This is a genomic window from Streptomyces sp. NPDC096012, from assembly GCF_040426375.1.
GTDB lineage: Bacteria > Actinomycetota > Actinomycetes > Streptomycetales > Streptomycetaceae > Streptomyces.
The window spans coordinates 3,182-59,288 of sequence record NZ_JBEOTD010000012.1 but is presented as its reverse complement, the minus strand read 5'-3'; the positions used below and the strand labels follow the sequence as shown (position 1 = coordinate 59,288).

Below are 56,107 nucleotides of genomic sequence, written 5' to 3'. Positions count from 1 at the left end.
GCCGGCGTAGGCGACGATGTCGACGTCCAGGGTGCGCGGGCCCCAGCGCTCGTCGCGGACGCGGTGGAAGGCCTCCTCGACGGCGTGCGCCCGCTCCAGCAGGGAGGACGGGGGCAGGGTGGTCTTCAGGAGCACGACCGCGTTGAAGTACGAGGGCTGGCTGCCGGGCTCGACGCCCCACGGCTCGGTCTCGTACACCGGTGACACGGCCTTGATCCGCACGCCCGGCGTGTCCTCCAGGGCGTCGACGGCTCCCTGGAGGGTCTCCAGGCGGTTGCCGAGATTGGCGCCCATGGAGATCACGGCCCATTTGGGGTTGCTCAGTGTCGTGTCGGCGGCGTCCACCCTCTCGACGACCGAGGCGGGCACCGGCTGGACGGTCGGGTCGCTGTGACCCTGGGCGAAAGGTCGGGTCATACTCGGCTCCGGGTGATGGTGACGGTCACGTCGTCGAAGGGCACGGTGATCGGCGCGTCCGGCTTGTGGACGCAGACCTCCACCTCGTGGACCCCTTCGTGCTTCAGGCAGGTCCGGGCGATCCGCTCGGCGAGTGTCTCGATGAGGTTCACCGGCTCGCCCTCGACGACGGCCACGACCTCCTCGGCCACGATGCCGTAGTGCACGGTCTTCGCCAGGTCGTCGTCCGCCGCGGCCGGCCGGGTGTCCAGGCCGAGCACGAGGTCGACGATGAAGGTCTGGCCCTCCTCGCGCTCCTTGGGGAACACGCCGTGGTGCCCGCGGGCCTTGAGGCCGCGCAGCGCGACACGATCCACGCGAATCACTCCTGCAATCGTCGGGAACGACCGGTCCGTACCGCGTGCGGGCGGTACACCGGCCTCAGACGAATCTACCTGCGGGCACCGGCGAAGCCGGGCCGCGGGGGCGGAGGGTCCGACCGGGACCTGGAGGTTCACTCCGTGTTTCCCCGGGGGAACCCGGGGGCTTCATGGGGTGGTAGCCGCTCATACCCGGGGGTAGGTGATTCCAACCACTTCTGTGCCGCACGATCCTTTCCCGGGCGGCCGCCGGGGCGTGCGCCCGCTCAGGCGAGGGGGCCGTCGCCCGGGTCCACGCCGTTCACGGCGTCCCCCTCGTCACCGTCCTCGTCCTCGTCGCTCTCGGTCAGGACGGGTGAGGCGTGGTGCGACCAGAGCTTCCAGCCGGAGGGGGTGCGCCGGAACACGTTCGTGGCGACCACGAGCTGGCCGACCAGGGGACCCAGCTCCGCGCCTTCCTCCGGGGCCGGGCCGCCGCTGAGGATGTTCTCCGTGCACGACACGAGCGCGGTGTCGCCGGTCACGGAGACGTGGACGTCGGTAAGGAAGAACTGGATGTAGTCGGTGTTCGCCATGATCAGGGCGTACGACCTGAGGACCTCGCCGCGGCCGGTGAGGACCGGCCAGCCGGGGTGCACGCACGAGACCACGCCGGTGTCCGCGGGATCGTGGTACTCCTCGTCGACGCCCAGGTCGGAGGGGGTCAGCCAGAGCGAGGAGACCTCGTCGAAGTCGCCGCGCTCGAGTGCCTCGTAGAAGGCGGTGTTGGCGCCCTCCACCTGCTCCACGTCGGTATGGGGGGCGCTCACCGCCGGCCCTCCGCCCCGCGCTCGCCGGTGGCGCCGGGCGCGTGATCGGTGCCGTGCGCCCCGTGTCCGGGTTTCCCGCCGGGTTCCGGTGCGTCCGCGCGGGCGCCCTCGACGGCGCGTGCGACCCGTACCGCGTCCGCGGTGGCGCGCACCTCGTGCACCCGCACCGCCCATGCGCCGGCGTGCGCGGCGAGCGCCGAGACGGCGGCGGTGGCGGCGTCGCGCTCCCGGGCGGGCGGGGGCGCCCCCTCGGGGCCGGCGAGGACCCGGCCGAGGAACCGCTTGCGGGAGGCCGCGACCAGCAGAGGGTGGCCGAGGACGCGCAGGCGGTCCAGGTGGGCGAGGAGGGCGAGGTCGTGCCCCGCCTCCTTCGAGAAGCCGAGGCCCGGGTCGAGGACGATGCGGTCGGCGGCGACGCCGCCCGCCAGAACGGCCTCCACGCGCGCGTGCAGTTCGTCCACGACTTCGGCCACGACGTCGTCGTAGGCGCCCCTGACGTTGCCGCCCTGGAGGAAGCCGCGCCAGTGCATGACGACGAACGGGGCTCCCGCGTCGGCGACCGCCGGGATCATCGCGGGGTCGGCGAGACCGCCGCTGACGTCGTTGACGAGGGCGGCGCCGGCCGCCAGGGACCGTTCCGCGACCGAGGCGCGCATGGTGTCGACGGAGACGACGACCCCCTCGGAGGCGAGGCCGCGCACGACGGGGACGACCCGCCGGAGTTCCTCGTCCTCGTCCACGCGGGTGGCGCCGGGCCGGGTGGACTCGCCGCCGACGTCGACCAGGTCCGCGCCCTGGGCGACCAGTTCCAGACCGTGTTTGACGGCGGCCGTCGTGTCGAACCAGCGGCCGCCGTCGGAGAACGAGTCCGGGGTCACGTTGACCACACCCATGACCGCGCAGCGGTCCCATGGGGGAAGTCCTGTGACGTGGCCCCGCCCGTACAAGCTAGTCATGCCTCCAGCCTAGGCTCCGCCGGACCGCGGCCGACGCGCGCCGGGTCCTGGGCCGGGTCGGGGCGGGTCGGTGGCGCGGTGACCGCGGGGGTGGCCCGGGCGGAAGTCCCTGTGCTGGAGGGGGTGGAACGTCCGCCCGGGCCCGCTGGGGGCGCCGTACCCGTCCAGGGGGCTCAGGCCGCTCTGACGTCCCGCTCGGCCATGGCGTGCGCGCACGGGCGCCCGGTGGCGGCCCGGTGCCGGCGCAGGAAACGCGGCAGCGGCAGGGCGAGCGTGACGAAGCCCTCCGCCTGCATGGCGGCGAAGCCGATGCGGGGCAGGTCGGCGGAGGCCCGGTAGACCACGAAGCGGGGCTCCCAGCGCGGCTGGAACTTGGCGTTGAACTTGTAGAGCGACTCGATCTGGAACCAGCGCGAGAGGAACACCAGCAGCCCGCGCCAGGCGCGCAGCACCGGACCGGCGCCGATCTTCTCCCCGCGCGCGAGGGCGGCGCGGAACATGGCGAAGTTCAGCGAGATCCGCGTGATGCCGAACTTGGGAGCGGCCTGCAGGGCGGCGACGATCAGCAGCTCGTTCATGCCGGGGTCGGCACTGCGGTCACGGCGCATGAGGTCCAGCGAGACCCCGTCCTCGCCCCACGGCACGAAGTGCAGGATCGCCTTCAGGTCGCCGTACTCCCCGCGGTCGTCGTCGGCCTTGTGGGCGGTGGCGATCAGGCAGTCGGAGTCGGCGAGGTCGCCGATCCGGCCGAGCGCCATGGAGAAGCCGCGCTCGGTGTCGGTGCCGCGCCAGTCCTCCGCCGCCCGGCGGATGCGCTCCAGCTCGGCCTCTCCGAGGTCACGGACACGCCGTACCCGGGTTTCGTAGCCGGCCCGCTCGATGCGCTTGACCATCTGGCGCACGTTGCGCATCGCGCGTCCGGCGAGCGAGAAATCCGCGACGTCGACCACCGCCTCGTCGCCCAGCTCCAGGGCGTCGAGGCCGGTCTCACGGGTCCACACCTCGCCGCCCGTCTCCGAGCAGCCCATGACGGCGGGCGTCCAGGAGTGGGCCTTGGCCTCGTCCATGAAGCGTTCGATGGCGCCGGGCCAGGCCTCGACGTCGCCGATGGGGTCGCCGCTGGCGAGCATCACGCCGGAGACGACGCGGTAGGTGACCGCGGCCTTGCCGCTGGGGGAGAAGACGACGGCCTTGTCGCGGCGCAGCGCGAAGTGGCCGAGGGAGTCGCGGCGGCCGTGCTTGGCCAGCAGGGCGCGCAGTTTCTCCTCGTCGTCCTCGGTCAGGCGGGCGGCCGGGTGCTCGGGGCGGAAGGCCAGGTAGGCGGTGGTGGCCGCGGTGATCCAGCCGAGCGCGCCGAGGGAGAAGGCGACGGTCCAGGAGGTGTTGCCCTGGTAGTCGACCGGGCCCTCGAAGCCGAAGAGGCCGTAGACGACGTGCGTGAGCCGGTCGGCCAGGCTCGGGTCGCCGATCGTGCGGTCCGGGTGGACGTTGACGATGACGAGGCCGAGGGCGAGGGAACCGGCGCTCATCAGGACGAAGTTGGCCAGTGCCCGCCAGCGGCTGCGCGGGTCGGGCAGGGCCGCGAACTCGTCCCGGTGACGCAGCAGCGGTACCAGCAGCACGACGGCGATGAGCACGCCGATGATCGAGTGCCGGTAGGCGAACTGCGCCACCGCGCCCGCCGGCAGCAGGGCGACCGCGGCCCGCCAGGCCCGGCGCTTGCGCCGTTTGAGCCCGTGCGCCAGCAGCAGCAACAGCACGCCCACGCTGAGTGAGAGCGCCGCCGCGAAGGGCCCGAAGGAACCCGGCAGCACCTCGGCTATGGCATGCATACGGCTGTGCCGGAAGCGCGGGAACACCCCCGCGGCGATGTCGAGGACGCCCACGAGCGCGGCCGCCCTGGCGACCAGGACGGGCGCCGCCTCCGCACGAGGGCCACGCAGTATGCGCCGCGCCCGGCTTGATCCCCCCGGAACCTCGCCCGACATTTCCCCATCTATCCTGACAGACATCGCATCCCGTAGTTCTGCGAGAGACCTTGAACCCGGGCCCGATCGGGCATCCGGCGACATTGCGCCCTCTAGGACGGTGTCTTGGGGACAGAGGTTCACTCCCCATTGGAAAGTCGGGTCAAAGGTCAAGGAAAGCCCCGGGCAAGTCCGCACGACGAAGTGTGGTCCGGCACGGGCCGAAAAAGCGCAGGCAGGAAACGGACCATGGGTCTCACGAGCAACAAAGTGCTGATGCTGGCGGCGGTGTGCGCCATCGTCCTGTTCGTCGGCACGGTGTGGCTGTGGCCGCGGCTGGCCCGGCAGGACTGGCGGATCGTCAGCGGCCGGGTCGGTCTGCTCCTGGCCACCCAGCTCGCGCTCTTCGCGTCCGTCGGGCTCGCCGCCAACCAGGCCTTCGGCTTCTACGCCAGCTGGGCGGACCTGTTCGGCAAGGAGACCGATCAGGGGATCGTCGTCGACCACTCGGCCGACGGCTCCGGCGGTCCCCTGCAGGTGATCTCCTCGTCCGCGGTGACGGGGGTGCGCAGCTCGCGGCCGGAGATCGGGGGACAGATCCAGAAGGTCGACATCGTCGGCCGCAAGACCCACATCGCCACCCCGGCGTACGTGTACCTGCCGCCGGAGTACTTCCAGCCGCAGTACCGCACGCGTACGTTCCCCGCGGCCGTCGTGCTGACCGGCTACCCGGGCACGGCCGAGTCGCTGGTGAAGAAGCTGAAGTACCCGAACACCGCGCAGCAGCTCGCCGGCGACGGGCGCATGCAGCCGATGATCATGGTGATGATGCGGCCGACCGTCGCGCCGCCGCGGGACACCGAGTGCGTGGACATCCCGGGCGGCCCGCAGACGGAGACGTTCTTCGCGAAGGATCTGCCCGAGGCCCTCCTCGCGCACTACCGGGTCGGCAAGCGGCCGGGCAGCTGGGGCATCATCGGCGACTCCACGGGCGGCTACTGCGCGCTGAAGCTCGCCATGAACCACCCGGGCGCGTACGCGGCCGCCGCGGGCCTGTCGCCGTACTACAGGGCGCCGATCGACCCCACGACCGGTGACCTCTTCCGCGGTGACAAGAACCTGCGGAACCGGGCCGACCTGTGGTGGCTGCTCAAGCACCGGCCGGCGCCCGACACCTCCCTGCTCGTCACCAGCAGCAGGACGGGCGAGCACAACTACAAGGACACGCTCGAGTTCATCGACCGCGTGAAGGCCACGAACCGGACCCGGATCTCCTCGATCATCCTCGGCAGCGGCGGTCACAACTTCAACACCTGGCGGCGCGAGATCCCGGCGACGCTGCAGTGGATGAGCGGGCGGCTCACCGACCACTGAGCCCGCGCGCCCCTGACGCCCCGTGACGCCCATGAAGTGGCCGTGTTTTTGCGAGGCGGGGGCCCATGATTCGCCTACGCGCGGTAAGTTTCTGGCCATGCCACGTGGACGCCACCGCCATTCCCCGCCTCTGCACCGGCTGTTGCCTCCCTCGGCGATCGCCGGTGTCTCCGTCGTCTGCGCGCTGGGGCCCTGGGCGTTTTCCGAGGCCATGGTGCTGCGCGCGCTGGCCGCCGCGGCCGCGGTGACCGCGGTCACCGGCGCCGTCGTGATGCGCCGCTGGGACACGCACGCCGGCAAGCAGGTCGCCGACCTCGTCCGCGCGCGTGCGAGCGACGAGTGGCGGTACGAGGAACGGGTCGCCGAGCTCGAGACCGATCTGGAGGAGTCCCGCGAGCTGCGCGCCAAGCTGGAGCAGCGGCTGCGCGCCAGGCGGGCCGAACTGGCGGGCCTGCGCAACGAGCACGCGGCCCTGCTGCGCCGGTACGCCACGGCGGAGACCGAGCGCGCGAGTGCCCTGGAGGGACGCCGGCTGCTGGAGATCGAGGCGGCCGTGCCCTCGCCTTCGTCCTCGCCCGCCCTGCCGCCCGCGCGGAGCGCCGAGCGCGACGCGGTCGGGGGGACCGGCGAGGAGACCGGGACGCCTGAGGGTGCCGAGAACTCCGAGGGCGCTCAGGGCTCCGACGACGCCGACGACTTCGAGGACGGCGACGGCTCCGAGGTGTCGGGTATGTCCTGGACATCTCGGATGAACGGTGATGAGGGGAAGCCGTACGCGGTGTTCTCGCCCGAGGGCGCTCGGCTGTACCAGCGGGCGCTGACGGCCCTGGTCCGGTTCGACGGGGACGCTCCGGCCGCGAGCGCCGTCGGGGACGTTCCGGCCGCGCGCGGGTCCTCCGAAACGCGGGCTGCGGGGCAAGGGGGCGCCGGTTCGGAGGCACCTGGGCCGGAGGCGGCGGAGGCATCCGGTCCGGAGGCTGCCGAGCCGGACGCGTCCGAGTCGGACGGTGCCGTGCCGGACGCGCCCGGGGCGGTCGCTCCCGCGGCCGAGGCCTCGCACGGCGAGGTGGCCGGGGCGGAGCCCGTCGCCAAAGGAGAACGCGCCGCGGAGGCCGTGAAGGGCGGCTCCGGTGCTTCCCCGAGCGAGCCGGCCTCGAAGTCGTCCGCCGAAAAGGGCGAAGAGGCCGAAGGTCCCGAAGGGGTCGAGCGTCTCCCCAGGGCTGAGGAGGCCGGGGAACGCGAGTCGGGCGAGGAGCGGGAGCGCCCCGAGGCGTCCGGCGTCCACGCGCGCGCGGGCGCCGGCCCGACCGCACCGGCCGAGCCCGCGCATCCGGCGGGGCGGCGGCCCGCCGGGCACTTCACGGTGCCGACCGCGGTGGCCGTCGTGCCGGCCGCGCCCGTGCGGCGTCCGGTGGTCGAGGGCGGCTTCGACTTCTTCGGCACCCAGAAGGGCGCCCCGAAGGCCGCGCTGGACGCCGTGCAGAACGAGGACCTCGCCGATGTCGTCGGCCAGGAGGCCCTCGCCGTGCACAAGGCCGAGGCGGAGGGCGAGTTCAAGCCCGCCGACGCGCGGTCGCGCGGCGTCGGCCAGGTCATCGACCTGACCGCCCACGACGAGACCCAGCACATCGACATCCAGGGCCTGCGCAGCGCGGCTTCCTGAACCTCCGCGGGGCGCGGCACACGCGGGGCCCGGCACATGCGGGGCCCCGCACACGCGGGGCGCAGCACTCGCGAGGCCCGGCACATGCGGGGCCCGGCACGTGCGGGGCCAGTACACGCGGGGCCCGGCACACGCAGGGCCCGGCACACGCAGGCCAGTACATGCGCGGCCAGTACATCCGGGGCCGGTACACGTAGGGCCCAGTGCACGCAGGCCCAGCACTCGCGGGGCCAGTACACGCGGGCCCAGCACTCGCGGGCCCAGTACACGCGGGTCCGGCACGAGGGGCGCCGGAGTCGGCTCTCCCGGGCCCGGCGGCCGGTCCCGCCGGGCCCCGCACACGAGACGTCGGGCGCACCGCGGCGCACCGGGCCCGGCTCACCCGCGAGGGGTGGCCGGGTCCCCGTGTTCAGCCGGTCATCCAGCGGTCCGGGTGGGCGTCCCGGCGGCCGGTGCGGGATCGGTCCGCCTGTTCGTCCAGCAGTCGTGCCGCCTCCCCGGCGTCACGCAGCCGGGCCGTCACGGTCTTGCCCGCCCCCGTGTCCACGTGGACGTCGGCGAGCCGCCAGAGGCGCTTCCAGGGGCCCTGGGTGAGCCGTACGCTCTGCACCTTGGCGTGCGGGACCAGTGAGAGCCGGCGGCGCAGCAGGCCGTCACGGGTGGCGAACACCGTGCCGGTGACGGCGACGCGGTGCCCGCGCCACCACACCGGCAGGCACCACCGGGCCCGCCGCGGGGAGCACGCCGGTTCCCGGGGAACCTCCACGCCGGGCAGCACGCGCGCGATGACCGACTCGGCGAGCGGGCGCGGGGCGACCGGGATGAGCACCGAGTTCGCGGACCCGGCCACGTCGAGTTCCACCCGGACCCAGCCGAGCCGCCGCCACAGCAGCGGTTCCACGATCCGTACGGTCTGCACCCGGCCGGGCGGCACCGTCTCGTGCGCGCGGTCGAGCAGCCCGCGGTCGATGCGCAGACCGTCCGGGGACTCGCCGACCGTCCAGTCGAACTCGGAGACGAACCGTCCCGCGCTGCTCGCGCCGGCCGCGCCGAGCAGCGGAACGGCGCTGACCAGCACCGTCCACAGGTTGTGCGTGACGGCCCACAGCACGGTGGGTACGACGAGGGCGGCGCACAGCGAGCCCCAGGTGGCGCCCGTCAGCAGCAGGGCGCGCACCAGCTCGCGCGGGGGCACGTGCAGCAACTGGTGCGCCGGTGCTTCGCCGACTTCCCGTGCCGTCTCGGGCGTGAACCCGGCCGCGCGCGCCAGCAGTTCCGCGCGCAGGGCGCGCGCCTCCTCCTCGCCGAGGAAGGCCAGTTCGTCCTTGGAGTCGGTGCCGACGACGTCGATCCGCAGCTTCGCGACGCCCGCCACGCGCGCGAGGAGCGGACGGGAGACGTCCACGGCCTGGATGCGCTCCAGCCGGATGTGCGCGGTGCGCCGGAACAGCAGGCCGGTGCGGATGCGCAGTTCGGCGTCGGTGACCGCGAAGTGCGTGAACCACCAGGACAGGAAGCCGTAGAGGCCGGCCACCGGTATCAGGACGGCCAGGCCCAGCAGGAGCATGGTGGTGGTCAGCCGGGCCAGCTGCTCCTGGGTGCCGTTCGGGTCGTGCACCGCCCAGCCGGCCAGGACGGCGACCGGCGCCCACGCCCGCCGGAAGGGGGTGACCGGGTGCAGTCGGCGTTCGGTGACGGGCGGGTGCCCCGGTATGCCGTCGGGGTCCGGGGAGGTCACAGGCCCGCCGATCGGGCCTCGCCCAGCTCGGTGAGCCGGTCGCGCAGCCGCTCCGCCTCGGCCGGGTCCAGGCCGGGGATGGTCGCGTCGGTCGCGGCGGCCGCCGTGTGCAGTTGGACGGTGGCCAGTCCGAAGCGCCGCTCCAGGGGCCCGGAGGTCACCTCCACCAGCTGCATCCGCCCGTACGGCACCACCGTCTCCTCCCGCCACAGGACACCGCGGCTGATCAGCAGGTCGTCGGCGCGCTCGGTGTACCGCCAGGAGCGCCAGTTGCGCCCCAGCAGCCGCCACGCCCACGCGGCGAGGGCGGGCGGCAGCAGCGTGAAGGCCGCCCACCCGGGGCCCGCCAGCAACCCCGGCAGCAGGCCCGCGGCGACCGCGAGCACGGCCGTCCACACGACCACCAGCAGCCGGCGCACGCGCAGCAGCCCCGGTTCCAGCCCCCGCCACACCGGCTCGTTCCCCGGTCTCGCGGTCTCTTCACGGCTCCCCGTTTCCATGGGGCCAGCGTACGTAGGGGAAACTGGGGTCATGACTCCTACGACGGAGACCACGGTCGGTGTCGGCGGTGCGGCCGAGAGCACCGACATGGTGCTCAACATCGGTCCCCAGCATCCGTCCACGCACGGCGTGCTGCGGCTGAAGCTGGTGCTGGACGGGGAGCGCATCGTGCGCGCGGAGCCGGTGATCGGCTACATGCACCGCGGCGCCGAGAAACTCTTCGAGGCGCGGGACTACCGGCAGATCATCATGCTCGCCAACCGCCACGACTGGCTGTCGGCGTTCTCGAACGAGCTGGGCGTGGTCCTCGCCGTGGAGCGGATGCTCGGCATGGAGGTCCCGCAGCGGGCGGTGTGGACGCGCACGCTGCTCGCCGAGCTGAACCGGGTGCTGAACCACCTGATGTTCCTCGGCTCCTATCCGCTGGAGCTGGGCGGAATCACCCCGGTGTTCTACGCGTTCCGCGAGCGCGAGGTGCTCCAGAACGTCATGGAGGAGGTCTCCGGCGGACGCATGCACTACATGTTCAACCGCGTCGGCGGCCTGAAGGAGGACCTGCCGGCCGGGTGGACCGCACGCGCGCGTGCCGCCGTCGCGGCCGTGCGCTCGCGCATGGACGTCTACGACGACCTGGTGCTGGGCAACGAGATCTTCCGGGGACGCACGCGCGCGGTGGGCTCGCTCGCCCCGGAGACCGTGCACGCGTACGGCGTGAGCGGTCCCATCGCGCGCGGGTCGGGCGTCGACTTCGACCTGCGCCGCGACGAGCCGTACCTGGCCTACGGCGAGCTCCAGGACACCCTGGAGGTCGTCACCCGCTCCGAGGGCGACTGCCTCGCGCGCTTCGAGGTCCTGCTGGCGCAGACCCACAACGCGCTGGACCTCGCCGACGCCTGCCTCGACCGGCTCGCGGAGCTGGCGCCGGGGCCGATCAACCAGCGGCTGCCGAAGGTGCTGAAGGCGCCCGAGGGCCACACGTACGCGTGGACCGAGAACCCGCTCGGCATCAACGGCTACTACCTGGTCAGCAAGGGCGAGAAGACCCCGTACCGGCTGAAGCTGCGCTCGGCGTCCTACAACAACATCCAGGTCCTGACCGAGCTGCTGCCCGGCACGCTGGTGGCGGACATGGTGGCGATCCTGGGGTCGATGTTCTTCGTGGTCGGGGACATCGACAAGTAGGCGCCAAGTAGGCGCCGCTCAGCCGAGCGGGTCGGCGACACCGACGGGCTGGAGCAGCCAGCCGAAGTCGCCGAGGCCGGCGGGCGCGGTGAGTTCGGCGGCCTCACCGGCGCTCGCGAGGGCGCGCACATACGCGGTGGGATCCGTGGAGGCGAGCGCGAGCGGGGGGCGTGCGCCGGTGATCCCCAGGGCCCGTAGGGCGGCGCGCTGAGTGAGCAGGCGCGCGGCGGGGAGCGCCCGCGCCCCTTCAGCGAGGCCCTGAGGCGCGTTCGGGTGCTCACTCGGGGGCGCGCTGGAGGAGGTGCGCGCCGCCGCGCAGGACGTGCGCGCCGCGTCCGTGCCCGGCGCGTCGACGGACCGGTGCGCCGGGCCGGTGGAGGCGCCCGGCACGGTCTGCGGCGCGCGGGAGGACGTGCCCGCCGGGTCAGGGGGCGCGTGGCCCGTGCGCGCGGCGGCGCAGGCGTCCAGTGCCACATGTGCCGTGATGTCGCACGAGCCGTCCGGCACCGGTGCCGTCTCGCGCCCCGCCCGGAAACCGGTGAGCGTGCCGAACGCGGGGCGCGTGGCCGCGGTGTGCGCGTAGTCCACGGCCACCGCGAGCCCGCGCACCACCCGGTCCACGGCGGCCGCCCAGGCCAGGTCCCGGGGCCGCCCGATCTCCGCCCGCAGCCCCTCCTCGGCCGGCAGCGGCCACCAGCGCGCCAGCCAGTCCGCGTCCGGACCGGTCACCCGGTCCCCGAGCCGCTCGGAGCCGTCCGCCGCGACGAGCACCAGCCGGGGCACGCCCGCCGGGTCCACCTCGGCGACGTCCACGGGCACGTTGTCCAGCCACTCGTTGGCGAACAGCAGTCCGGTGACCGCCTCCGGGGGCTCGTTCCGCCAGGTGATCCGGGCGTCCAGGCCGGCCGGACGGTCGGCGATCTCCACGGCGTACACCCGCGCGCGGGCGGCCACGTCGGCGGGCAGGGCGCCGAGCACGCCCGTGACCAGCTCGCCCCGCCCGGCGCCCATGTCGACGAAGTCCAGCACCGCGGGCCGCCCCAGCGCCTCGTCGACCCGGCACAGCAGCCGGGCCACGGCCCGCGCGAACAGCGGGGACGCGTGCACGGACGTACGGAAGTGACCGGCCGGGCCCTCCGGGCGACGGTAGAAGCCGCCGGGCCCGTACAGCGCCGCCTCGGTCGCCGCGCGCCACCCGCGCGGCCCGGGCTCCTCGCGGAGCGTTCCCTCCGTCGTCTCATCCGTCACCGGACCAGACTAGGCACACAGGTGATCACCGCCTCCACCTTGCGGAGTACGTGCGCCGGGCGCGGATCGGCCCTCCGGTTGACCCCTGCACGTGTCCGGTTTCCCTACGCTGGGTTACGTGCCGCGCTTCTATGACCTCCTCCGCCGCCACCCGACCTGGGTCGACACCTTCTGGGCCGTCGTCCTGTTCGGGCTGTCCGGCCTGAGCGTGGTCAATCTCGACGGGGCGCCCGGCCACCACGGGACACTCGCCGGTGGCATGGCCGTGTCCGCCGTCCTGTGCGTCGTCGTCGCGCTGCGCCGCCGGTTCCCGGAACCGCTGCTGCTGATCGCCTTCGCCACCGGACTGGCCCAGCTGCTCCTGGACATCGAGACGAACGTCGCCGACTTCGCGCTGCTGGTGATCACCTACACGGTCGCGGCGGTCGGCGCGCGCTGGGCCTCCCGGCTCGCCCTCGCCGTGAGCCTCGGCGCGGCGACGCTCGCGCAGATCCGCTGGCCGGCCGAGCACAGCAGCTTCCTCGGGCAGAGCGCGATAGCGGTGTTCCAGACGGTCCCCTTCGCCCTCGCCTGGGTGCTCGGAGACTCCATGCGCACCCGGCGTGCCTACTTCGCCCAGCTCGAGGAGCGCGCCGCCCGCCTGGAGAAGGAGCGCGAGGCGCAGTCGAAGGTCGCGGTGGCCGCCGAGCGGGCCCGCATCGCGCGCGAGCTGCACGACGTCGTCGCGCACAACGTGTCCGTGATGGTCGTGCAGGCCGACGGCGCCGCCTACGTCCTGGACGCCGCACCCGACCAGGCCAAGAAGGCGCTGGAGACGATCTCCTCCACCGGCCGCCAGGCCCTCGCCGAGATGCGCCGCCTGCTGGGCGTGCTGCGCACCGGCGAGCCCCAGGAGGGCGGGGAGTACGTCCCGCAGCCCGACGTCGAGCAGATCGACGACCTCGTCGAGAAGTGCCGCAGCTCCGGTCTGCCCGTCGACTTCAAGGTCGAGGGCACCCCGCGCCCGCTGCCCAGCGGCGTGGAGCTGACCGCGTACCGGATCGTGCAGGAGGCGCTCACCAACACCCGCAAGCACGGCGGGCCCAACACGGGCGCCAGCGTACGGCTGGTCTACTTCGACGACGGGCTCGGTCTGCTCGTCGAGGACGACGGCAAGGGCGCCCCGCACGAGCTGTACGAGGAGGGCGGCGCCGACGGCCAGGGGCACGGCCTGATCGGCATGCGCGAGCGGGTCGGCATGGTCGGCGGCACGCTGGACGCCGGTCCGCGTCCGGGCGGAGGATTCCGTATCAGCGCCCTGCTGCCGCTCAAACCGGCGCACTGACGACCGCACGCGCCCCGGCCGTCACCTGGCAGGTCCCCTGGCGTGCCCGGCACCGCCCGGGCGCCCCGCGCTGAACGAATCCGACCGACCCGAACCGAACATGACCGAACCCGGATGAACCGAATGAAAGAGACCCGATGGCGATCCGCGTGATGCTCGTCGACGACCAGATGCTGCTGCGCACCGGGTTCCGGATGGTGCTCGACGCCCAGCCGGACATGGAGGTCGTCGCGGAGGCGGGCGACGGTGTCGAGGCCCTGCAGGCGCTGCGGTCCACCGCCGTCGACGTCATCCTGATGGACGTCCGGATGCCCAAGCTGGACGGCGTGGAGGCCACCCGGCGGATCTGCTCCGAGCCCGACCCGCCGAAGGTGCTCATCCTGACCACCTTCGATCTCGACGAGTACGCCTTCTCGGGGCTCAAGGCGGGCGCGTCCGGATTCATGCTCAAGGACGTGCCGCCGGGCGAACTGCTGACCGCCATCCGTGCCGTGCACAGCGGTGACGCGGTGGTGGCGCCGTCCACCACCCGGCGCCTGCTGGACCGTTTCGCGCCGATGCTGCCCTCCGCCGGCAAGGAGTCCCAGCACAAGGAGCTGGACCGGCTCACCGACCGGGAGCGCGAGGTGATGGTGCTGGTCGCGCAGGGTCTGTCCAACGGCGAGATCGCGGCCCGGCTGGTGCTGAGCGAGGCCACCGTGAAGACCCACGTCGGCCGCATCCTGACCAAGCTCTCGCTGCGCGACCGGGTCCAGGTGGTGGTGCTGGCGTACGAGACCGGCCTGGTGCGCGCGGGCGGCCTCGGCTGAGGCGGTGGGACGTGCCGAGGCGCGCGCCTCGGCACACCACGTGTCGGGCGGCGAACGGTCCAGGCAGGACACGCTGGGGGCAGGACGGTCAGGCGCGGGGCGCGGGGCGCGGGGCGCGGGGCGCGTGGAGCCGGCGCGGGCCCGGCGCAGGGCTAGCCGAGACTGCGGGCGGTTCCGGCACGGGGCGCGTGGCGGACCATCAGGTGGGGCGGCCGAGGCCGCTCGGTACGAGGACCGGGCCGCCCTCGCCGGGGGCGGTGCGGCCCACGAGGAGCTTGTCGAGCCGGAACCGCCCGCGCCGGGCCGCCACGACGTCGAGACGATGCGTGGGCCGCACCGCCACCGGCGCTGCGCGCGGTCCTCGCCGAGCGGCCGGCGCGGGACGGCTGCGGCACCTGCCGGCGCGCCGGCTGCGCTCCCGCGCGCTCGGCTAGGGCCTGTCCGGCAGGCGGTCCGCGAAGTCCCGTACGGCCGCGCGGACGTCGTCGGCCGTCCACTCGAGGCCCTCGGGGCCGACGGTGACCTCCGTCATCGCGACGCCGGGACCGACGCCGGCCCAGGGGGTCGCGAAGAGCAGCACCGAGGTCTCCTCGCCCTGGCGCACGGCCGCCTCGGCGACCACGTCCGGCTCGTACGGCAGCCAGACCTGGAACTCGTGGGTGTGCGGCTCCTCGGGGTGGACGCGCGCCCAGGGCACCCCGGCCGCCGTGAAGCCCTCCCGCAGTGCGGCGGCCACCACGCGCGCGTGCCGCACGTACTCGGGCAGCCGCGGCAGTTCACGGTCCAGGCCGATGAGCGCGGACAGCGCGGTCGGGAACTGCTGGAAGATCATGCCGCCGTACCGGTGCCGCCAGCTCTTCGCCTCCTCCACCAGCGTCTTCGGGCCGGCCAGGGCGGCGCCGCCGAAGCCGCGGAGGGACTTGTAGAACGACACGTAGACGCTGTCGGCCAGACCCGCGATCTCCTCCAGCGGGCGCCCGAAGTGTTCCGTGCACTCCCACAGGCGCGCGCCGTCGAAGTGCACCACCGCGTCGCGCTCCCGTGCCGCCTCGACGACCTCGGTCAGCTCCTGCCAGGTGGGCAGCACGAAACCGGCGTCCCTGAGGGGCAGTTCCAGCACCAGCGCACCGAAGGGCTCCTCGAAGTCGCGTATCTCGGCGGCCGTGGGCAGCCGGGGCCCGTCGCCCACCCTGACCGGGCGCAGGCCGCTGACCCGGCTGAAGGCGTCCCGTTCGTGCAGCACCGGGTGGGACAGTGCGTGCAGGGCCACGGTCGGGTCGCCCGTGCGGCCCGCCCAGCAGCGCAGGGCCACCTGCTGGGCCATCGTGCCCGTCGGGAAGAACGCGGCCGCCTCCGTGCCGAGCAGCGCCGCGACGCGGTCCTCCAGGGCGGCGACGATCCGGTTGCCGTAGACGTCGCCCGCCTCGTCCAGGTCGTATGCCGAGGGCCCGGCCTCCGTCAGCAGCGCGAGGCGCTCGCGGATCGTGTCACCCCAGCCCCTCCGGGACAGCGTGCGCCGCGCCCCTCGCCCGACGGCCGCCCGCCGCTCGCGCAGCCGCTCCTGCGCCGGCCGCTCCGCGCCCTGCTCGCCGCCCCGCTCGTCGGCCTGCCCGGTGCCCTGCTCGCCGCCCCGCTCGTCGGCCTGCCCGGTGCCCTGCGCACCGCCCCGCTCGTCGTCCTGCCCGGTGCCGTGTCCTGTCGTGTCGTCCATGCCGCGGATCATGCCGTGCCGGGCGGCGGAAGGCACCGGGATTTCCCGGCCGGCACCCGCACCCGAGCACGGGGGAGCCCCGCCCCCGCGGGCCCGGAGCCGGGGCGTGGGGAAACCCACAGCCTGTGGACGACCGGTCCCCGCCCCACCGGATAGCGTTAACATGACGAGAAATCGTTCGGTACATCGTCCGGTACCCAGAGCGGACTGGAACGGGAAGGCCGCCGCAGCGTGAGTACAGTCCACCAGCCAGACCTCAAGGACCGCCCCGCGCGGCTCACCGTCGGCGTCGTCGGCGCCGGACGGGTGGGACCCGCGCTCGCCGCGTCCCTGCAGCTCGCCGGACACCGTCCGGTCGCCGTCTCCGGAGTCTCCGACGCCTCCCGCAGGCGGGCCGAGACGATGCTCCCGGACGTACCGCTGGTATCGCCCGCGGAAGTGCTGCAGCGCGCCGACCTCGTGCTGCTCACCGTCCCCGACGACGCCCTGCCGGGCCTGGTCGCCGGGCTCGCCGAGACCGGCGCCGTCCGGCCGGGGCAACTGCTGGTGCACACCTCCGGCCGGTACGGCACGAAGGTCCTCGACCCCGCCCTGCGCGCGGGCGCACTGCCGCTGGCCCTGCACCCGGCGATGACCTTCACCGGCACCCCGGTGGACGTGCAGCGCCTCGCCGGCTGCTCCTTCGGCGTCACCGCGCCCGGGGAACTGCGCCTGGCCGCCGAGGCCCTCGTCATCGAGATGGGCGGCGAGCCGGAGTGGATCAGCGAGGAGAACCGCCCGCTTTACCACGCGGCTCTCGCGCTCGGCGCCAACCACCTGGTCACCCTGGTCGCCCAGGCCATGGACCTGCTGCGCACGGCCGGCGTGGCGGCCCCCGACCGGATGCTCGGCCCGCTCCTCGGCGCCGCCCTGGACAACGCCCTGCGCTCCGGTGACGCCGCCCTCACCGGGCCCGTCGCGCGCGGTGACGCCGGCACTGTCGCCGCCCACATCACCGAGCTGCGCAGGCACGCCCCGCAGACCGTGGCGGGCTACCTGGCGATGGCCCGAGCGACCGCCGACCGGGCGCTCGCGCACGGACTGCTGAAGCCGGAACTCGCCGAGGACCTGCTCGGCGTGCTCGCCGACGGAAGTGCCGGCCCCGGCGGCACGGACGGCACCGGTACGAACGGCACCAACGGCACCGAGGGGAACGACCGATGAGCACCGCCCTGCTGAGCACCGCCGAGGAACTGCACGCACGCGTGCGCCACGGCCGCCGGGCCGTCGTGATGACCATGGGCGCGCTGCACGAGGGCCACGCCACCCTGATCCGCACCGCGCGCGAGATCGCCGGCCCGAGCGGCGAGGTCGTCGTCACGGTCTTCGTCAACCCCCTGCAGTTCGGGGCCGGCGAGGACCTCGACCGCTACCCACGCACCCTCGACGCCGACCTGAAGCTCGCCGAGCAGGCGGGCGCGGACGCCGTGTTCGCCCCCGCGGTGGACGAGGTGTACCCCGGCGGTGAACCGCAGGTGCGCATCACCGCCGGACCCATGGGTGAGCGGCTGGAGGGCGCCTCCCGGCCCGGCCACTTCGACGGCGTCCTCACCGTCGTCGGCAAGATGCTGCACCTGACCCGCCCCGACGTGGCCCTGTTCGGGCAGAAGGACGCCCAGCAGCTGGCCCTGATCCGGCGCATGGTGCGCGACCTGAACTTCGGCGTGGAGATCGTCGGCGTGCCGACCGTGCGCGAGGAGGACGGGCTCGCGCTGTCCAGCCGCAACCGCTACCTCTCGCCCGACGAGCGCCGTACCGCGCTCGCGCTGTCCCGGGCGCTGTTCGCGGGCCGGGACCGGCACGCCGCACAGGAGGCGCTGCGCGCGCGGGCCCGCGAGGTGCCCGCCACGCACGCGCGTGCCGAGGCGCTGAGCGCCATCGGGGAGTCCCGCGCCGCGGCCGACGCGCACGCGGTGGCCACGGCCGCGCCCGGCGGCCCGGCCGCCGTCCGGGCCGCCGCCCGCCAGGCCCTGGACGAGGCCGCCCACTTCGACCCGCCGCTGGAGCTGGACTACCTCGCCCTGGTGGACCCTTCCGACTTCAGCGAGATCGGCGACGACTTCACCGGCGAGGCCGTCCTCGCCGTCGCCGCCCGGATCGGTGCGACCCGGCTGATCGACAACCTCCCCCTCCTCTTCGGATCCCTCGGAGGCGCCGCATGACCAGCACAGGCATACGACTGCACGCACCGGCACCCGGGTGGTCCGTCGCCGCCGACGTGGTCGTCGTCGGCTCCGGCGTGGCCGGCCTGACCGCGGCCCTGCGCTGCGAGGCCGCCGGTCTCACCACGGTCGTGGTCACCAAGGCACGCCTGGACGACGGCTCCACGCGCTGGGCACAGGGCGGCATCGCCGCCGCCCTCGGCGAGGGCGACACCCCCGAGCAGCACCTGGACGACACCCTCGTGGCGGGGGCGGGCCTGTGCGACGAGGAGGCCGTACGGATCCTCGTCACCGAGGGCCCCGACGCGGTACGGCGCCTCATCGACACCGGCGCCCACTTCGACGAGTCCTCCGAAGGAGCGCTGGAACTGACCCGCGAGGGCGGCCACCACCGGCGCCGGATCGCACACGCGGGCGGCGACGCGACCGGCGCGGAGATCTCCCGCGCACTCGTCGAGGCGGTGCGCGCGCGAGGGCTGCGCACCGTCGAGAACGCGCTCGTGCTCGACCTGCTCACCGACGCCGAGGGCCGCACGGCCGGTGTCACCCTGCACGTGATGGGCGAGGGCCAGCACGACGGCGTGGGCGCCGTGCACGCCCCCGCGGTGGTCCTCGCCACCGGCGGCATGGGCCAGGTGTTCTCCGCGACCACCAACCCGTCCGTGTCGACCGGCGACGGTGTGGCGCTGGCACTGCGCGCGGGCGCGGAGGTCAGCGACCTGGAGTTCGTGCAGTTCCACCCGACCGTGCTGTTCCTCGGCGCGGACGCCGAGGGACAGCAGCCGCTGGTCTCCGAGGCGGTACGCGGCGAGGGCGCCCACCTGGTCGACGGCGACGGCGTGCGCTTCATGGTGGGCCAGCACGAACTGGCCGAGCTGGCGCCCCGGGACATCGTCGCCAAGGGCATCATGCGGCGGATGCAGGAGCGGGACGCCGAGCACATGCTCCTCGACGCCCGGCACTTCGGCGCCCAGATGTGGGAGCAGCGCTTCCCGACCATCCTGGCCGCCTGCCGCGCCCACGGCATCGACCCGGTCACCGAGCCCATCCCGATCGCCCCCGCCGCCCACTACGCCTCCGGCGGCGTCCGCACCGACGCCCGGGGCCGCACGACCGTCCCCGGCCTCTACGCGTGCGGCGAGGTCGCCTGCACCGGCGTGCACGGCGCCAACCGGCTCGCCTCCAACTCCCTCCTCGAAGGCCTCGTGTACGCCGAGCGCATCGCCGCCGACATCGCCCGGGCCCACACGGAGGAGCGCCTGCACGCGCGCGTGCCCGCGCCCGTCCCGGACCCCGGGAAGCCCGCGCACCCGCTGCTCGCGCCCGAGTCCCGGTTCGCCATCCAGCGGATCATGACCGACGGCGCGGGCGTACTGCGCTCCGAGGAGTCCCTCGCCAGGGCCGCGGACCAGCTCGAGCGGCTGCACGGCGAGGCCCGCGACGCGCTCGACGAGAACGGCAAGACGGCCGAGCCAGGTGTCGACACCTGGGAGGCCACCAACCTGCTGTGCGTGGCGCGCGTCCTGGTCGCCGCCGCCCGGCTGCGCGAGGAGACCCGCGGCTGTCACTGGCGGGAGGACCACGCCGAGCGCGACGACACCGACTGGCGGCGCCACATCGTCGTACGGCTCAACCCGGACCGTTCGCTGGCCGTACGGACCACGGACACCGCAGACTTCCCCCCTACCCGGCCATCCCAGCGCCCCCAGGAGCAGTGACAGACGTGAGCACCGACGACCTTCCCCTCGCCCCGACCGGCGGCTGCGGCGACGGCTGCGCCTGTGGCGCCGAGGGGGACGACGCGACCACGGACTACGCGGAGTGCGGGCTCGACCCGGCGCTCGCCGAGCTGCTGGCCGCCGCCGGCCTCGACCCCGTCGAGGTCGAGGACATCGCCCACGTGGCCATCCAGGAGGACCTGGCCGGCGGCGTGGACGTGACGACCGTCTCGACCATCGCCGAGGACGCGGTGGCCACCGGGGACCTCACCGCGCGCGAGGCGGGCGTCGTGGCCGGCCTCCGGGTCGCCGAGGCCGTGTTCTCCGTGGTCTGCACGGACGAGTTCGAGGTCGAGCGGCACGTCGAGGACGGCGACCGGATCGAGGCCGGGCAGAAGCTGCTGTCGGTCACCACGCGCACGCGTGACCTGCTGACCGCCGAACGCAGCGCCCTGAACCTCCTGTGCCGCCTGTCCGGCATCGCCACCGCCACGCGCGCGTGGGCGGACGCTCTGGAGGGCACCAGGACGCGCGTGCGCGACACCCGCAAGACGACCCCCGGCCTGCGCTCGCTGGAGAAGTTCGCGGTGCGCGCCGGCGGTGGCGTCAACCACCGCATGTCGCTGTCGGACGCGGCCCTCGTGAAGGACAACCACGTGGTCGCCGCCGGCGGTGTCGCACAGGCATTCAAGGCCGTGCGGGAGGCGTTCCCGGAGGTGCCGATCGAGGTCGAGGTCGACACCCTGCACCAGCTGCGCGAGGTCGTGGAGGCGGGCGCGGACCTGATCCTGCTGGACAACTTCACGCCCGGCGAGTGCGCGGAGGCCGTCGGCATCGTCGGCGGCCGCGCCCTGCTGGAGGCCTCCGGCCGGCTGACCCTGGCCAACGCGCGCGCGTACGCCGACACCGGCGTGGACTTCCTGGCCGTCGGCGCGCTCACCCACTCCTCGCCGATCCTGGACATCGGCCTGGACCTGCGCGAGGCGGAGTAACGGCCATGCTGCTCACGATCGACGTCGGCAACACGCACACCGTCCTCGGCCTGTTCGACGGCGAGGACATCGTCGAGCACTGGCGCATCTCGACGGACTCGCGCCGCACGGCGGACGAGCTGGCGGTCCTGCTGCACGGCCTGATGGGCATGCACCCGCTGCTCGGCGAGGAGCTGGGCGACGGCATCGACGGCATCGCGATCTGCGCGACCGTGCCCTCGGTCCTGCACGAGCTGCGTGAGGTCACCCGGCGCTACTACGGCGACGTGCCCGCGGTGCTGGTGGAGCCGGGCGTGAAGACGGGCGTGCCGATCCAGTTCGACAACCCCAAGGAGGTCGGCGCCGACCGCATCATCAACGCGGTCGCGGCGAACGAGCTGTACGGCGGTCCGGCGATCGTCGTGGACTTCGGCACGGCGACCACCTTCGACGCGGTCTCCGCGCGCGGGGAGTACGTCGGCGGGGTCATCGCCCCCGGGATCGAGATCTCGGTGGAGGCCCTCGGGATCAGGGCCGCGCAGCTGCGGAAGATCGAGGTGGCCCGGCCCAGGAACGTGATCGGCAAGAACACGGTCGAGGCCATGCAGTCGGGCGTCGTGTACGGCTTCGCCGGTCAGGTCGACGGAGTGGTGGGCCGGATGGCCCGGGAACTGGCCGACGACCCGGACGACGTCACCGTGATCGCCACGGGCGGCCTCGCGCCGGTGGTGCTGGGCGAGTCCGCGGTGATCGACGAGCACCAGCCCTGGCTGACACTGATCGGGCTGCGCCTGGTGTACGAGCGGAACGTGTCACGCCTGTGATCCGGCCGGCCCCCCGACGTGTCCGCGGGGCGCCGGGGCGGTGAACGCGGCGCCGGGGCGGTGAACGCGGCGCCGCCGCGCTGGACGGGCCCCGGCCCGGCCCGCAGGGCTCCCGCCCGGGGCCCTCAGGGCTCTCGCCCGGGGCCCTCAGGGCTCTCGCCCGGGGCCCTCAGGGCTCTCGCGGCCCTCAGGGCTCTCGCCCGCCAGGGAACCGGCCCAGGGCCGCAGCGACTGCGGCTCGGGACGAGAGCGTCCTCCCTCAGGGTCGTACGGCCGCCGCCGGCTCGGTGTGGAGGCCGGTCCTTCCGCTCGGGGTGGAGGCCGGTCCTTCCCGCATGGCCGCCGCGGCTCGGTACGAGCCTCCGGGTGACCCCGGTCGAGGGAAACCGGGAACGACACGCGCCGAAACAAGAGTCCACTCCGTCCCTATTTGTCCGATTAGCGGTACCGTCGCTGCATGCCCACGCCATACGGATCCCGCGGCGGCATGGCGTTCGGTGCGGAGGAGCTGCGTGTGCTCCGCCGCGCCCTCGCCCTCGCCCTTCAGCCCGGCCAAGCGTCCGCCGAGGACGTCCAGGACTGCTTCCGGCTCGCCGAGTCGCTCGACGAGGCGCTGTGCGAGGGCGCCAGACTGCGCGCCTTCCTGGTGGCCGACCTCGGGCGGTACCGCGCCGCCCTTCCGGGAGCCGCCACGGGCTACCTGGGCCTGCTGGAGGAGGCGCTGGGCGCGGGGCACCGGCCGACGCCGGACGACCTCGCCGCACTCCGGGGGCTGGCCGGCGATCCCGCCGCGGCCGCCCTCCTGGACCGCTGCCGGGAACTGGCCGAGCAGGACGTACGGGCCCGGTTCGCGCAGGGCTCACGCAGGATCCCGGCCCCGGCCGTACCGCCCTCCCGCACCCGCCTGCAGGCCTTGCCGGGCGGCGGCGGGGAGTCCGCCGCCCCGCAGGTCCGGGCGGCGGGACCCGCCCTCCCGCAGGTGCGCGCGGGGGAGCCCGGGCTCCCGAAGGTCCGCACGGAGAATTCCGGCGGCCCGCAGGCCGAGGAGCCGGAGAAGCCCCCGCAGAAGCCGGCCCCGAAGCCGGCGCCCGCGGAACGGCCCGCCGGGGAACCGGCGGCGCCGAAGCGCCCGATCCCCACGCCGGGCGAGGTCTTCCCGCGCCGCAAGCCGGCGCCGCCGGCGGGTTCGACGGAGACCCGCCAACTGGCCGCCGGCTGAGACGCCCGGCCCGCGACCGGGATCGCCCCCCCGGGGCCGGCCGCGGGCACCGCACCGCGCGCGACGCGCGGTTCGCGCACCCCGCCCCTTTCGCCCGTTCCGCCGCGGCTACTCTGAGGGCATGGACTACGTCTCCGCGCTCGTGCCCCCGATCGTCATGGCCGCGTTCTTCATCGGTGTGGTCAGGGTCATCGTGACGACCCAGGGCGGGGCCGCCAAGGCCAAGGAGGACGCGGCCGTCGACGCCGCCCTCGCCCGCGCGGAGGGTGCGCGCCGGTCCCCCGGCCCCGGCCAGGCCTGAGCCGGCGGGCCGGCCCCACGGGGCGGCCCCGCACGGGCGTCCGGCACCTTCCGAGCCGTACGCCCCTTTTTGTTCGTGTTCGTGTCATTCGTGTGCTTAGCGCACGTCCGGCGCGTCATCGGCTGGTTCTCCCACTATTGTTCTGAACTGTGCCTCGCCCATTGGGAGAACTCGAAGACGCGGTCATGACGCGGGTGTGGAAGTGGAACCGCCCGGTGACCGTTCGAGAAGTCCTGGAAGACCTGCAGCAGGAACGCTCGATCGCGTACACCACCGTGATGACCGTTTTGGACAATCTCCATCAGAAGGGCTGGGTGCGCCGCGAGGCGGAAGGGCGGGCCTATCGATATGAGGCCGTCTCCACGCGGGCCGCGTACGCGGCCGCCCTCATGAACGACGCCTGGTCGCAGAGCGACAACCCGGCCGCCGCTCTCGTCGCCTTCTTCGGGATGATGAGCGAGGAACAGCGGCAGGCCCTCAGGGACGCCGTACGCATCGTCCAGGGCCCGGAAGAAACCCGGGAAGCACCCGAAGGCCGGCCGGAGGCCGCGCAACCGCAAGCCCGGCAACAGCAGGCCCGGCAACAGGGAGCCGCTGAACCCCGGCAAGAGGAGAACCCCGGCTCGGCGGAGGACGGCGACGGGCGATAGCGTCCGCTCATGTCAGCAGAGCGTCCCGAAGTCTCCGCAAAAGCCATCACCGTCCGGCGGGCCCGGACCAGCGATGTCCCTGCCGTACGCGACCTCCTCGACGCCTACGTGCGCGGCCGCATCCTGCTCGACAAAGCCACGGTCACGCTTTACGAGGACATCCAGGAGTTCTGGGTCGCGGAACGCGACGACAACGCCGAGGTGGTCGGCTGCGGCGCGCTGCACGTCATGTGGGAGGACCTCGCGGAAGTCCGCACACTGGCGGTGAAGCCCGGCCTCAAGGGTGCGGGCGTCGGCCATCAGGTGCTGGCGAAGTTGCTGGAGACCGCGCGCTGGCTCGGCGTACGCCGGGTTTTCTGCCTGACCTTCGAAGTCGACTTCTTCGGGAAGCACGGCTTCGTGGAGATCGGCGAGACGCCGGTCGACACCGATGTGTACGCGGAGCTGTTGCGTTCCTATGACGAGGGCGTCGCCGAGTTCCTCGGTCTCGAACGAGTGAAACCGAACACCCTGGGCAACAGCCGGATGCTTCTGCATCTGTGATCGTCATTGCCTCGGTGGCCTATGTCCGAAACGCGCATGTTTTCGGCCCGAGGCGGTCGGCTGGGGCTCTCCCAGGGGTTTGTGTTTTTCCGGCAAAAGCGGTTTGCTTTCCGACGTACTGCAGTACTGCATATAACAGGGGCGGCAAAACGGCGGTCGCCGCACACGCCCCGGCCCTCACGTTATCGATGAAAGGAAATCCGGTGGCACAGAAGGTTCAGGTCCTTCTTGTCGACGACCTCGACGGCGGCGAGGCGGACGAGACCGTGACGTTCGCGCTGGACGGGAAGACGTACGAGATCGATCTCACGACGGCCAATGCGGACAAGCTGCGTGGCCTTCTCGACCCCTATGTCAAGGGTGGTCGCCGTACCGGGGGTCGCGCCTCGGGCGGTCGTGGAAAGGCGCGCGCCGCTTCCGGCGGCAGCCAGGACACCGCGGCGATCCGCGCCTGGGCGAAGGAGAACGGTTACGAGGTCAATGACCGCGGCCGTGTTCCCGCGTCCATCCGCGAGGCCTACGAGAAGGCCAACGGCTGATTTCGGGTCGTCCCGGAGAACGCCGACGTCTCGGAGAACGCCGTCTCCTCGGGAAACTCCGACGGCCGACTCCGCCGGCCGCCAGGTGGTCGGGCGCACACGCGCCGCAACCGGGCCCGGTGACACCGCGCTGCGACCGTGTCCAGGAGACGTACGAGATCGGGGGCGCTTCGCTCGCCCCCCATGGCCGGCAGCGCCGGCAGCGAGGCCTCGACCTCACGCCCCCGACCGGGGGGCCGCAGCCACACGGCGGCCCCCGGTACGGAACCGGGCCGTGCCGCCGGCGCCATCGGTGCGGCCATGGTGTCGCCCGCCCCCAGGACCCGTAGGTCGAGGCTGACGGCGCTCCACTCCAGCCAGTCCAGCAGTCCCGGCAGCTCCTCAGCGCTGCCGGCGGCCACCAGCAGGGCCATCCGGTCACCCAGCAGGGCCACCGGAGAGTCCGGGACGAGATGCCGGAGCGCGCTCGCGCCCGCCTCGGCCGGCACCTCGAGGACGTCGAACCGCACCCCGGTGAGCAGCCGCAGCGGCCGCCCGGGCACGGTCGCCCAGCCCAGATCGTTCTCGTACCAGTGCCGGGTCCGCGTCTGCGGATCCGGCGGAAGGACGCGGGGCGGATCCGGTGGTGGACCGAGGGGTCTGCGGGGAAGGGGGACCGATGCCGTGTGGGCCGAGCCAGCCATGCCAAGTGCAACCACCGAAACAGCCGAAGAGTTACGCTGGGTGGTCCGCCGAACGCACACGGTGCGGAAAAGGGGGGCGTGCGGGGTGTGGGGGAGGCGCAAGGTTGTTCGCCCATAGCGGAGGGAACCGGCGCCGACGGCATGGAGTGTCACCCCCTGCGGGTAAGACATGCCTAGTGGGAGGGGGCGACACGCAGAATGGGCCGTCTCACGTTCGCCATGGGCGTACTGGCGAGTGGGGTAACTGCCTGGCCTGCGGGAACATCGTCTCGCACCATCGGGTTGGAGCATATGTCGGCGTTCGGGGTCAGGAGGCCATCGACGGTGTCGGCAGTTGGAATGAGCGGTCCCCGCTTGCGGGACTAAGCTGCGGAAGGACAGGGAGGGGAAGTTCCCCCCACTGCCTGACCGCTCTGAGGAGCGATTAACGATGTTCGAGAGGTTCACCGACCGCGCGCGGCGGGTTGTCGTCCTGGCTCAGGAAGAAGCCCGGATGCTCAACCACAACTACATCGGCACCGAGCACATCCTCCTGGGTCTCATCCATGAGGGCGAAGGTGTCGCCGCTAAGGCCCTGGAGAGCCTCGGCATTTCGCTTGAGGCGGTCCGCCAGCAGGTGGAGGAGATCATCGGCCAGGGCCAGCAGGCCCCGTCCGGCCACATCCCCTTCACCCCCCGTGCCAAGAAGGTCCTGGAGCTGTCGCTCCGCGAGGCCCTTCAGCTGGGCCACAACTACATCGGCACGGAACACATCCTGCTCGGCCTGATCCGTGAGGGCGAGGGCGTCGCCGCCCAGGTCCTGGTCAAGCTGGGTGCCGATCTCAACCGGGTGCGCCAGCAGGTCATCCAGCTGCTCTCCGGTTACCAGGGCAAGGAGACCGCCACCGCGGGCGGCCCGGCCGAGGGCACGCCCTCGACCTCTCTCGTCCTGGACCAGTTCGGCCGGAACCTCACCCAGGCCGCTCGTGAGTCCAAGCTCGACCCGGTCATCGGGCGCGAGAAGGAGATCGAGCGGGTCATGCAGGTGCTGTCCCGCCGTACCAAGAACAACCCGGTGCTGATCGGTGAGCCCGGCGTCGGCAAGACCGCCGTCGTCGAGGGCCTCGCCCAGGCCATCGTCAAGGGCGAGGTGCCCGAGACCCTCAAGGACAAGCACCTCTACACCCTCGACCTCGGCGCGCTGGTCGCCGGCTCCCGCTACCGCGGTGACTTCGAGGAGCGCCTGAAGAAGGTGCTCAAGGAGATCCGCACCCGCGGCGACATCATCCTGTTCATCGACGAGCTGCACACGCTGGTCGGTGCGGGTGCCGCCGAGGGCGCCATCGACGCGGCCTCCATCCTGAAGCCGATGCTGGCCCGCGGTGAGCTGCAGACCATCGGTGCGACCACGCTGGACGAGTACCGCAAGCACCTGGAGAAGGACGCGGCCCTCGAGCGCCGCTTCCAGCCCATCCAGGTCGCCGAGCCGTCCCTGCCGCACACGATCGAGATCCTCAAGGGCCTGCGCGACCGGTACGAGGCGCACCACCGCGTCTCCATCACGGACGAGGCACTGGTCCAGGCCGCCACCCTGGCCGACCGGTACATCTCGGACCGCTTCCTGCCGGACAAGGCGATCGACCTGATCGACGAGGCCGGTTCCCGGATGCGCATCCGCCGGATGACCGCGCCGCCGGACCTGCGCGAGTTCGACGAGAAGATCGCCGGCGTCCGCCGGGACAAGGAGTCCGCGATCGACTCGCAGGACTTCGAGAAGGCCGCCTCCCTCCGCGACAAGGAGAAGCAGCTCCTGGCCGCCAAGGCCAAGCGGGAGAAGGAGTGGAAGGCCGGCGACATGGACGTCGTCGCCGAGGTCGACGGCGAGCTGATCGCCGAGGTCCTCGCCACGGCCACCGGCATCCCGGTCTTCAAGCTGACCGAGGAGGAGTCCAGCCGCCTGCTCCGCATGGAGGAGGAGCTGCACAAGCGGGTCATCGGCCAGGTCGACGCCGTCAAGGCGCTGTCCAAGGCGATCCGCCGTACGCGCGCCGGTCTGAAGGACCCGAAGCGTCCGGGTGGCTCGTTCATCTTCGCCGGCCCCTCCGGTGTCGGTAAGACCGAGCTGTCCAAGGCGCTCGCCGAGTTCCTCTTCGGTGACGAGGACGCGCTGATCTCCCTCGACATGTCGGAGTTCAGCGAGAAGCACACGGTCTCGCGTCTCTTCGGTTCGCCCCCCGGTTACGTGGGCTACGAGGAGGGCGGTCAGCTGACCGAGAAGGTCCGCCGCAAGCCGTTCTCGGTCGTCCTCTTCGACGAGGTCGAGAAGGCCCACCCGGACATCTTCAACTCGCTGCTGCAGATCCTGGAGGACGGTCGCCTGACCGACTCCCAGGGCCGGGTCGTGGACTTCAAGAACACGGTCATCATCATGACGACCAACCTCGGCACCCGGGACATCTCCAAGGGCTTCAACCTCGGCTTCGCCGCCGCGGGTGACACGAAGACCAACTACGAGCGCATGAAGAACAAGGTGTCGGACGAGCTGAAGCAGCACTTCCGTCCCGAGTTCCTCAACCGCGTCGACGACGTGGTCGTCTTCCCGCAGCTGACCCAGGCGGACATCCTGCGGATCGTCGACCTGATGGTCGGCAAGGTGGACGAGCGCCTGAAGGACCGGGACATGGGCATCGAGCTGTCCCAGTCCGCCAAGGAGCTGCTGTCCAAGAAGGGCTACGACCCGGTGCTGGGCGCGCGTCCGCTGCGTCGCACGATCCAGCGCGAGGTGGAGGACACCCTCTCGGAGAAGATCCTCTTCGGCGAGCTGCGCCCCGGTCACATCGTGGTCGTGGACACCGAGGGCGAGGGCGACGCCCAGACCTTCACCTTCCGGGGTGAGGAGAAGTCGGCGCTGCCGGACGTCCCGCCGATCGAGCAGGCGGCCGGCGGTGCCGGGCCGAACCTGAGCAAGGACGCCTAGGCGTCACGGCCGGCCGGGCGCCCCGAGCGTCACGGCCGGCACGGAAGGGGCCGGTGCTTTCGAGCACCGGCCCCTTCCGCCTGCCTGGAGAACGCCCGGCTAGGACAGCTGCCCGTCGTAGTCCGGCAGCTTGAACGTCTTCTCGGCGTGGCCGCCCGACAGGTCGGTGGCGTTGTTGCCGATGTTCGCGATGATCGTGTAGCCCTTGTTCTCGATGTCGGCCCGCTGGGCGGTCTTGTAGGCGGCTACGTCGTTGAACAGGTCGAACAGGCCACGGACGTAGAGGCCGGAGACGTCGTAGCCGTCGTGCTCGAGGTTGTACTCGGTGGGCCAGTAGACGATGCCCGGCCGGGCGGTGACGAAGAAGAGCCTGACGCCGTGCTGCTGGGCGTAGCGGGCGACGTCCAGCACGGGCCTGTTGGCCGGCTGCGGGTAGCTGAAGCCGAAGTCGGTCTCCAGGGTCGTGTTGTCGATGTCGAAGACGACCGCGGGCTTCTCACCGGGCCGGGCGGCGGCGATGCGGGCCTTCAGGTACGGCAGGGCCTGGTCCATCACCTGCCGGCAGTCCTTCTGCCAGGTGGCGTAGTCGACCGGCGCGGCGGCGCCGGAGGTCCTGGAGACGCCGGTGGAGCCGGTGGAGCCGCTCGTGGAGCCGGTGGAGCCGCTCGTGGAGCCGGTGGAGCCGCTCGTGGTCGCCGCGTCGGCCGGCGCGGTCATCGCGGCGGCCAGGGCGGCCACGGAGACGGCGGTCGCGGCTGTGCGGCGCGCCCAGGGGCGTCTGGTCATCGGTGGGGGGTCCTCTCACGTCCGTGTACACGTGCCTGAATGTCAGGGGCATGATCTTTGGTGAGGATGGCGCGAGGGGAACCGTAGGGTTACCGGACGGTAGGTCGCTAGGGGCCTGCGTCACATTTCCGGGGGCACCGGGCGGGGTCCGTGGTGACAAGCCACACAGGCGAAATGTCCGGTACTAGGCGAGATAGTGGTATCTGCCGCTATAGCAAAACGGACATATTGGAAAGTTTCGACCTAAAGACTTGCGACAAAAGACGACGTCGTCAGGCCTGGTGCCCAGTGGTGTGCGAGCCGTCAAGAAGGGGGCCGATGTGGCGGCCGTCTACTACGTGATGCCGTAGATGGGCGGTTTGGGCGGAACTGGGGTGTTCGGTTACCAAGGATGAGCCGCTGCGGCGAACGTCTGTGCGCCGGGTGGTCTCTCTGTCTCCGAGCACACGAGGTTCAGATGTTCCAGCGCATCACGTCCCGCTCTTCCCGTACGTCCTCGCTCCGCAACCGCGTGGCCGTCCTGGCTGCCGGAATCGGCGTCACGGCCGTCGTGGGAACCGGGGTCGCGAGCGCCGCCGCCCCGTCTGCGAACGCCTGGGTCGACCCGGTGCAGAAGTACACGCTCTCGGCCAGCTTCATGCAGGCCGGCAGCCACTGGGTCGCCAAGCACAGCGGTCAGGACTTCGCTGTCCCGACCGGCACCGAGGTCATGGCCGCGCACGGCGGCACCGTCGTCAAGGCCGGCCCGAACGGCGCCGGTGACGGCCCCGCGTACGGCAACGCCATCGTCGTCCAGCACGAGAACGGCACCTACTCGCAGTACGCCCACCTGTCCCGGATCGACGTGAAGATCGGCCAGATCGTCAAGACCGGCCAGCACATCGCCCTGTCCGGCTCCACCGGCAACTCCACGGGTCCCCACCTGCACTTCGAGATCCGCAAGACGCCGAACTACGGCTCCGCCATCGACCCGGTGTCGTTCCTGCGCGCCAAGGGCGTGAAGGTCTGACCTAGTCGGTGCCGTGGGTGCGCTCGTGCGCCTGCGTGACCAGGTCCATGGCGACCTCGAGAACGGCCGCGCGCCGCTTCTCGAGGTCGTCGTTCAGGTCCTGCATCACGAACATCCCGGCGTGCAGCGTGAACATCGCGCTGATGCAGCGGACCTGCTCCACCAGCGGCGCCTCGGGATCGATGAGGATGTCCCGGAAGCCGCGCAGCCGGTCCTTGAAGGTGTCGCCGATGCGCAGCTCGCGCACGGTCGCCTGGTTCTCCTGCATGAAGCGGAAGAGCGGTTCCGCGCCGGCCAGCGCCTCGCTGTAGCGGCGCAGGATCTCCTGCTTGATCTCCAGGGTGTGCGGCTGGGTCCGGCCCCACTCGATCAGGTCCTCGATCGGTTTCGTCAGGTCCTCGAAGAGGCTGACGAGGATCTCTTCCTTCGTCTTGAAGTGGTAGTACAGGGCCGCCTTGGTGACGTCGAGACGCTCGGCGATCTCGCGCAGAGAAGTCTTCTCGTACCCCTGCTCCGCGAACAGTTCGAGGGCCACGTCCTGGATGCGCTGGCGGGTGTTGCCGCGGCGCTGGTGCTTGGTGCCGTCCATGGTGCCGCCCATCCTCGTACTCCTCCCGCCACCGCGGAAACTTACTTGACGCCCGGCTAGTGACGGGGCTACCTTTCCCAGTGTAGTCAACTAGCCGGGCGACAAGTAAGTAGTCGTCGCTGGGGGAAACGGGAAGACGATGGCGGACACGGTCGAAAGCGTCACGGACGGCAAGCGGCCCAGGAGCGTGCGGGTGGTCCTGCTCGCTCTCATGATCGCGATGATGCTCGCGATGCTGGACAACATGATCGTGGGTACGGCGATGCCGACGATCGTGGGCGAACTGGGCGGCCTGGAGCACCTTTCCTGGGTCGTCACGGGCTACACCCTGGCCACCGCGGCCTCCACCCCCGTCTGGGGCAAGCTCGGTGACATGTTCGGGCGCAAGGGCGCCTTCCTCAGCTCCATCGTGATCTTCCTGGTCGGCTCCGCGCTGAGCGGCATGGCCCAGGACATGGGGCAGCTGATCGGGTTCCGGGCCGTGCAGGGTCTCGGCGCGGGCGGTCTGATGGTCGGGGTCATGGCGATCATCGGGGACCTCATACCGCCGCGGGAGCGGGGCAAGTACCAGGGCATGATGGCCGGCGTCATGGCGCTGGCGATGATCGGCGGCCCGCTGGTCGGCGGCACCATCACCGACAACTGGGGCTGGCGCTGGGCCTTCTACATCAACCTGCCGCTGGGCGCGCTCGCCCTCGCGCTGGTCACCGCCGTGCTGCACCTGCCGAGGAAGCGGGCCAAGGCGGGCATCGACTACCTCGGCGTCGTCCTGCTGACCGTCGGCATCACCTCCATCGTGCTGGTCACCACCTGGGGCGGCACCGAGTACGCCTGGACCTCCGCGCGGATCATGGAGCTGATCGGCATCGGTGTGGCCGCGCTGATCGGGTTCGTGTTCTGGCAGACGAAGGCCGCCGAGCCGGTGCTGCCGCTGCACATATTCAGGAGCCGCAACTTCACCCTGATGTCGGTCATCGGCTTCATCACCGGCTTCGTGATGTTCGGTGCCACGCTGTTCCTGCCGCTGTACCAGCAGGCGGTGCAGGGTGCCTCCGCGACCAACTCCGGTCTGCTGCTCCTGCCGATGCTCGGCGCGATGCTCGTCACCTCGATGGTCGCCGGCCGGGTCACCACCAACAGCGGCCGCTACAAGGTCTTCCCGGTCCTCGGCGGTGCGCTGATGATCGCCGGCCTGTACCTGCTCTCCCGGATGGACACCGAGACCACCCGGCTGACCTCCGGCCTCTACATGGCCGTGCTGGGCCTGGGCATGGGCTGCCTGATGCAGATCACCATGCTGGTCGCGCAGAACAGCGTGCAGATGAGGGACATGGGCGTCGCGTCCTCCTCCACCACCCTGTTCCGTACGCTCGGTTCTTCCTTCGGCGTGGCCATCATGGGCGCGCTGTTCAACCACCGGGTCCAGGACGTCATGGCCGAGCGGGCCGGCACCGTCGGCAGGAGCATGACCCAGCACTCGGCGCAGCTGGACGCGAAGAGCCTGGAGAAGCTGCCGGCCGTGGCGCGCGAGGCGTACCAGCACGCGGTGACCGCCGGTGTCCACTCGGCGTTCCTGCTGGGCGCGGCGATCGCGGTGCTGGTGCTGATCGCGGCGCTGTTCGTCAAGGAGGTGCCGTTGAAGGGCGGACCGCAGAAGGCCGCCGGAGACGGCGCGGACGCCGCGCCGGTGCCCCTGGTCGAAGCGGTCTGAGCTTCCCCGGGGTCCCTGGGTCCCCCCAGGGGACCCCGGGGTCCCCGGGTTCCTGGGTTCCTGGGTTCCTGGGTTCCTGGGTTCCTGGGTTCCTGGGTTCCTGGGTCCCCGAGTGTCTCCGAGCCCCTGAGGCCCCGCCCTGAGGCCTTGAGCCCCTTGGCCCCTCCTGAGCCCCTGGGGCCCTGCGGCCCTGCGTCTTCGATCCCGAAGGCCGAAGGCCCCGGCGCGTGTCTCGTCGCCGGGGCCTTCGGCCTTTCCGCGTGCTTTCGCCGGCACCGGTCGCCGCACAGGTGTGCCGGGTCGGTCGGTACCGCCGGCCGGACCGGGCCGTGGCCCGGTCGGTGCCCTCGGAAGGGTTCAGCCGGCGGCGCCGGGCGGGCTCAGGTGGTGCCGCCGGGCAGGGGCAGCGTCTGATAGCTCCCCGTGTTCGTCGGGGCGTGTTCGGGGAGCCACAGGACGGCCACGGCGCCCTCCGCGGGCACGTGGGCGGGGGCTCCCGCGGGCCGCACGTTCCGGAACGTGAGGCGGGCGCCCAGCACCCGGGCCTGGCCGGCCGCGATGGTCAGGCCGAGGCCGTGGCCCTGCCCGGCGCGGTCCATGCTGCCGGTGCGGAACCGGCTCGGACCCTCGGCGAGCAGCTCCTCCGGAAATCCCGGGCCGTGGTCGCGGACCCGGATGACCCGCCCCTCGACGGTCACCTCGATCGGCGGCTGGCCGTGCCGTGCCGCGTTGGCGAGCAGGTTGAACAGCACCCGCTCCAGCCGCCGGGGATCGGTGGTGACCTCCGACTCGTGCACCACCCGCACGGTGACGGCCGGATCCTTGGCGGCGACGCGGCGGGCGACGAACTCGCCGAGCAGGATGTCCTGCAGCTCGGCCCGCTCCGAGGCGCTGTCCAGCCGGGCCACCTCCAGGACGTCCTCGACCAGGGTGCGCATCGCCTTGGCCCGGTCCAGGACCAACTCGGTCGGCCGGCCGGGCGGCAGCAGCTCGGCGGCCGTCAGCAGCCCCGTCACCGGGGTGCGCAGCTCGTGCGCGATGTCGGCGGTCACCCGCCGCTCGGCCTCCAGCCGCAGTCGCAGCGCGTCCGCCATGGCGTCCACCGCGCGCGCGAGGTCGTCGGTCTCGTCCCGTACGACACCGCCGATGGCCGCCCGCACCCGGACCTCGGTCTCGCCCTTGGCGACCTGGTTCGCGGCGGCCGCCGCCTTGCGCAGCCGCCGGGACAGCTGCCCGCCGATCAGCACCCCGAGCGCGCTGCCGCCCAGCACGACCGCGACGGAGCCGATGACGAGGGCCTGGTCGAGGTCCTTCATCACGTCGACGGAGCGGTCCGGCAGGTGGCTGTGCAGGGACAGCACGTGCCCGTCCTTGACCGGCACGGCCGCCCAGATGTCCGGCACCCCGTCGTGTTCGGTGACGTCACTGACCCGACGGCCCTCCGCCACCTTCTCCCGCAGCGCGGGCGGCAGCCCGGGATCGTCGACCTTGATGCTGGGAAAGTTCGGCCCGCGCTTCTGCTCGTAGTTGCGCTGGGCGATCTGGACCCGCTCGTTGGCCAGGTCGCGCGCGTTGTCCAGCATCGAGACCCGGGCCGCGTTGTGCACGACCAGGCTGAGCGCGATCGCCACCAGGCCGGCCACCAGCGCGATCGCCGCGCTGAGCTTCCATCTCAGTCCGGTTCTGAGGTGGGAGCGCTCCACTCGCCCCCAGGGCCGCCGAAGTATCCCCCGCATGTCCGCTCCGCTCAGGCCTTCAACTTGTAGCCGAAGCCGCGGACCGTCTCGATCCGGTCCTGGCCGATCTTCTGGCGCAGCCGCTGCACATGCACGTCGACGACCCGCGTGTCCCCGCCCCAGCCGTAGTCCCACACACGCTCCAGCAGCTTGTCGCGGGAGAGCACGGTGCCGGGGGCGGAGGAGAACTCCAGCAGCAGCCGCATCTCGGTCGGGGTGAGCGCCACCGGCTGTCCGGCCCGGCACACCTCCATGCCCTCGGTGTCGATCTCCAGGTCACCGAAGGTCAGCGTGCCGCCGTTCACGGCGGAGGCGGACTCCTGGGCGTGCGCGGCCCCGCCGGCGTGCCCGAAGCGGCGGAGCACCGCGCGGATCCGGGCGACCAGTACGGCGCCGTCGAACGGCTTGGTCACATAGTCGTCGGCACCCGCCTCCAGGCCGAGGACGACGTCGATGGAGTCGGCCCGCGCCGACAGCATGATCACCGGCACGGTCGACTCGTCCCGGATGCGGCGGCACAGGCTGACGCCGTCCAGGCCGGGCACCATGACGTCCAGCAGCGCGATGTCGGGACGGTTCGCCCGGAACGCCTCCAGGCCGGACAGCCCGTCCGGCATGGCCGTGACCGCGAAGCCGTCCCGCTCCAGGGCGAGCTGGGTGGCCTCACGGATGACGTCGTCGTCCTCGACGAACAGGACGTGGGTCTGGTCTGCCATCCGGTGCTCTCAGTCCTCAGGGTGTGGCCGGCGGGAATCAGTTGCCCGGTGCGGGGGTCGCGTCGCCGCCGGCCTTGCTGTAGTCGGTCTCGTGGCTGTCTATGCGGGCGAACCGGCTCGCTTTCCACCTGTACGTGATCACGGTCTCCCGGGACGGGTTCGACACCGGATCGTCCGTGTCGTACACCTGCTTGGTCACGGTCAGATCGGTGCCGTCGATCTCCGAGTAGACCGGCGACTCCTCCGCCTTGAACACATTCTTGTACGTGCCCCCGACGTCCCGGTACACATAGGTGCCGATGCCCACCCAGTCGCGGCAGGTCACCACGTTGACGACGACGTCGTTGACGGGTCCGCCGGTCAGATCGCCGTAGGAGACGTCGACCGGGTACTCGTCACCGCTGCACGCCTTCAGCTCCCGCTTGACCGCCGGGGAGACCGCCGGGTCCTTCTTGACGAGTTCGACGGCGTTCACCCGCCGGTAGGTCCCGGCGGGGCTCGGGCTGGGCGAGGCGAAGGCTCCCGCCCCCGCCGACGCGTGGGCCGGCCCCTCGTCCCGGGCCCCCGTACCCCCGGTGCCGCACGCGGCGGCGAAAAGGGCGACGGCGGCGAGCGCGGACCCCCCCGCGATCACCGCCTGTGTGCTGCCTCGGATCCCCTCGGACCCGGCCTCGGTCAGGCCGCGCAACGCTCCCGCTCCTCACGCTCCAGCGCGCGTGCGTCCAGATCGCGGGCCTCCAGCTCCTCGCGGAGCCGGGCGAGCGCCCGGTGCAGCGTGCTCTTGACCGTACCGGCCGACATGCCGAGGGCCGCGGCCGTCTCCTCCGTGGACATCTGCTCCCAGTGTCGCAGCACCACGACACTGCGCTGCTTCGGTGCGAGCACCTTCATGACGTCCATCAGCAGCGCCCGGTCGGCGTGCTGCTCGGTGGAGTCCTCCACGGAGGCGTCCGGCAGCTGCTCGGTCGGGACCTCTTCCAGCTTGCGCGCCCGCCACCACTCGGTGCGGGTGTTGATCATGACACGGCGCAGATAGGCGTCGGCGAGCCGCTTGTCGGCTATGCCCTCCCAGCGGCCGTACGTCCGCACCAGCGCGGTCTGCAGCAGGTCCTGGGCGTCGACCGGGTCCGGCACCAGCCGGCGGGCGCTGCGCAGCAGCGCGTCCTGCCGTGTGCGGACGTACTCCTCGAATTCGAGCACCTCGCCCTGCGCCATGATCAACCGCCTCCGTTCCCCGTTCTCAGGCTTGCGCCCGAGTCCTGCTGTCCCCGTGTCCCGTGGTCTGCCGGGCACGGAAGAGAAGTTACGGAGCGGTTGTCACGGGGCTGTGCGGAGCAGCCTGCGGCTAGCAATCGGCTGTCCGTCGGTTGTGTAACGGAAGGATGAGGAGGGTAAGAAGTACGGCCCAAATGTCCGTTATTTTAGGTTTTGTCGGGCGAGAGGTCCGGTAACGGGCCCACGGGAGCCGTTACTTGGCCGCCCGTCAGCTCAACGGCAGCCGGTACAGGCCACCGGGCAGCGGCTCCACCAGACCGTCCGTGACGAGCCCGTCGAGCGCGCGGGCCCGCTGCACCGGCTCGTGCCACACGCGGTCCAGCATCGTCTGCGGCACCGGCGCGTGCGCCTCCCGCAGCACGGCGAGCAGCTTGCCGCGCACCTGCCGGTCCGTACCGGCGTAGGTCTGCCCGCGCCGTGGCGGCCCCGCGTGGTCGGGCTTGCCCGCGAGCCGCCAGGCGCACTGCGCGGCGATCGGGCACCGCTGGCAGCCCTCGTTCTTCGCCGTGCACACCAGCGCGCCCAGCTCCATGGAGGCGGCGGCCCACCGGGCGGCGGTCCCCTCGTCCTGCGGCAGCAGTTCCCGGGCCAGCCGCCGCTCCGCCGCCGTGGTCGCGTTCGGCGGGTACTGCACACCGGTCACCGCCCGCGCGAGGACCCGGCGGACATTGGTGTCCAGCACCGCGTGCCGCTGCCCGTACGCGAAGGAGGCGACGGCCGCGGCGGTGTACTCGCCGATCCCGGGCAGCGCCAGCAACTGCGCGTGCTGCGACGGCACGTCACCGCCGTGCCGCTCCGTTATGGCGACGGCGGCGCCGTGCAGCCGCAGGGCCCGGCGCGGATAGCCGAGCCGGCCCCAGGCGCGCACGGCCTCGCCCGGAGCCTCCTTGGCGAGGTCGGCGGGGCGTGGCCAGCGGGCCAGCCACTGCTCGTAGACGGGCAGCACCCGGTTGACCGGGGTCTGCTGGAGCATGAACTCGCTGACCATGACACCCCACGGGCCCGCCTCCGGGCGGCGCCAGGGGAGATCACGGGCATGGGCGTCGAACCAGGCGATCACGGGGGCGTGGAGCATCTCAGTCATGGCCTTCCGATCCTGCCACGGGTTGGCACCCCTGGCGCGTGACGGCGCGGTCACCCGGCGTCGCGATGTGTGAAGAGCCGTGCCGCCTGCGGAAGTTGCCGGAATGATGATCCGGAAAAGTTGGTGTTCGAGCGGCGGGTGACGCGAGCAAGCTCCGCGATCTCTCGTACAGTTTGCGCCGTGGGATCTCTGCGCAATCCGGTCGGGCCGCTCCCCTCCTCCATCTACTGGCGAAGGAGGGTCGCACTGCTGTCGGTGATCGCCGTGTCGGCCCTGCTGATCCTGTGGATCGTCACCACCGGCGGCGGGGGCGGCAAGAAGGACGACGGTGGATCCGACGGCAAGAATCCCACGCACACGATCACGCCGGGACCGTCCTCGTCCGGGCCCGCGATCAGTCAACACCCGGGCGGGCGTGACGATTCGGGCGGCGGCTCCGGTGGCGGCGATGCCGGTACGGGCGGGGGCGGCGGCTCTGACGCCGGTTCCGCGGGTTCCGCCGGTTCCGCGGGTTCCGGTGACGGCTCGGGCAGCGGTTCGGGCTCGGGTCCCGGCACCGGCGACGTCGGTACGGGCGACACGCTTCCGGCGTCCTCCACCCTGCCCAACTGCCCCTCCTCGGCAGTGACGTTGAGCCTGCGGAGCCTGCACAACACCTACTCGCCCGACCAGACGCCCACCTTCGAACTCACCGTGAAGAACGGCTCGTCCGCCGACTGCAAGATCGCTCTCGGGCCGAAGGACACGGTGCTGACCGTCACGCCGGCGGACGGGAGCGACGCCTACTGGTCGTCGGCCGACTGCCCCAAGGGGCCGGGCAGCCTGGCGTTCCGGGTGACGGCGGGCAAGAGCATCACGTACACCGTGAAGTGGGACCGCAGGCCGAGTGCCCCCGAGTGCGCCACACCGCCCGCCGGCTCGGCGAAGCCGGACACCTACCTGCTGGAGGCCAAGGCGCCGGGCTTCGCGAAGGTACGGGCGTCCTTCGTGCTGTCGGCCGACTGAGCCGCCCACCTGCCCGCCCGGACCCGCCGGGACCGGGCGGGACCGGGCGGGGCCGGACGGGACCGGGCGGCGGGCGATGACACGGCCGGCCCGCGCGGGCACCCGGCAGCGGCTACGGGGACGGCCGGGGCGCGGACGGGGTTGTGTCGCCGGGTAGCGGACGGCCGGGTTGCGGACGGCCGGGTTGCGGCGCCGGGGCTCCGGGTTCGCGTCCCCGGGGCTCCGGGCTCGCGGGCCGGTCTCAGAGTCGCCGGGTTTCCGGGATTCGCGCGGCCGGGGCTCCGGGCTCGCGGGCCGGTCTCAGACTCGCCGGGTCCGGGTTTTCGGGATTCGCGCCGCCGGGGCTCCGGGCCCGTGGGCCGGTCGCAGACCCGCCGGGCCTCCGGGGCTTGTGTCGCCGGGTTTCCGGGATTCGCGCGGCCGGGGCTCCGGGCTCGCGGGCCGGTCTCAGAGTCGCCGGGGGTCTCCGGGCTTGTGTCGCCGGGTTTCCGGGATTCGCGCCGCCAGGACTCCGGGCTCGCGCGGGCCCGTCTCAGACGTAGCGTTCGAGGATCGAGGACTCGGCCAGGCGGGACAGGCCCTCGCGGACGCTCCGTGCCCGCGCCTCGCCCACGCCGTCCACGGTCTGCAGGTCGTCCACGCTCGCGGCGAGCAGCTTCTGCAGGCCGCCGAAGTGCTCCACCAGGCGGTCGATGATCGCGCCCGGAAGCCGCGGGACCTTCGCGAGCAGCCGGAAGCCCCGCGGGGACACCGCCGAGTCGAGGGTCTCGGGGGAGCCGGTGTAGCCCAGCGCCCGCGCCACCGTGCCCATTTCGAGAAGCTCCGCGTGGGACAGGGCGTCCAGCTCGGCCAGCGCCTCCTCCACCGTGCGGGAGCGCTTCGCCGTCGGCTCGGGGACGTAGTCCCGGACGACCAGTTCGCGGTCGGGCTCCACGCCCGCGATCAGCTCCTCCAGCTGCAGCGACAGAAGGCGACCGTCCGTGCCCAGTTCGACCACGTACTCGGCGATCTCGGTGGCGATGCGGCGGACCATCTCCAGACGCTGGGCGACCGCCGACACGTCCCGGACGGTCACCAGGTCCTCGATCTCCAGCGCCGACAGGGTGCCCGCCACCTCGTCCAGGCGGAGCTTGTACCGCTCCAGGGTGGCCAGCGCCTGGTTCGCGCGGGAGAGGATCGCCGCCGAGTCCTCCAGCACACGGCGCTGACCGTCCACGTACAGGGCGATCAGACGCATCGACTGGGAGACGGAGACCACCGGGAAGCCGACCTGCTTGCTCACCCGGTCCGCCGTGCGGTGCCGGGTGCCGGTCTCCTCCGTCGGGATCGTCGGGTCCGGGACCAGCTGGACGCCCGCGCGCAGGATCTTCGACAGGTCCGAGGACAGCACGATGCCGCCGTCCAGCTTGCACAGCTCCCGCAGCCGGGTGGCGGCGAACTCGACGTCCAGGACGAAACCGCCCGTGCACATCGCCTCGACCGTCTTGTCGGAGCCGAGGACGATGAGGCCGCCGGTGTTGCCGCGCAGGACCCGCTCCAGGCCGTCACGGAGCGCGGTGCCCGGTGCCACGGCGCTCAGTGAGGCGCGCATCAGGCCCTCGGAACCGGCGCTCCCAGCGGACTTTCCGGGAGCTGCTGCCCGGTCGTTGGCTGCCACTGCACTCCTCCGGTCGCAGGTTCTGACGCGCCTCCGTCCCCGCACTCGGTTCGTACGGACGGGCGAGACCTGCGCAAAGTCTACCGGCGCTCTTCCGACTCCCGTGGGGCCTCTCGGCGACGCGAGCGCGGCAGCACCCGGAGCGCGTCCCCCATGTCGGCGACTTCCAGGACCTTCATGCCGGCCGGCACCTTTCCCGGATCGGTCGGTACGAGCGCGTGCGTGAAGCCCAGCCGGTGGGCCTCGGAGAGCCTGCGCTGCACGCCCGTGACCCGTCTGACCTCGCCCGCGAGGCCCACCTCGCCGATGGCGACCAGGTTCTTCGGCAGCGGGGTGTCGCTGGCCGCGGAGGCGAGCGCGAGGGCGATGGCGAGGTCGGCGGCCGGCTCGGACAGCTTCACGCCGCCCACCGTCGCGGAGTAGATGTCCCGCTTGCCGAGCGCGCTGATCCGGCCGCGCTGCTCCAGCACCGCCAGCATCATCGACACCCGGGAGGTCTCCAGGCCCGAGGTGGTGCGGCGGGGGGAGGGGATCTGGGAGTCGACGGTCAGCGCCTGCACCTCGGCCACCAGCGGGCGGCGGCCCTCCAGGGTGACGGTCAGGCAGGTGCCCGGGACCGGTTCGGCACGGCGGGTCAGGAACAGGCCGCTGGGGTCGGTGAGGCCCGTGATGCCCTCGTCGTGCAGCTCGAAGCAGCCGACCTCGTCCGTGGCGCCGTAGCGGTTCTTCACGCCCCTGACCAGGCGCAGGCGGGCGTGCCGGTCGCCCTCGAAGTGCAGCACGACGTCGACCAGGTGCTCCAGCAGCCGGGGGCCCGCGATCGCGCCGTCCTTGGTGACGTGGCCCACCAGGAGCGTGGACATGCCGCGCTCCTTGGAGGCGCGGATGAGGGCGCCCGCGACCTCCCGCACCTGGGCCATGCCACCGGGCGCTCCCTCGATCTCCGGGGAGGCCACCGTCTGCACCGAGTCGAGGATCAGCAGGGAGGGCTTGACCTCGTCCAAGTGACCGAGGACAGCGGACAGGTCGGTCTCGGCGGCCAGATACAGATCGTCGTCCAGCGCGCCGATGCGGTCGGCGCGCAGCCGCACCTGGCTCGCCGACTCCTCACCGGTGACATAGAGGGTGCGGTGCTCGGCGCTCGCGGACTTGGCGGCCACGTCCAGCAGCAGGGTGGACTTGCCGACGCCGGGCTCGCCCGCGAGGAGCACCACCGCGCCGGGCACCAGGCCGCCGCCGAGCACCCGGTCCAGCTCGGGCACGCCCGTCGTGCGCGCGGTGGCCTGGCGGCCGTCGACCTGGCCGATGGGCAGGGCCGAGCTGGTCACCCGGCCCGGTGCCGTCGTACGGACCGCGGGCGCGCCGTACTCCTCGACCGTGCCCCAGGCCTGGCACTCCGGGCAGCGGCCGAGCCACTTGGCCGTCTGCCAGCCGCACTCGGTGCAGCGGTAGGACGGGCGGTCCTTGGTGGTCTTGGTACGGGCAGCCATGCGGAAACCGTAGCCCGCGCCACTGACAACGCCGCCGGGCCGCGCATGTGGGTGGACCGTTATCGGCCACCACCCGTCGGGATCCGGCCGCTGAACAAAGAGCCCCTGTCCCCTTATGAGGGATCGTTTCACCCGTACGGATTAAAAGTGCTCAAGGTTCCGGAAGGGGCGCTGTTCCGCCGCCTACGGTCGCACGGGTGATGAGCAGCAGCCCGGAGACCACGACCCGCACCACCGGCGCGCACCGGGTGCACCGGGAGGCGCGTGATCGCGCCGCCGCGCGCACCCTCGCCCAGCGGCCGCCGGCGCGCTACGAACCGTACCTGGACGGTCTGTTCACCTACTGTCTGTCGGTGCTGTGCGACCACGACGCGGCCACCGCCGCCCTCGGCGACGTCCTCACGCTGGCCGAGCGGCGCGGGCACCGCGTCCCGGCGGCCACCGGTGACCGCCGGGCCTGGCTGTACGCACTGGCCCGCTGGGCGTGCCTGCGCAAGCTGGCCGAGGCCAAGCAGAAACGTCAGGCCACCCACGCCGCGGGCCGTACGGCCCCGCACGCCGCGGGTCGTACGGACACCGGGACGGCGGTCCCGGACCAGCCCGTCGCCCCCGAGGTCCATGAGCAGCGCCGCCGCGAACTCGCCCTGCTCGCCTGGCCGGAGGCGGCCGGCACCACCCCCGAGCAGCGTGAGGCCCTGGAGCTGGCCGTCCGCCACCACCTGGCCGCCCACGAGGTCGCCGCCGTCCTCGGCATGGAGCCCGCCACCGCGCGCGAGCTGCTGGGCGCGGCCGCCTGCGAGGTGGAGCGCACCCGCGCGGCCCTCGCCGTGGTCGAGACCGGCGGCTGCCCGAGCGTGGCCCATCTCACCGGGGACAGCCGGCTGGTCCTCAGCACCGCGCTGCGCCGCGAGCTGGTCCGGCACGTCGACGACTGCCCGCGCTGCCGCCGCACCGCCGAACGCGCCGCCTCCGGCCACTGGCCGGGCGCCACGGTCACCCCGGCGGAGCTGCCCGTCCTGGAGGCCCCGCGGCCGGCCCTCCACATGGCTCTCGCCCACCAGGCACGCGCGCGGGGGACGGCGGTACCCCGGTTCGACCGGCGCGGCTTCCCGATGGATCCCAAGGACCGGGCGGCCCGGCGCGACCGCCTGCGCTCGCGTGCCGTGACGACGACCGTCGTCGCCACGGTCGTCGCCGCGCCCGTGCTCGCCCTGTGGGCCGCCTACCGGGGGGCTCCGGCGGCCGACGGGGACGGCCACCCCGCCACCGCGCACGAGGCGCAGGGCCCCGACGCGCTCGGCGACGACGCGGCGGGCGGCTACGAGAACGCGGGCAACGCCAGAGCGAAGCCCGGGGCGCACGGCGGCAAGGACGGCAAGCCGGACGTCTCCGTGGAGGTCGTCAGCGTCTCCGGGGCCGGCGAGAAGGGCGCCGGACAGCTCACGGTCGGCGCGGCCAACGAGGGCGACACGACCCTGATCACGCTCACCGCCTCCGGCTCCTCCCCGGTGCGCTGGTCCGCGTCCACCTCGGCGGGCTGGCTCTACCTCAGCCGCTCCGCGGGGACCCTCCAGCCCGGCGAGACGTTGACGATCAAGGTGTACGTCGACCACCTGCGCGAGCCGTCCGGACACTGGCACGCACAGGTGGCGATCTCCCCGGCCGGCGCCGTGGTCACGATCGACGGCTACGGCACCGCGCCGAGCGGCCGCCCGACCCCGCCGTCGTCGCCCACGCCCGACCCGACGCCGTCCGACACGCCTCCCACCGAGCCGCCGTCCAGCCGGCCCACACCACCCAGCGACCCGCCTTCCACCCCGCCGGACTCCACCCCTCCGGACTCCACGAGCCCGTCCGCACCCCCGTCCTCCTCCCCACCGGGCGAGGACACCCCGACCCCGTCGGGAAGCTGATCGGCGATTGCGCCGGGCGCGGCGGAAGACACTGGGCTCGGCGGAGGGATCCCGGCTCGGCGGAGGCCGCCGGGCGGACAGGGCATGTGTCGCTGCCCGTCCGCCGGTCAGGTCCGCCGGTCCGTCCGGTGGGGGCCGGGCCGCCGGTCAGTCCGGTCGGGGGGTCAGGTCCGCCAGTCAGTCCGGTCGGGTCAGGGCCGCCGGCCAGCCCCCTCCGGTCAGGCCCGCAGGTCAGTCCCCTCCGGCCAGGCCGGTTCGGTCAGGCCCGCCGGTCAGGTCCGCCGGTCCGTCCCGTCGGGGCCGGGCCGCCGGTCAGTCCGGTCGGGGGGCAGGTCCGCCGGTCAGTCCGGTCGGGTCAGGGCCGCCGGCCAGCCCCCTCCGCTCAGGCCCGCAGGTCAGTCCCCTCCGGCCACGCCGGTTCGGTAAGGCCCGGCGGGCAGGGCCGCCGGTCAGTCCCGTCCGGGCCGCGTCGGCCGCTGGGTCGTCCGTGGCGTCTGCGCCTGGGGCGTCAGGGGCGTCCGGGATGCCGGAGGCTGCGGCGCGGGGTCGGCGGGGTGGGGGGCGACCAGGGGCAGCTGCGACGCCAGCCGCTGTTCGCACAGCTCGACCAGACGGTCGTAGCCCGCCTTGCCCATCAGCTCGGTCAGCTCGGGCCGGTAGGTGACGTACACCGGGTCGCCCGCGCCGTGCGCCGAGGTGGCCGACGTGCACCACCAGTGCAGGTCGTGGCCGCCCGGACCCCAGCCCCGGCGGTCGTACTCGCCGATGGACACCTGCAGAACGCGCGTGTCGTCCGGCCGGTCGATCCAGTCGTACGTCCGCCGCACCGGCAGCTGCCAGCACACGTCCGGCTTGGTCTCCAGCGGCTCCCGGCCCTCCTTCAGGGCGAGGATGTGCAGCGAGCAGCCCGCGCCGCCCGCGAACCCGGGCCGGTTCTGGAAGACGCAGGAGCCCTGGAAGGGGCGCGTCTGCCGGGAGCCGTCCTCGTCCTCGGAGATCCAGCCGTTCCGCAGGCCCTCGTCGTGGTGCTGCCAGATCTCCGGGGTGAGCCGCGCGACGTGCTCGGCCACCCGCTTCTCGTCGTCCTCGTCGGAGAAGTGGGCGCCCAGCGAGCAGCACCCGTCGTCCGCGCGGCCCGCCTGGATGCCCTGGCAGCCGCTGCCGAAGATGCAGTTCCAGCGAGAGGTCAGCCATGTCAGATCACAGCGGAAGACCTGCTCGTCGTCCGCCGGATCAGGGAACTCCACCCAGGCGCGCGCGAAGTCCAGCCCCTTCTCGTCGCTCACCTTCGATCCCTTGGGTGACTTGCCGCTCTTGCGAACCTTGCCCGCAAGATCCGTTTTTTCGGAGTTCGCCTTTTTCGTCTTTGGCACTCGTCCAGGGTAAGTGGCCCGGGCCCGCTCCGGGGACCGGGCGCGGACGTTCTGGCAGTAGCGTTCCGTACATGAGACTCGGTGTCCTGGACGTGGGTTCGAACACGGTGCATCTGCTGGTGGTGGACGCCCACCCCGGCGCGTGCCCGCTGCCCGCGCATTCGCACAAGGCCGACCTTAGGCTCGCCCAACTCCTCGACGACAGCGCTGCCATCGGCGACGAAGGCATAGAGAGGCTGATCGCCGTCGTACGGGACGCGCTCCAGGCCGCCGAGGACAAGGGCGTGGAGGACCTGCTGCCGTTCGCCACCTCCGCCGTACGCGACGCCGGCAACGCCGACGACGTCCTCGCGCGCGTGGAGGCCGAGACCGGCGTACGGCTCCAGGTGCTCTCCGGCGAGGAGGAGGCCCGGCTCACCTTCCTCGCGGTCCGCCGCTGGTTCGGCTGGTCCGCCGGAAAGCTGCTGGTCCTGGACATCGGCGGCGGATCCCTGGAGATCGCCTACGGCATGGACGAGGAGCCGGACGCCGCCGTCTCCCTGCCGCTCGGCGCCGGCCGTCTCACCGCAGGCTGGCTGCCCGGCGACCCGCCCGACCCGGAGGACGTCCGCGCGCTGCGCCGGCACGTCCGTGCGCAGATCGCCCGCACGGTCGGCGAGATCAGCCGCTTCGGTGCCCCCGATCACGTGGTGGCCACGTCCAAGACCTTCAAGCAGCTGGCCCGCATCGCCGGCGCCGCCCGCAGCACAGAGGGTGTGTACGTCCAGCGCGAACTCAAGCGGGAGTCCCTGGAGGCCTGGGTCCCGCGCCTGTCCGGCATGACCACGCAGCAGCGCTGCGAACTGCCCGGCGTGTCGGAGGGCAGGGCGAACCAGCTCCTCGCCGGCGCCCTGGTGGCCGAGGCCGCCATGGACCTGTTCGGCGTGGAGAAGGTGGAGATCTGCCCGTGGGCACTGCGCGAGGGCGTGATCCTGCGGCGGCTCGATCACATGGGGTCCGACTAGAGACCGGAGGGACCGGGCGGCGGCCGGCCGGGCAGGCAGGCAGGGCGGACCGGCCAAGGGCGGCAGCGAAAACCGGCGGTCCGGGCTGGGCAGGGCAGGGCAGGGCAGGGCAGGGCAGGGTCGGCCCGGCGGGCCGGGTGCGGGGGAGGCGTGCGGTGGATCACGGCGGGCCGCACCCGCGCGCATGGCAAACCTCACACCGGCGAACAGGCACCCAACACCCGGGCCCCCCAACGCCGTATGGTGTCGGACGTGGCTGAACCAAGGGACGTGTCCGTCGCCCTGTCGACAGCCTCCGTATACCCGGAGTCGACCGCGACGGCCTTCGAGATCGCCGCGCGCCTCGGCTACGACGGCGTCGAGGTCATGGTGTGGACCGACCCGGTCAGCCAGGACATCGAGGCGCTGCGCCGGCTGTCGGACTACCACGGCATCCCGATCCTGGCGGTCCACGCGCCCTGTCTGCTGATCACCCAGCGGGTCTGGTCGACCGACCCCTGGGTCAAGCTCCAGCGGGCCCGGGCGGCCGCGGAGAAGCTGGGCGCCTCCACCGTCGTCGTGCACCCGCCCTTCCGGTGGCAGCGGCAGTACGCACGGGACTTCGTCGACGGGGTCTGGCGGATGGCCGACGAGACGGACGTGCGATTCGCCGTCGAGAACATGTACCCGTGGCGCTACCGCGACCGCGAGATGCTCGCCTACGCCCCCGACTGGGACGTCACCCGCGACGACTACCGCCACTTCACGATCGACCTCAGTCACACGGCGACGGCCCGCACCGACGCGCTGGACATGATCGACCGCATGGGCGACCGCCTCGGCCACGTGCATCTGGCCGACGGCCGGGGCTCGGCCAAGGACGAGCACCTCGTCCCCGGCCGCGGCACCCAGCCCTGTGCCGAGCTGCTCGAACGCCTGTCGTTCTCCGGCTTCGACGGCCATGTCGTCATCGAGGTCAACACCCGGCGGGCGTTGTCCAGCGCCGAGCGTGAGGCCGACCTCGCCGAAGCCCTGGAGTTCACGCGCAAGCACCTCGCCTCGGCCGTGCGGGTGCCCCGGCGATGACCGAGACCACGCCCCCGGCGCCGAAGGGGACGCCCCCGGCGTCGAAGGAGCCGGCCCTGGCGGCGACGGAGACGGGCCCGGCAGCCGCGAAGGGATCCGGGGTACGCCGGCGCGGCCGGCCACCGCGCACCGAGTCCGCCGGCACCCGCGACCGCATCCTGGCCGCGGCCCGCGAGGAGTTCTCCGAGCGTGGCTACGAGAAGACGTCCGTCCGCGGGATCGCCAAGGGCGCCGGCGTGGACTCGGCACTCGTCCACCACTACTTCGGCACCAAGGAGCAGGTCTTCGAGGCGGCCGTCGAGGTCGCCTTCGCACCCGCGCTGAACGCCCCGAACACGCTGGCCGACGGTCCGCTGGACGGCGTGGGGGAGCGGCTGACCCGCTTCGTCTTCGGTGTCTGGGACAACCCCACGACCCGTGCGCCCCTTCTCGCGATCCTCCGGTCGGCGGTGAACAACGAGACCGCCGCCGCCGTCTTCCGCCGCCTCGTCGCGAGCCAGCTGCTGCGCCGCATCGCCGCCCAGCTGGACCTGCCGGACGCGGAGCTGCGGGCCGAGCTGGCGGCCGCGCAGCTGGTGGGCACCGCGATGATGCGCTACGTGATCAAGCTGGAGCCGCTGGCGTCCGCGGACCTGGAGCAGATCATCGCGCGGGTCGCTCCCGTCGTACAGGGACACCTGACACAGCCCTGAGCGGCGCGCCTCCGGACGGGTCGCAGCCCTGTCGGGCCAGATCTCCGCCCACACCTCACGAGTCGGCCGGCCGAGCGCAGCTCAAGGAGGTGTGGCGGGCCGACCGTGTCATGGCGGCCGTCTTCGCCTCCGGGGGAACGCCCTCAGGTGCCCGGCCGGCAGGGTCAGCAGCAGCCGGTCCAGGGGCGCGCCTCCGGGCGGGGCGCAGCCCTGAGCGGCGCGCCCCTCGCGACGCATCGCACCGACAGAGCGGCCCACCCCTCGCAGTGCGTCGCACCGGCAGAGAAGTGCTCGCGGAGCGTCGGGGCGTCGAAGCGCCGAGCGGAGTGCTCCGTGGAACACGCGTCCCGCATTCCGGACAGTCGTGTCCACCGGTTGGAGGGGCGGCGTACGCTCGGAGTGAGTCAGAACTCTGGCAGATCACTTCTGGCAGACGGTCTTCGAAGGAGAGCGACGATGCCCGAGCTGAGGTCCCGCACAGTCACCCACGGCCGCAACATGGCGGGCGCCCGCGCCCTTATGCGCGCCTCCGGTGTACCCGGTGCGGACATCGGCCGGAAGCCGGTCATCGCCGTCGCGAACTCCTTCACGGAGTTCGTGCCGGGCCACACCCACCTGCAGCCGGTCGGCCGGATCGTCAGTGAGGCGATCAAGGAGGCGGGCGGCATCCCGCGCGAGTTCAACACGATCGCGGTCGACGACGGCATCGCCATGGGCCACGGCGGCATGCTGTACTCCCTGCCCTCCCGCGACCTGATCGCGGACTCGGTGGAGTACATGGTCGAGGCGCACTGCGCCGACGCCCTGGTCTGCATCTCCAACTGCGACAAGATCACCCCGGGCATGCTGATGGCAGCCCTGCGCCTGAACATCCCGACGGTCTTCGTCTCCGGCGGCCCCATGGAGTCCGGCCGGGCCACCCTGGTCGACGGCACGGTCCGCACGCTCGACCTGGTCGACGCGATCTCCGACGCCGTGAACGACAAGATCTCGGACGAGGACATCCTCCGTATCGAGGAGAACGCCTGTCCGACCTGCGGCTCGTGTTCCGGCATGTTCACCGCCAACTCGATGAACTGCCTCACCGAGGCGATCGGCCTGTCCCTGCCCGGCAACGGCTCGGTCCTCGCCACGCACACCGCGCGCAAGCGGCTCTACGTCGACGCGGCCCGCACGGTCATGGACATCACCCGCCGCTACTACGAGCAGGACGACGCCACGGTCCTGCCGCGCAACGTCGCCACCTTCCAGGCCTTCGAGAACGCCATGGCCCTGGACATCGCGATGGGCGGCTCCACCAACACGATCCTGCACCTGCTGGCCGCCGCCCAGGAGGCGGGCGTCCCCTTCGGACTGGAGGAGATCGACGCGGTCTCGCGCCGGGTGCCCTGCCTGGCCAAGGTCGCGCCCAACGTCGCGAAGGACCGCACGTACTACATGGAGGACGTGCACCGCGCCGGCGGCATCCCGGCCCTGCTCGGTGAACTGCACCGCGCGGGCCTCCTCAACGAGGACGTGCACGCCGTCCACAGCCCCTCGCTGTCGGACTGGCTGAAGACGTGGGACGTCCGCGGCGGCTCCCCGTCCCCCGAGGCCGTCGAGCTGTGGCACGCGGCGCCCGGCTGCGTCCGCTCCGCCGAGGCCTTCTCCCAGTCCGAGCGCTGGGAGGCCCTGGACGACGACGCCGAGGGCGGCTGCATCCGCTCCGCCGAGCACGCGTACTCCAAGGACGGCGGCCTCGCGGTCCTGCGCGGCAACCTCGCCGTCGACGGCTGCGTGGTGAAGACGGCCGGCGTCGACGAGTCGATCTGGACCTTCGAGGGCCCGGCCGTGGTCTGCGAGTCCCAGGAGGAGGCCGTCCAGCGGATCCTCACCCAGGAGGTCAAGGACGGCGACGTCGTCGTCATCCGCTACGAGGGCCCCAAGGGCGGCCCCGGCATGCAGGAGATGCTGTACCCGACCTCGTACCTGAAGGGCCGCGGCCTCGGCAAGACCTGCGCGCTGATCACCGACGGCCGTTTCTCCGGCGGCACCTCCGGCCTCTCCATCGGTCACGCCTCGCCCGAAGCGGCCTCCGGCGGCACCATCGCGCTGGTCCGGGACGGCGACCGCATCCGCATCGACATCCCCGGCCGCACGATCGAGCTGCTGGTGGACGAGGACGAGCTGGCCCGGCGCGAACAGGCGCTGAACGGCGTCTACGCCCCGAAGAACCGCGACCGCAAGGTCTCCGTCGCCCTGCGGGCCTACGCGGCCATGGCGACCAGCGCGGACAAGGGCGCGGTCCGCGACGTGAGCAAGCTGGCCTGACCGCCTGACCGCCTGACCGCCTGACCGCCTGACCGCCTGACCGCCTGACCGCCTGACCGCCTGACCGCCTGACCGGTGATGGCTGACGGCCTGACCGGTGATGGCTGACGGCCTGACCGGTGATGGCTGACGGCCTGACCGGTGGTGGCTGACGGCCTGACCGGTGGCCGCCTGACGGCTTGACCGCCGGACCGCGTGATGGGTGGCCGCCTGGTGACCGGCTGACCGCTTGACCGTCTGGTCGCCTGACCGTCTGGTCGCCTGACCGTCCGGCCGTCTGGTCGCTTGGCGGCTGGGCCGGTGATCGCTTGGCCGTCTGACCGCCCGTCCCTCCGACCCGGACTTCGCGCAGGGGCCGCTCCCTCGGGGGCGGCCCCTGTCGTCTCACCAGGTCGCCGGATCCCGGGCGTCCACGGCGAAGACGGTGCCGTCGGGAGCGGTGGCGTAGACGTGGCCGCCGTCGACCAGCGGGGCCGGCAGTGCGGCCGGGACCGTTCCCGAGTTCACGCCGAGCCGCGGCGGTGTCTGCCCGAGCAGGCGTCCGCTGCGGGCGTCCACGGCGAGCAGACGGCCGTCGGGCGCGCTGAAGTACACGTGCGCGGCGGTGGCGGCGGGGGAGGAGCCGCGGCTCACGGCCGTTTCGAGGTGCCAGAGCCGCTTGCCGGTGCGCAGGTCCACGGCTTCCAGTGAGCCACCGGCGGCCAGCAGATAGATCACGTGTCCGCGCACCGTGGCCTGCGGCGTCGTGAGCGGCACGGACAGCTTCATCCGGCGCGTCCGCCTCGTGACCGGTGAGTAGTGGACCACCGCGTCCGTGACCGCTTCGGCGTTGTCGTCGGACAGCAGGACCAGCGAACCGTCCTCGCTGCCGACGGGCCGCAGCGCCCCCCGCAGGCGGGCCGACCAGCGTGTGTCACCGGTACCCGTCTCCAGCGTGGTGACCAGTGTGTACGCCCCGTCCGCGGAGGTGGCGGCCGCATGGACCAGCGAGCCGTCGGCGTCACCGACCAGGGTCGGGATGCCGGGACCGGACAGCCGCCGGTGCCATACGTCGCGCCCCGACCTCCCGTCCACTCCCGTCACGGTGCCGTCCGCACCGGCGACGAGGAGCATGTCGCCGGTGATCCCCGCACCCGAGTCGCCGGGCAGCGTGCGCCGCCAGCGGGTTCTGCCGGACGCCGGATCGAGGGCCGCCACCCGTCGGCCACCGTCCGGCGGCAGCACCATCAGCGCCCCGGCCGGCGCGGGGGCGCCCTGCCTGTCGTCCCCGGCGACCGTACGCCGCCAGAGCAGCGCGCCGTCCGTCACGTCGAGGGCGTAGGCCGACCCGGACCGGAAGCACAGCAACCTCCGGGCGGCCTCCGTGCACTGCGGCATTCCGGAACCCTTGCCGGTCGGCTCGGTCCGCCACGCGGTGAACCCGGGCGCGCCAGCGGTCGCGCCGGTCCCCTTCACCGCAGGGCCGTCGTCGTCCCGCGGCCACAGCAGCACCGCGAGCACACCGCCCGCGACCAGGGCGGCCGTCGTGACACCGATCAAGGCCCGCCCACTCGGCCGCCCGAAGAACGACAGCCGCCCCGCGGGTGCTCGGCCACGGTCGGCTTCTTGCCCCGCGTGCGCTGAATCGCGGACAGCCTCTTGCCCCGCGTGCGCTGGATCGCGGTCGGCTTCTTGCCCTGCGTGCACTCGGCCGGGGAGGGCACGGCGGCGCCCCACGAGCGGCCACCCGGAAAGGGAAGGTCCTTCCACGGGCGCCCGGCCGCCTCCCACGGCCGCCCGGCCGAGGAACGGCCATCGCCGTGACGAGCGGCTCGCGGGTTCCGGCGCCGCCACCGCCGGGTCCTGCGCCCCCGCGTCGTCATCGGTCCGCTGCTCCGGTATGAAGGCCTGCGTGTCGTACGAGGCCGCCACCGAACGCAGCTCCCGCATCAGCTCGTCGGGGGTCGGCCGCTCGTCCGGTTCCTTGGCGAGACAGCGCCGGACCAGCGGTGCGAGGCTCTCCGGCATCCCTGTCAGGTCGGGTTCGTCGTGCACCACCTGGTACGCCACCACGTACGGACTGTCCGAGTCGAACGGCCCCCGCCCGGTCGCCGCGTGCACCAGTACGGACCCGAGGGCGAAGATGTCCGCCGCCGGCCCCACCTCCCGCGGCCGCCGGAACTGCTCGGGCGCCATGAACGGCGGCGTGCCGATCAACTTCCCGGTCTCCGTGCGCAGTTCGCTGTCCGTGGGCCGCGAGATGCCGAAGTCGATGACCTTCGGCCCGTCCTCCGCGAGCAGAACGTTGCTCGGCTTGAGATCCCGGTGCACCACCCCGACCCGGTGGATGTCCCGCAGTGCCTCCGCGAGCCCCGCCATCAGCCGCCGCACCTGCTCAGGGGCCATGGGGCCGTTCCGCTTCACGTGCTCGGAAAGGGTGGGCCCAGGAATGAACAGCGTGGCCATCCAGGGCCGCTCGGCCTCCGGGTCGGCGTCGACGACCGGTGCGGTGAAGGCACCGCTCACCCGCCGGGCGGCAGCCACCTCCTGCCGGAAACGACCCCTGAACTCCGGATCCCGCGCGAACTCGGCGTGTACGACCTTCACCGCGAGCTTCATCCCCGAGGTGCTGCGGGCGAGGTGGACGACGCCCATGCCCCCGGAGCCGAGGCATGACTCCAGATGGTAGTGACCGGCATATTCCGGAAGCTCCGCTTCCGCGCCCGCTCCGGTGCTGCGCTGTGGCGTCATGGACCGCCCCCCGTGCTCATCGTCCGCGCGCGACGCACGGAGCCTAGTCGATGACTCGTACGAGACAGAGGCGGCTTGCTAGCCTCCGGGTGCGAGTTGCGCACTGTTGTTCCGTGACTCGCTTCGAGCAGGAGGGGGTCCCCGGGAAGCCGCGGGACCAAGGGGGAGAGGTCTCATGTCCGTCGACCGTTCGGAAGCAGCCCAGGGCCTGGACGAGCTGGAAGCCCTGACGGCGCAGTCCGCCGCCGCACGCACGTTCCCGGTGGCCCCGGGCGTCCGGGTGAACGTCCGCAGCGGCCCCGGCACCCAGTACGGCATCGTCCGCGTGCTCCCGGAGGGCGCCCGCGTCACGATCTTCTGCCAGTCACCCGGCACCACGGTCACGGGCCCCTACGGCACCACGAACATCTGGGACAACATCGACAACGGCCAGTACGTCTCCGACGCCTACGTCCACACGGGCAGCGACGGCTACGTCACCGGCCGCTGCACGGGCTGACCCCCGGGCCGCGACGCCCTCGCCGGCCGCTGCGCGGGCTAACCCCCCGGGCCGCGATGCCCTCGCCGGCCGCAGCGCGGGCTGACCCCCGGGCCGCGATGCCCTCGCCGGCCGCAGCCGACCCGGCCGTGGCCGGCCGAGGTAACCACCATGGCCGTCTGCGCCGACCCCGCCGTGGCTGAGGTAGCCACCATGGCCGCCTGCGCCGACCCCGCCGTGGCTGAGGTAGCCACCATGGCCGCCTGCGCCGACCCCGCCGTGGCCGAGGTAGCCGCCATGGCCCCCGGCCGACCCTGCCGAAGGTGCGGTAGCGACCAACGCTCCGGCCGACCGGGCGGACACGGCCGGGCTCGCCGCGGCCGACCTGGCCGCAGCCGCCGCAGCTGCCGCAGCCGACCCCGCCGGTGACCCGCCTTCCTCCGGCGCCATAATCGTCTCGTGAGCGACGAAACCGGCACCCCGGACACCCCGGCGGCCACCGCGGGCGGAGCAGCGGTCCCGGGCGGTCCCCGCCCCGAGCCCCTGCGCTTCTTCGGCACCTCCTGGGTCAACCACGACAACGGCTATGCGGCCCGCCGCGCCGGTGTCGCCGTCGGCGCGCTCCTCGCGGCCGCCGTCGCCTGTCTGGTGCTGCGTTTCGCCTACGACGGCATCCAGATCGCCGGCTCCGGGTCCTTCGTGACCGTGTTGGTCGTCGGCATGTTCGCGATCTGCAGCGCGCTCGCCTTCCGCAACACCTGGGAGGGCTTCGGCAAGCGTCATGACCCCGAGCGCCAGGCCTCGTTGCGCGGTCTGCTCGCCATCGGTTTCGTCGGCTCCCTCCTCGCCCATTTCTTCCGCGCCTTCACCGAAGCTCCGGGGGAGAAGCTGCACCGCGAGGAATTCGAGAAGGCCCGCGAGGAATACGAACGCCGGGTGACCCGCCGCACCGGAAACCCGTCGAAGAGGAAGCGGCAACGGTGACTTTCGCGAGCCGGTGGCACCAGCCGGTTCCCGAGGAATACGAACGCCGGGTGACCGGGCGCACCGGAAACCCGTCGAAGGAGAAGCGGCAACGGTGACTTTCGCGAGCCGGTGGCACCAGCCGGTTCCCGAGGAATACGAACGCCGGGTGACCGGGCGCACCGGAAACCCGTCGAAAGGGACCGCGCCTGCCGACGCCACACCGCAACCGGCTGGACGCCCTCTCCGCAGGCACACGCCTTCCCCGCCTTCCCCGTTGCCGGGTGCGGGCGTCCGGTGGCTGGTCGCGCAGTTCCCCGCGCGCGTTCGGTGCGCTCAGCTCAGCGCCCCCGAAGGGGCGCGGGGAACTGCGCGAGAACCACGGCGGACCCGCACCCGTCGCACGGCCCGGCCCCGAGGTGACGCCCGACCAGGTCGCGAACTGGTCGTGCCGCCTGCCTGCCGAGATCGGGCTGGACTTGGCCGCGAGCTGGTTGTGCCGTCCGCCCGCCGACGCCACACCGCACTCGGCCTACCGCTGGTCGTGCCGTCCCCCTGCCGGTGCCGCGGCCCGAAAACCCTGCGGCGCCGGACGCACATTCGGCGAGCATGGTCGTATGCCTACGACGCAGCAGCCCTCGCACGCGGACCGCGCGCACTCCTTCAACGCAGCCGCCGCCCAGTACGCAGCCAACCGCCCCTCCTATCCGTCCGCCCTCTTCGACGCAATCGAGGACCTGGCCGGCCGGCCCCTGTCCGGGGCGAGGGTGGTGGACGTCGGCGCCGGCACCGGAATCGCCACCGCCCTCCTGCACGCCCGCGGCGCCGACGTCCTCGCGGTCGAACCCGGCGCCGGCATGGCCGCCGAGTTCCGCCGCTCACTGCCGTGTCTCCCCGTCGTCCGGGGCGACGGCAACGCCCTTCCGGTGGCCGACGCCCACGCCGACTTCCTCACCTACGCCCAGGCCTGGCACTGGACCGACACCGCGCGCTCGGTCCCGGAGGCGCTGCGCGTGCTGCGGCCAGGAGGCGCACTGGCCCTGTGGTGGAACACCGAGGCGCTGGACGTCGAATGGATCGCCGCGGCCGCCGACCGCGCCGCCCGCTTCCTCGGCGTGGACGGCGCCGCCGAGAAGGGCAAGGCCCGTGACCGTACGGACCTGGCCGACCCCAGCGGCCGACTCGACTTCACCCGCCGCGAGGTCCGCTGGAGCCGCCGGGTGCCGGTCGACACCCACCTCGCCAACCTCGGCAGCCACTCCGCGTTCCTCGTGACGCCCGAGAGCCGCAGGTCCGCCTTCCTGGACGAGGAGCGCGCCCACCTGCTGCACGTCTTCCCCGACGGAATCGTCGAGGAGACCTACGTCGTGCTCCTCCTCGTCGCCACCAAGCCCTGACCCGGGTCATCCGCGTCCTGACCCGGGTCATCCTTGCCCCTGACTCGGCTCATCCGCATCCTGACCCTGGTCATCCGTGCCCCTGACTCGGCTCATCCGCATCCTGACCCTGGTCATTTGCGTCCTGACCCGGATCATCCTTGCCCTGACGGTCAGCCGTGTCCTGAGCCCGGTCATCCGTGCCCTGCCTCGGCTCATCCGCGCCCTGACTCCGGTCAGCCGCGCCCTGGCCCCGCTCACTTGACCCCGGAGAGGGGCGGCCGGCGTCGCCCCCGACCGCCGCCCCGGCACGTCTCCAGCGCCCCAGCCCGCCGCCTGTAGCCCCGGGCCCACTGCCGCAATCCGCCGCCACCCCCTCGGGGCGCGCCACTGCCGCAATCCGCCGCCACCCCCTCGGGGCGCGCCACTGCCGCAATCCGCCGCCACCCCCTCGGGGCGCGCCACTGCCGCAATCCGCCGCC

49 protein-coding genes and 1 pseudogene (1 of these 50 only partly in view) are annotated in these 56,107 nt (G+C 72.7%); 28 read left to right on the top strand and 22 right to left on the bottom strand.

The window, feature by feature from the left end; genetic code table 11:
• The 5 genes from folK to ABVB68_RS14720 form a co-directional block, all read right to left on the bottom strand.
• Positions 1–417, bottom strand: partial view of a 2-amino-4-hydroxy-6-hydroxymethyldihydropteridine diphosphokinase gene (gene folK / locus ABVB68_RS14740; RefSeq protein WP_353601441.1) — the 5' portion only. Its footprint begins 195 nt before the window's first position; the window shows 417 of its 612 coding nt (coding positions 1–417); its start codon is at positions 415–417; its stop codon lies beyond the left edge, outside the window.
• Positions 414–773, bottom strand: coding sequence for a dihydroneopterin aldolase (folB, locus tag ABVB68_RS14735; protein WP_353601440.1), 360 nt, complete (start codon positions 771–773; stop codon positions 414–416). Before folB ends, folK begins: the two co-directional genes overlap by 4 nt.
• 269 nt (positions 774–1,042) lie before the next feature.
• Positions 1,043–1,585 carry a nuclear transport factor 2 family protein gene (locus tag ABVB68_RS14730; protein WP_353601439.1) on the bottom strand — a complete coding sequence of 181 codons (543 nt, stop codon included), beginning with the start codon at positions 1,583–1,585 and terminating at the stop codon, positions 1,043–1,045.
• Positions 1,582–2,541 carry a dihydropteroate synthase gene (gene folP, locus ABVB68_RS14725; protein WP_353601438.1) on the bottom strand — a complete coding sequence of 320 codons (960 nt, stop codon included), beginning with the start codon at positions 2,539–2,541 and terminating at the stop codon, positions 1,582–1,584. Before folP ends, ABVB68_RS14730 begins: the two co-directional genes overlap by 4 nt.
• 173 nt (positions 2,542–2,714) lie before the next feature.
• On the bottom strand, positions 2,715–4,529 hold the full coding sequence (locus ABVB68_RS14720; RefSeq protein ID WP_353601437.1) for a phosphatidylglycerol lysyltransferase domain-containing protein: 1,815 nt from the start codon (positions 4,527–4,529) through the stop codon (positions 2,715–2,717).
• Positions 4,530–4,757: 228 nt separating this feature from the next.
• On the opposite strand from ABVB68_RS14720, the gene ABVB68_RS14715 reads away from it, so the two are divergent.
• On the top strand, positions 4,758–5,882 hold the full coding sequence (locus tag ABVB68_RS14715) for an alpha/beta hydrolase (RefSeq protein WP_353601436.1): 1,125 nt from the start codon (positions 4,758–4,760) through the stop codon (positions 5,880–5,882).
• 97 nt (positions 5,883–5,979) lie between these two features.
• Entirely contained in the window at positions 5,980–7,545 is a 1,566-nt protein-coding gene (locus ABVB68_RS14710) for a hypothetical protein (RefSeq protein ID WP_353601435.1), read from the top strand.
• A gap of 409 nt (positions 7,546–7,954) precedes the next feature.
• Here the strand turns inward: ABVB68_RS14710 and ABVB68_RS14705 are convergent, their stop codons facing one another.
• Positions 7,955–9,283: a PH domain-containing protein gene (locus tag ABVB68_RS14705; protein ID WP_353601434.1), complete on the bottom strand. Its 1,329-nt coding sequence runs from the start codon at positions 9,281–9,283 to the stop codon at positions 7,955–7,957.
• Positions 9,280–9,783: a PH domain-containing protein gene (locus tag ABVB68_RS14700; protein ID WP_353601433.1), complete on the bottom strand. Its 504-nt coding sequence runs from the start codon at positions 9,781–9,783 to the stop codon at positions 9,280–9,282. The genes ABVB68_RS14705 and ABVB68_RS14700 overlap by 4 nt, the downstream gene beginning before the upstream one ends.
• A gap of 31 nt (positions 9,784–9,814) precedes the next feature.
• On the opposite strand from ABVB68_RS14700, the gene ABVB68_RS14695 reads away from it, so the two are divergent.
• A complete protein-coding gene (locus ABVB68_RS14695) occupies positions 9,815–10,966 on the top strand; it encodes an NADH-quinone oxidoreductase subunit D (protein ID WP_353601432.1) in 1,152 nt (383 codons plus the stop codon).
• A gap of 18 nt (positions 10,967–10,984) precedes the next feature.
• Here ABVB68_RS14695 and ABVB68_RS14690 read toward each other — a convergent pair whose 3' ends face one another.
• On the bottom strand, positions 10,985–12,214 hold the full coding sequence (locus ABVB68_RS14690; protein ID WP_353601431.1) for an SAM-dependent methyltransferase: 1,230 nt from the start codon (positions 12,212–12,214) through the stop codon (positions 10,985–10,987).
• Between the two features lie 118 nt (positions 12,215–12,332).
• On the opposite strand from ABVB68_RS14690, the gene ABVB68_RS14685 reads away from it, so the two are divergent.
• Together ABVB68_RS14685 and ABVB68_RS14680 are read left to right on the top strand one after the other, a co-directional pair.
• Positions 12,333–13,538 (top strand): sensor histidine kinase, encoded by a 1,206-nt coding sequence (locus tag ABVB68_RS14685; protein WP_353601430.1) that lies wholly within the window; start codon positions 12,333–12,335, stop codon positions 13,536–13,538.
• 137 nt (positions 13,539–13,675) lie between these two features.
• Positions 13,676–14,347 (top strand): response regulator transcription factor, encoded by a 672-nt coding sequence (locus ABVB68_RS14680; RefSeq protein ID WP_353601429.1) that lies wholly within the window; start codon positions 13,676–13,678, stop codon positions 14,345–14,347.
• A 199-nt stretch (positions 14,348–14,546) separates the two neighbouring features.
• Here the strand turns inward: ABVB68_RS14680 and ABVB68_RS14675 are convergent, their stop codons facing one another.
• Positions 14,547–14,684 (bottom strand): hypothetical protein, encoded by a 138-nt coding sequence (locus ABVB68_RS14675; protein WP_353601428.1) that lies wholly within the window; start codon positions 14,682–14,684, stop codon positions 14,547–14,549.
• 93 nt (positions 14,685–14,777) lie between these two features.
• Positions 14,778–16,058 carry a threonine aldolase family protein gene (locus ABVB68_RS14670; protein WP_353601427.1) on the bottom strand — a complete coding sequence of 427 codons (1,281 nt, stop codon included), beginning with the start codon at positions 16,056–16,058 and terminating at the stop codon, positions 14,778–14,780.
• Positions 16,059–16,289: 231 nt separating this feature from the next.
• Here ABVB68_RS14670 and ABVB68_RS14665 point away from each other — a divergent pair, with 231 nt between their 5' ends.
• From ABVB68_RS14665 to ABVB68_RS14620, 10 genes are all read left to right on the top strand, one after another.
• Positions 16,290–17,261, top strand: coding sequence for a Rossmann-like and DUF2520 domain-containing protein (locus ABVB68_RS14665; protein ID WP_353601426.1), 972 nt, complete (start codon positions 16,290–16,292; stop codon positions 17,259–17,261).
• Entirely contained in the window at positions 17,258–18,259 is a 1,002-nt protein-coding gene (panC, locus tag ABVB68_RS14660) for a pantoate--beta-alanine ligase (RefSeq protein ID WP_353601425.1), read from the top strand. Before ABVB68_RS14665 ends, panC begins: the two co-directional genes overlap by 4 nt.
• On the top strand, positions 18,256–19,977 hold the full coding sequence (locus ABVB68_RS14655; protein ID WP_353601424.1) for an L-aspartate oxidase: 1,722 nt from the start codon (positions 18,256–18,258) through the stop codon (positions 19,975–19,977). Before panC ends, ABVB68_RS14655 begins: the two co-directional genes overlap by 4 nt.
• 5 nt (positions 19,978–19,982) lie before the next feature.
• Positions 19,983–20,969: a carboxylating nicotinate-nucleotide diphosphorylase gene (nadC, locus tag ABVB68_RS14650; protein ID WP_353601423.1), complete on the top strand. Its 987-nt coding sequence runs from the start codon at positions 19,983–19,985 to the stop codon at positions 20,967–20,969.
• Between the two features lie 5 nt (positions 20,970–20,974).
• Positions 20,975–21,772, top strand: coding sequence for a type III pantothenate kinase (locus tag ABVB68_RS14645; RefSeq protein WP_353601422.1), 798 nt, complete (start codon positions 20,975–20,977; stop codon positions 21,770–21,772).
• Between the two features lie 487 nt (positions 21,773–22,259).
• Complete coding sequence (locus ABVB68_RS14640) at positions 22,260–22,991, top strand: hypothetical protein (RefSeq protein ID WP_353601533.1); 732 nt, start codon at positions 22,260–22,262, stop codon at positions 22,989–22,991.
• A gap of 121 nt (positions 22,992–23,112) precedes the next feature.
• The gene (locus tag ABVB68_RS14635) at positions 23,113–23,292 is read left to right on the top strand and encodes a hypothetical protein (RefSeq protein ID WP_353601421.1); all 180 of its coding nucleotides are present in this window, start codon (positions 23,113–23,115) and stop codon (positions 23,290–23,292) included.
• A gap of 185 nt (positions 23,293–23,477) precedes the next feature.
• Complete coding sequence (locus ABVB68_RS14630; protein WP_503006118.1) at positions 23,478–23,942, top strand: BlaI/MecI/CopY family transcriptional regulator; 465 nt, start codon at positions 23,478–23,480, stop codon at positions 23,940–23,942.
• Between the two features lie 9 nt (positions 23,943–23,951).
• The gene (locus tag ABVB68_RS14625; RefSeq protein WP_353601419.1) at positions 23,952–24,485 is read left to right on the top strand and encodes an amino-acid N-acetyltransferase; all 534 of its coding nucleotides are present in this window, start codon (positions 23,952–23,954) and stop codon (positions 24,483–24,485) included.
• 203 nt (positions 24,486–24,688) lie between these two features.
• Positions 24,689–25,024, top strand: a complete 336-nt coding sequence (locus ABVB68_RS14620; RefSeq protein ID WP_030872805.1) for a histone-like nucleoid-structuring protein Lsr2 — start codon at positions 24,689–24,691, stop codon at positions 25,022–25,024.
• Here ABVB68_RS14620 and ABVB68_RS14615 read toward each other — a convergent pair.
• On the bottom strand, positions 25,003–25,707 hold the full coding sequence (locus ABVB68_RS14615) for an SCO3374 family protein (RefSeq protein WP_353601418.1): 705 nt from the start codon (positions 25,705–25,707) through the stop codon (positions 25,003–25,005). The genes ABVB68_RS14620 and ABVB68_RS14615 overlap by 22 nt on opposite strands.
• A 430-nt stretch (positions 25,708–26,137) precedes the next feature.
• Here ABVB68_RS14615 and ABVB68_RS14610 point away from each other — a divergent pair, with 430 nt between their 5' ends.
• Positions 26,138–28,663 (top strand): ATP-dependent Clp protease ATP-binding subunit, encoded by a 2,526-nt coding sequence (locus ABVB68_RS14610; protein WP_353601417.1) that lies wholly within the window; start codon positions 26,138–26,140, stop codon positions 28,661–28,663.
• Positions 28,664–28,762: 99 nt separating this feature from the next.
• On the opposite strand, the gene ABVB68_RS14605 is transcribed toward ABVB68_RS14610, so the two are convergent.
• On the bottom strand, positions 28,763–29,449 hold the full coding sequence (locus ABVB68_RS14605) for an HAD family acid phosphatase (protein ID WP_353601416.1): 687 nt from the start codon (positions 29,447–29,449) through the stop codon (positions 28,763–28,765).
• Between the two features lie 457 nt (positions 29,450–29,906).
• On the opposite strand from ABVB68_RS14605, the gene ABVB68_RS14600 reads away from it, so the two are divergent.
• Positions 29,907–30,458: a M23 family metallopeptidase gene (locus ABVB68_RS14600; protein ID WP_353601415.1), complete on the top strand. Its 552-nt coding sequence runs from the start codon at positions 29,907–29,909 to the stop codon at positions 30,456–30,458.
• Position 30,459: 1 nt separating this feature from the next.
• Here ABVB68_RS14600 and ABVB68_RS14595 read toward each other — a convergent pair whose 3' ends face one another.
• Positions 30,460–31,059, bottom strand: a complete 600-nt coding sequence (locus tag ABVB68_RS14595) for a TetR/AcrR family transcriptional regulator (RefSeq protein ID WP_353601413.1) — start codon at positions 31,057–31,059, stop codon at positions 30,460–30,462.
• Between the two features lie 127 nt (positions 31,060–31,186).
• Between ABVB68_RS14595 and ABVB68_RS14590 the strand changes: the two genes are divergently transcribed.
• Positions 31,187–32,758, top strand: a complete 1,572-nt coding sequence (locus tag ABVB68_RS14590; protein ID WP_353601412.1) for an MDR family MFS transporter — start codon at positions 31,187–31,189, stop codon at positions 32,756–32,758.
• Between the two features lie 380 nt (positions 32,759–33,138).
• On the opposite strand, the gene cseC is transcribed toward ABVB68_RS14590, so the two are convergent.
• The 5 genes from cseC to ABVB68_RS14565 all read right to left on the bottom strand — a co-directional run bounded on the left by cseC (position 33,139) and on the right by ABVB68_RS14565 (position 37,569).
• Positions 33,139–34,494 carry a two-component system sensor histidine kinase CseC gene (gene cseC, locus ABVB68_RS14585; RefSeq protein WP_353601411.1) on the bottom strand — a complete coding sequence of 452 codons (1,356 nt, stop codon included), beginning with the start codon at positions 34,492–34,494 and terminating at the stop codon, positions 33,139–33,141.
• 11 nt (positions 34,495–34,505) lie between these two features.
• Positions 34,506–35,210, bottom strand: a complete 705-nt coding sequence (gene cseB, locus ABVB68_RS14580) for a two-component system response regulator CseB (RefSeq protein WP_353601410.1) — start codon at positions 35,208–35,210, stop codon at positions 34,506–34,508.
• Positions 35,211–35,247: 37 nt separating this feature from the next.
• On the bottom strand, positions 35,248–35,898 hold the full coding sequence (locus ABVB68_RS14575) for a hypothetical protein (protein ID WP_353601409.1): 651 nt from the start codon (positions 35,896–35,898) through the stop codon (positions 35,248–35,250).
• Entirely contained in the window at positions 35,886–36,425 is a 540-nt protein-coding gene (locus ABVB68_RS14570; RefSeq protein WP_055703482.1) for a SigE family RNA polymerase sigma factor, read from the bottom strand. Before ABVB68_RS14570 ends, ABVB68_RS14575 begins: the two co-directional genes overlap by 13 nt.
• A 268-nt stretch (positions 36,426–36,693) precedes the next feature.
• Positions 36,694–37,569, bottom strand: a complete 876-nt coding sequence (locus tag ABVB68_RS14565; RefSeq protein WP_353601408.1) for an HhH-GPD family protein — start codon at positions 37,567–37,569, stop codon at positions 36,694–36,696.
• Between the two features lie 180 nt (positions 37,570–37,749).
• On the opposite strand from ABVB68_RS14565, the gene ABVB68_RS14560 reads away from it, so the two are divergent.
• Positions 37,750–38,574 carry a hypothetical protein gene (locus ABVB68_RS14560; RefSeq protein WP_353601407.1) on the top strand — a complete coding sequence of 275 codons (825 nt, stop codon included), beginning with the start codon at positions 37,750–37,752 and terminating at the stop codon, positions 38,572–38,574.
• 532 nt (positions 38,575–39,106) lie between these two features.
• Here the strand turns inward: ABVB68_RS14560 and disA are convergent.
• A complete protein-coding gene (gene disA / locus ABVB68_RS14555) occupies positions 39,107–40,231 on the bottom strand; it encodes a DNA integrity scanning diadenylate cyclase DisA (protein WP_353601406.1) in 1,125 nt (374 codons plus the stop codon).
• A gap of 80 nt (positions 40,232–40,311) precedes the next feature.
• Positions 40,312–41,721 carry a DNA repair protein RadA gene (radA, locus tag ABVB68_RS14550; RefSeq protein WP_353601405.1) on the bottom strand — a complete coding sequence of 470 codons (1,410 nt, stop codon included), beginning with the start codon at positions 41,719–41,721 and terminating at the stop codon, positions 40,312–40,314.
• Between the two features lie 197 nt (positions 41,722–41,918).
• Here radA and ABVB68_RS14545 point away from each other — a divergent pair, with 197 nt between their 5' ends.
• Positions 41,919–43,634: a BACON domain-containing protein gene (locus tag ABVB68_RS14545; RefSeq protein WP_353601404.1), complete on the top strand. Its 1,716-nt coding sequence runs from the start codon at positions 41,919–41,921 to the stop codon at positions 43,632–43,634.
• Positions 43,635–44,173: 539 nt separating this feature from the next.
• Here ABVB68_RS14545 and ABVB68_RS14540 read toward each other — a convergent pair.
• Positions 44,174–45,007, bottom strand: a pseudogene (locus ABVB68_RS14540) (DUF3109 family protein); the annotation flags it as partial.
• A 71-nt stretch (positions 45,008–45,078) separates the two neighbouring features.
• Between ABVB68_RS14540 and ABVB68_RS14535 the strand changes: the two are divergent.
• The 4 genes from ABVB68_RS14535 (at position 45,079) to ilvD (ending at position 50,078) form a co-directional block, all read left to right on the top strand.
• Entirely contained in the window at positions 45,079–46,011 is a 933-nt protein-coding gene (locus tag ABVB68_RS14535) for a Ppx/GppA family phosphatase (RefSeq protein WP_353601403.1), read from the top strand.
• Positions 46,012–46,251: 240 nt separating this feature from the next.
• Positions 46,252–47,076 (top strand): sugar phosphate isomerase/epimerase family protein, encoded by an 825-nt coding sequence (locus ABVB68_RS14530; RefSeq protein ID WP_503006114.1) that lies wholly within the window; start codon positions 46,252–46,254, stop codon positions 47,074–47,076.
• Positions 47,073–47,768, top strand: a complete 696-nt coding sequence (locus ABVB68_RS14525; protein WP_353601401.1) for a TetR/AcrR family transcriptional regulator — start codon at positions 47,073–47,075, stop codon at positions 47,766–47,768. Before ABVB68_RS14530 ends, ABVB68_RS14525 begins: the two co-directional genes overlap by 4 nt.
• A gap of 456 nt (positions 47,769–48,224) precedes the next feature.
• The gene (gene ilvD, locus ABVB68_RS14520) at positions 48,225–50,078 is read left to right on the top strand and encodes a dihydroxy-acid dehydratase (RefSeq protein ID WP_353601400.1); all 1,854 of its coding nucleotides are present in this window, start codon (positions 48,225–48,227) and stop codon (positions 50,076–50,078) included.
• Positions 50,079–50,462: 384 nt separating this feature from the next.
• On the opposite strand, the gene ABVB68_RS14515 is transcribed toward ilvD, so the two are convergent.
• Complete coding sequence (locus ABVB68_RS14515) at positions 50,463–52,808, bottom strand: serine/threonine-protein kinase (protein ID WP_353601399.1); 2,346 nt, start codon at positions 52,806–52,808, stop codon at positions 50,463–50,465.
• A 175-nt stretch (positions 52,809–52,983) separates the two neighbouring features.
• Here ABVB68_RS14515 and ABVB68_RS14510 point away from each other — a divergent pair, with 175 nt between their 5' ends.
• From ABVB68_RS14510 to ABVB68_RS14495, 4 genes are all read left to right on the top strand, one after another.
• Complete coding sequence (locus ABVB68_RS14510; protein WP_353601398.1) at positions 52,984–53,307, top strand: SH3 domain-containing protein; 324 nt, start codon at positions 52,984–52,986, stop codon at positions 53,305–53,307.
• Positions 53,308–53,745: 438 nt separating this feature from the next.
• Positions 53,746–54,270 (top strand): EamA/RhaT family transporter, encoded by a 525-nt coding sequence (locus tag ABVB68_RS14505; protein WP_353601397.1) that lies wholly within the window; start codon positions 53,746–53,748, stop codon positions 54,268–54,270.
• A gap of 596 nt (positions 54,271–54,866) precedes the next feature.
• Positions 54,867–55,646, top strand: a complete 780-nt coding sequence (locus ABVB68_RS14500; RefSeq protein ID WP_353601396.1) for a class I SAM-dependent methyltransferase — start codon at positions 54,867–54,869, stop codon at positions 55,644–55,646.
• Positions 55,647–55,722: 76 nt separating this feature from the next.
• Positions 55,723–55,890 (top strand): hypothetical protein, encoded by a 168-nt coding sequence (locus ABVB68_RS14495; protein ID WP_353601395.1) that lies wholly within the window; start codon positions 55,723–55,725, stop codon positions 55,888–55,890.
• Positions 55,891–56,107: the final 217 nt, after the last annotated feature.

Excerpts from the sequence above, each read along its gene's own strand:
- radA (WP_353601405.1), bottom strand. The coding sequence starts at position 41,721 with ATGGCTGCCCGTACCAAGACCACCAAGGACCGCCCGTCCTACCGCTGC.
- cseC (WP_353601411.1), bottom strand. The coding sequence starts at position 34,494 with ATGCGGGGGATACTTCGGCGGCCCTGGGGGCGAGTGGAGCGCTCCCAC.
- cseB (WP_353601410.1), bottom strand. The coding sequence starts at position 35,210 with ATGGCAGACCAGACCCACGTCCTGTTCGTCGAGGACGACGACGTCATC.
- folP (WP_353601438.1), bottom strand. The coding sequence starts at position 2,541 with ATGACTAGCTTGTACGGGCGGGGCCACGTCACAGGACTTCCCCCATGG.
- ABVB68_RS14630 (WP_503006118.1), top strand. The coding sequence starts at position 23,478 with ATGACGCGGGTGTGGAAGTGGAACCGCCCGGTGACCGTTCGAGAAGTC.
- ABVB68_RS14510 (WP_353601398.1), top strand. The coding sequence starts at position 52,984 with ATGTCCGTCGACCGTTCGGAAGCAGCCCAGGGCCTGGACGAGCTGGAA.
- ABVB68_RS14610 (WP_353601417.1), top strand. The coding sequence starts at position 26,138 with ATGTTCGAGAGGTTCACCGACCGCGCGCGGCGGGTTGTCGTCCTGGCT.
- ABVB68_RS14700 (WP_353601433.1), bottom strand. The coding sequence starts at position 9,783 with ATGGAAACGGGGAGCCGTGAAGAGACCGCGAGACCGGGGAACGAGCCG.
- ABVB68_RS14640 (WP_353601533.1), top strand. The coding sequence starts at position 22,260 with ATGGCGTTCGGTGCGGAGGAGCTGCGTGTGCTCCGCCGCGCCCTCGCC.
- ABVB68_RS14605 (WP_353601416.1), bottom strand. The coding sequence starts at position 29,449 with ATGACCAGACGCCCCTGGGCGCGCCGCACAGCCGCGACCGCCGTCTCC.
- ABVB68_RS14525 (WP_353601401.1), top strand. The coding sequence starts at position 47,073 with ATGACCGAGACCACGCCCCCGGCGCCGAAGGGGACGCCCCCGGCGTCG.
- panC (WP_353601425.1), top strand. The coding sequence starts at position 17,258 with ATGAGCACCGCCCTGCTGAGCACCGCCGAGGAACTGCACGCACGCGTG.
- ABVB68_RS14680 (WP_353601429.1), top strand. The coding sequence starts at position 13,676 with ATGGCGATCCGCGTGATGCTCGTCGACGACCAGATGCTGCTGCGCACC.
- ABVB68_RS14500 (WP_353601396.1), top strand. The coding sequence starts at position 54,867 with ATGCCTACGACGCAGCAGCCCTCGCACGCGGACCGCGCGCACTCCTTC.
- ABVB68_RS14635 (WP_353601421.1), top strand. The coding sequence starts at position 23,113 with ATGGACTACGTCTCCGCGCTCGTGCCCCCGATCGTCATGGCCGCGTTC.
- ABVB68_RS14515 (WP_353601399.1), bottom strand. The coding sequence starts at position 52,808 with ATGACGCCACAGCGCAGCACCGGAGCGGGCGCGGAAGCGGAGCTTCCG.
- ABVB68_RS14710 (WP_353601435.1), top strand. The coding sequence starts at position 5,980 with ATGCCACGTGGACGCCACCGCCATTCCCCGCCTCTGCACCGGCTGTTG.
- ABVB68_RS14615 (WP_353601418.1), bottom strand. The coding sequence starts at position 25,707 with ATGGCTGGCTCGGCCCACACGGCATCGGTCCCCCTTCCCCGCAGACCC.
- ABVB68_RS14720 (WP_353601437.1), bottom strand. The coding sequence starts at position 4,529 with ATGTCGGGCGAGGTTCCGGGGGGATCAAGCCGGGCGCGGCGCATACTG.
- ABVB68_RS14625 (WP_353601419.1), top strand. The coding sequence starts at position 23,952 with ATGTCAGCAGAGCGTCCCGAAGTCTCCGCAAAAGCCATCACCGTCCGG.
- ABVB68_RS14600 (WP_353601415.1), top strand. The coding sequence starts at position 29,907 with ATGTTCCAGCGCATCACGTCCCGCTCTTCCCGTACGTCCTCGCTCCGC.
- ABVB68_RS14590 (WP_353601412.1), top strand. The coding sequence starts at position 31,187 with ATGGCGGACACGGTCGAAAGCGTCACGGACGGCAAGCGGCCCAGGAGC.
- ABVB68_RS14595 (WP_353601413.1), bottom strand. The coding sequence starts at position 31,059 with ATGGGCGGCACCATGGACGGCACCAAGCACCAGCGCCGCGGCAACACC.
- ABVB68_RS14570 (WP_055703482.1), bottom strand. The coding sequence starts at position 36,425 with ATGGCGCAGGGCGAGGTGCTCGAATTCGAGGAGTACGTCCGCACACGG.
- ABVB68_RS14715 (WP_353601436.1), top strand. The coding sequence starts at position 4,758 with ATGGGTCTCACGAGCAACAAAGTGCTGATGCTGGCGGCGGTGTGCGCC.
- ABVB68_RS14645 (WP_353601422.1), top strand. The coding sequence starts at position 20,975 with ATGCTGCTCACGATCGACGTCGGCAACACGCACACCGTCCTCGGCCTG.
- ABVB68_RS14565 (WP_353601408.1), bottom strand. The coding sequence starts at position 37,569 with ATGACTGAGATGCTCCACGCCCCCGTGATCGCCTGGTTCGACGCCCAT.
- ABVB68_RS14530 (WP_503006114.1), top strand. The coding sequence starts at position 46,252 with ATGGTGTCGGACGTGGCTGAACCAAGGGACGTGTCCGTCGCCCTGTCG.
- ABVB68_RS14535 (WP_353601403.1), top strand. The coding sequence starts at position 45,079 with ATGAGACTCGGTGTCCTGGACGTGGGTTCGAACACGGTGCATCTGCTG.
- ABVB68_RS14670 (WP_353601427.1), bottom strand. The coding sequence starts at position 16,058 with ATGGACGACACGACAGGACACGGCACCGGGCAGGACGACGAGCGGGGC.
- ilvD (WP_353601400.1), top strand. The coding sequence starts at position 48,225 with ATGCCCGAGCTGAGGTCCCGCACAGTCACCCACGGCCGCAACATGGCG.
- ABVB68_RS14695 (WP_353601432.1), top strand. The coding sequence starts at position 9,815 with ATGACTCCTACGACGGAGACCACGGTCGGTGTCGGCGGTGCGGCCGAG.
- ABVB68_RS14655 (WP_353601424.1), top strand. The coding sequence starts at position 18,256 with ATGACCAGCACAGGCATACGACTGCACGCACCGGCACCCGGGTGGTCC.